Consider the following 56,775-nt stretch of genomic DNA (forward strand, 5'->3'; position numbering starts at 1 on the left):
CTCCGTCGTCGGCCTCGAGACGTCGCCGACCGCGGATAACGCCGACTACCTTGCGGCCAAACGCGATCGGATGGGCCATCGTCTGATCGGTGCGACCGGAGTGGTGGCGTGATGGCCGAGGCGATGGGCGAGCTGTTCGAGAGCACGTCGGTGATGCACGCGAGCGCCGACTGGCAGGCCACGTCCCGCGATGTGGAGACCGTCCTCGGCTCGCCGTCGTTCTCCGACGGTGCCGGGTGGGCGGCATGGTCGGGTTTCAAGCTGTCGGATGAGGCAGCCGGTCCGGCGTGGAGCATATTGGCCAAGACCCGGAATCTCGCCGCCGTCATCGCCGCCGCCCACGAACTGGGCTGGGCGGTCGGCGAGCCGACAGTCGGCGGTCACGAGACCCGGGTCCCGCTCACTGCACCGTCGGGTCTGTCGGTGATCGCCTACGAACCCGCCGGATGACCGGCGCGGCTGCGCCCGGCACGCTCGCTGCGCAGCCACGCGGCAGCCAGCTCAGATCGGTTGCGGAAGCCGGTGACGTCAAAGATCCGGCTGATGTACTTCTTGATCGACAGCTCGGACAGGAACAGCCGGTCGGCGATCTCGGAATTGGTGCACCCCTCGCTGACCAGAGCAGCGACCTCCCGCTGGCGGGGCGTGAGCCCGGCGAGCTCGTCGGTCGCCGACCGGGACACCGACACCGTCGCCGTGCGTGCGCGTAACTGCCGCGCGAGGAGACGGACTGCGACGAGATCCGTCTCGTCCCAAACGTCGGCCTGGTCGAACATGCCGAGCAACGCCTCACCGTCGGCGAGCGTCAGGTGGATGGCCGAGGCCGTCGCGATTCCGTGCGGCCGGAGATAGTCGACGACGTACGAGTGCTGCGGACGCGGAAGGCGGGACAGCTCGTCCAACGTCGCGAATCCACGGTCCGTGAGAGCGCCTCGCGCTTCGGGGAGCGCGAAGACGTCCTTGTCGCGCCACCACTCCTGATAGTCCGGCAGGAGCTTGGCCGTCGATCCGGTCAGCAGCGGTGCCGGGTCGTCGAAGATGCTCGAGTAGGTCGGGCCGTGAAAGAAGGTCATGTTGGCGATCCCGAAGGCGGACGAGACCGCGTCGGCGAGGCCCTCTCGGAATTCGGGGCCCTCGTCGAGTTCTTCGCACCGCTCGAGTACCGAGAGGACGGCACGCATCTGACGTCGTGACAAGACGTCGTACGCCGCCTGCATCATCATGTACCGATCCGTTCGTCAGCGCGGCCCTCGGAGAAGATCCGAACGACCGTTACCAGATGCCGTCTCCGCAGAATCGTCTGATCCGATTCCTCCACGTGAAAGTGTTGCATTCTCCCCAGCGCTGTCGCGCAGAATTTAGAATTTCTAATCCTCTCGGCGTCCAGACTCACAAGAGGACCACGCCGACTCAGCGGCGCGAGTTCGCAGCTTCCCGGAGGACGCGTGCCACGGCCTCGCGAGCGCGCGAGTCGTCGAACGCCCGCGCGATCTGCAGCTTCTCGGCTTCGAGCGAGCCTTCGGCGTGCGTGGCGAGCACCGACTGGTAGCCGCCCCACTGGCCGGTGCAGATGTCACCGATCAGGTTGATCAGCCGAAGTCGCTGCTCGGCGGGGACCGCCGATGCGAAATACTTCTCGAGCACAGCCCTGGTGTCCGGGTCGGCCCAGTCGGCACCACCAGGACCGGTGACGATGAGGCCTCCCGCGAGGTCGATGAGAGTCGCTGTCGCAGCGTGGAATCCGTGCGCGAAGTGATACTTGGCCATGTTGACGGCGAGCGGGTCGGGCAAGTGGACGTCGTTGCCACCGGCCGCCGACCGGACGGCCGCGAGCTCAGCGAATCCGCGAACCGTCTCGGTGTAGGTGATCAGTTCGGTGATCTTGGTCTTGACGTGGCCCGCGCCCGCGATACCGTTGGCCTCGGCCATGGCGATAGCGGCCCCGACGATGATGTCGAGGATCGGGAGCTTGTAGTTCACCGCGGTGAAGCGGTGGTAGTCGACGAAGGCCAACGCCAACGGACCGGCCAGTTCTGGCTCCCGGTTGAGGAACACCCGCGACTTCGGAACGCGAACGTTGTCGAAGACGGTGAGACTCTCGAGCAGTTTGTGCCTGCTGGACACGGGATGTTCGAACGGGTCCATATCGCCGTGCAGATAGGGCGACACATAGAGAGTGAGGCCCTCGGTGTCGACGGGGACCGCGAAGCTCACAGCCCAGTCGGCGTCGGCCGCGCTCATCGCGCGAGTCGGCAGGACGAGGATCTCATCGGCGTTCGCACTGAACGACGTGTGCACCTTCGCCCCGGACACCGTGATCGACTCGTCGTCCTCGTCCACGACACGGAGGTACAGGTCGGGGTCGGCCTGCTTGTGCGGCGGGAGTGAACGATCGCCCTTGACGTCGGTCTGCGCGACGGCCAGCGCTATGTCGTTCTCGCAGCAGTACCGGTAGAACTCGCGCGCGTTGTCGAGCCCGCCGCCCTCCAGTGCCCGCAGCAGTGCGAACAGTGCGTCGCTGCCGACCTCTTTGAGGACGATCGTTCCCGCGCCCATGCGCGACACCGCTTCGATGAGTTTGCCGCGGTTCACGATGTCCTCGGCGGTGCGCGGCACCCGGTAGAACGCGGTGTACGGGCCGTCTCCGTCGTCGGCGATCGCGAGTTCGGGGTGCTCCTCAGCGATGTCGTAGGCGAGGGAGGAGTGGGTGATGGCAAGGTCGAACTCGGGGAACTCAGCGACATCGTCGACGCGGCGCCCCTGATAGACGACTCGTCTGCCGTCGCGGAGTCCGTCTCGGTAGGCCTGTGCGGTTCGAAGTGCCATGTGCCCAATACTTCCCTTCACTGCAAGCGGTCGAGTATGCGCTCAACGAGAAACAGTGATCGATCGTTCAGGAGTAAGTCAAGTATCAACGGTCACAATCGGCGCTAGATTAGCATTTCTAAATACGAGCAACGAGCCGGACAGCGAATGCTACGCACTGCTCGGATGCCGCTTCGGGCGTCAATCGGCCACCCGGATGCCACCAGGTCGGCAGAGCCGTGCACATCGAGACCACCACGCGGCCTGCATTTCGCGGATTCTCGACGTCGAAGACGCCTGCGCGTGCCCCCTCGGCGAGAACATCGTCGACCACCTCCTGCTGCGCGGTCCGACGCCCCGCGATGAACCGACGACTATCCGACTCCAGTGCGCGCACCTCACTGACTCCGATGAATCCCAGGTCACGCCGGTACGTGTGGTAGAGCGCAAGGTTCTCCACAAGACACCGGAACCGTCCGAGCGGATCGTCGCATTCGCCGAGCGCAGCCCTCGTCCGCCATTCGAGGTCGGTCATCGTCGTATCCAGGATGTGCACAAGAATCGCCTGCTTGCTTGCGAAGTGGGCGTAGATGCCCGGCACCGAGACACCGCTGCGCGCAGAGATCCGCCGCATCGTGGTGCCGTGATAGCCGACGTCGAGGAACTCGGCGAGCGCCGCCTCCACGATCGGATCAAACGCGGCAGGCGAATACGTCCGCCAGTCGCGAACAGATGGCGGGTCAGCGAGCACACCCCTCCGCGGCGCGGCGACCGGCAGCTCCCCGGCGAGGATCCGGGCCGCCGGGATCGCGAGTTCACGGGCCACTTCCTCGAGACGGACTACCGTCAAGTGCGCCCGATCGTTCTCGAGTTGACTGATCGTCGCCGGACTGACGCCGATCCGCTCGGCGAGGTCACGGACTTTCAGACCGCGGGACAGTCGGGCGCCGCGGAGCCGGGATCCGACCGACGCGTCGCGTGCATCGCCGTTACTATTCATTGATTTAGGATAGCTAATCTAGATTGACATACACACGGTAATAGTGCCATTTTAGGTAATACCGATCGATCGTTCGGTGGGCACTGGGCAATGGAGGAGCGACCCGATGACCGTGTACGACGAGCGAGTTTGGCTCGCCCAGTACCCAGCAGGGCGACGAGCATTGAGCACTGGTGATCCGTCAGTGTCGACCGTGCTCGACGCGTTCAGTGAGGTAGCGTCGCAGGCCCCCGACCGGGCGATCGTGTACTACTTCGGCGCAACCATCTCGGCGGGCGAACTCGACCGACACAGCGACGCGTTCGCGGCGTCGCTCAGCGACCGTGGATTCGCGCCGGGTGATCGCGCGGTGCTGTACCTGCAGAACGTCCCGCAGTACGTGATCGCGCAGCTCGCCGTGTGGAAGGCTGGCGGCGTCGTGGTGTCGGCGAATCCGATGTACCGCGGTCGGGAGCTCACCGAGATCGTCGCCGACTCCGGCGCATCCGTCTTGATCACCTTGGAGTCGTTGTACCGCGACGTGGCGGCCGAGGTCGTCGCTGCCGTCGGCGTCGACACCGTCGTCACGACCTCCGAGTTCGAGTACCGGGCAGACGCGCGCCCAGCGCGCCACGCGACCGATGCTCTCGACATGGCGACGATGATCGAGGACGCGGCGGGCAGACGACCGGACCAAACGGTCCCTACGTCTAGCGACCTTGCCGTGCTGACGTACACCTCCGGCACCACCGGCCCGCCGAAGGGCGCGATGACGTCGCACGCGAACCTGTATTTCAACGCGCGCGTCTACCGCGACTGGATCGGGATCGACTCCTCCGACGTGATCCTCGGCATCGCTCCGCTGTTTCACATCACCGGCATCGTCGGGCACGTCGGACTGTCCCTGGTCACCGGTGCCCCGCTGGTGTTGACGTACCGGTTCGACGCCGACGAGGTCGTCAGCGTCATCGCCCGTCACCGCGCGACGTTCACGGTCGGTTCGATCACCGTGTTCATCGCACTGATGAACGCTGCACACGCCAGCCGTGAAACCCTCGCATCGCTGACGAAGGTCTACTCCGGAGGCGCGCCGATCCCGCCCTCCATGCTTGAGGAGTTCCGCAACGCGTTCGGTCACACCATCCACAACATCTACGGGCTCACCGAGACGACCTCCCCCGTGATCGCCGTGCCGTTCGGGGCGATGGCACCCCTCGACACCGAATCCGGGGCAACCGCCGTCGGCGTGCCGGTCTTCGACACGGTCGTGCGGGTGGTCGGTGACGACGGCCAGGACCTCCCCGCAGGCGAGGCCGGTGAACTCGTCGCGTCGGGGCCCCAGATCGTCTCGGGCTACTGGAACAAACCCGAGGCGACTGCCGAGGCATTGACACCGGCCGGGCTGCGGACCGGAGACGTGGGATTCATGAACTCCGACGGCTGGTTCTTCATCGTCGATCGGATGAAGGACCAGATCAACGCGAGCGGATTCAAGGTGTGGCCGCGCGAAGTGGAGGACGTGCTCTATGAGCATCCGGGGATCCGGGAGGCAGCCGTCGTCGGCGTGCCCGATTCTTACCGCGGCGAGACCGTGCATGCGTTTGTGAGTCTTCGTCCCGGCGCCGAGGTGACGCCGACCGAGTTGACCGCGTTCGCAAAGGAACGCCTCGCCGCCTACAAGGCTCCGCGTGACGTCACGATCCTCGACGACATCCCCAAGACAGCCAGCGGCAAGCTGTTGCGTCGCAGTCTTCGTGATGGCGCGGTGACGTAGCGGCGTCCACCCATCAGGCCGACGACATCAGCGGCAATCCGCATACGCCTTGACCACCGGAGCCAGTTCTGTGGGCGTCGCTCCGTGCATGATGACGCCGTCGACCCCGAGTTCGAATTGACCCTTCACCTGTTCGGCACACTCGGTTGGTGAGCCGGTGGCCGCACACTTCAGCCACTCGTCCGGCAGGACCTCGCGCAGCCGTTCCAACTGCTCAGGCGTCGCAACCGCGTCCGCCCAACCGCTCAGTTCGTTGACCACACCGGATTCGCGAAAGCGCTGCAACAGCGACTGGTCCCATCGATTGGTCTTGACGAGCAGGTCGCCGTAGACCTGGAGATAGGTGGCGAGTCTGCCGACCGTCTTCTTCACGAAGGCGTCCTCGGGGAGTTCGTCCGTCACTGTCGCGTAACAGGACCAGATCTTGACCGACGACGGATCGCGTCCCGCCCGCTCCGCACTCGTCCTGACAGTCTCCACGATTCGCCTGACCGTCTCATCATCGAAGAACGTGTGGAGGACGACAAGGTCGAAAGACCGTCCGGCCATTCCCAGGGTGCTCGGCCCGAACGCGGTAGTAGCCAGCCGTATGTCCTCGTCGAACCGCCGGTCGAGTTCGAGTCTCGGGAACTTCCCGAGTGGACCGTCGTAATCGGTGATCGCCGCGCCCGACCAGAGGGTGCGCATGACCTGAGCGAACTCTTCCATTTCGGCCGTTGTCGTGTGAGCCAGGCCGAGCGCAGAGATCTGCGGACGGAGGCCTCGACCGATCCCGAAGACGAATCGGCCTCCTGTCATCCGGTGCATCGTGGTCGCGAACGCCGCGGAGATTGCCGGATGCCGCGTACTGATGTTCGTAGCGGCCGTCGTGATGTCGATCGAGCTCGTGACGGCGCCCGCGGCCCCGGACAGTGCGCACGCTTCTTTGACGTTCAGACGCTCGGAGATGAAGGCGTTTCCCATCCCCAGCTCTTCGGCCAGTCGCAGCTCATCCAACATGTCGCGCGGGGACTCGACGTGACCGCCAAGCGTATAGAACCCGAGTTCCGGAAAACGCGGAGTATCGACGTCATCCGAGATCATTTCGCCCCAATCAAGTCGAGTGCCCGGTGGTCTTGAGCATGCGTGATCGCATTCGAGACCATCGAGCAGAACAGTGAGTCGCCACGGTCTGTGCGGACGACGAGCATCGCGGCCGCGACACCGATGATGAAGTTGTGGCATGTCCCGGCCGCGTATCCACGCTTCAGCTCGTTCGTATCGGCGTCAGCGCCCAGCCTGCCCAATTCACTCCGGTACAGATCGACGAGACGCTCTTCGTTCTCTCGCCGCACATCGACGGGCAGCGCTCCACCGATGCAGTACGCCACGTCCACTGGGCCAGGGGCGAGAAGGACTGTCTGCCAGTCGACTACGGCGATGCTCAGAGGATCGCCCCCTACGCCGAACAGCAGGTTGTCCGGCCGGAAGTCACCGTGCTGCACAGTGGGCGGCAGTTCTTTCATCAGGCGGTAGTAGCCATCGATACCGCGGACGAATCGGTCCCCGAAAGCAAGCTGGTCGTCACTGAAAGCACCCGCATAGCGCTCTCGGAACCCCGCCCACCATTGCGGCATCATCTCTTCGAATCGCTGCCAATAGTCGCCGGAGATATCGAGCCACTCCGAACCGAACAATCCGTCGCCTCCCCAGAACGGCGCGTGAAACGCCGCCGCCTGGCGGACTGCAGCCTCCACGTCGGCGATCGACGCGCCTTCGAGCTGGTTTCCAGCCTGCGCAGGCGACAAATCTTCGAGCAGAAGCACGAACTCGGTCCCGTTCGAGCAGATCTCGCTGTAGTAGCACTGCGGGACTCTCGCCGTCAGCTTCGGTGCGATGTCCTCATAGAACCGCACCTCCCGCAGATAGTTCAGTTCGGTGCGGCCCGCGGCCCTGCTGTCGTCGTTGTCGGAGGAGACTTTCGCAACCAAAGACGTGAATTTCGAGTCGCCATCAATATCCATGACCACGCGAACACTGTCCGCCACTTGACCAGTTCCGATCGGCGACACTTCGATTGAGTTAACGGTAGATCCAGGCGGTAAGGACTCGGAATCATGGAGAGACCGATTGATCCATTCGGCATTTATGTCGGACGAATGCACTGTCGGCGATCCTTTCTGTGACTCTAGTGTCACAAACAGAGTGATGCTGATTACGCTATTCCTCGATTGTGATCGAGTCAATATCCGGCGCCGCGGCAGCACCCAGTGTTGGACATAGCGGACCGCCGACGCCACACGCGAGGACCACGTATGAGACCACGTAGTTCCCCGCCTGCATCCCCGCGCCCAGCCTGCGATCGTGTGAGTCAGACCACATTCAGATGCTGCCGTAGTGCAGCGGAAGGGACTGTCACCGATGACTACCACTGAGATCGCACCGCAGTCAGATACAGCGGCACGCGGCGCGGACTATCTCGATCGGGCACGCAGCGCGGCCGTGGTGATCGAGGCCGAAGCCGACCAGATCGAGGCTGCGGCCACTATCACCGCGCCCGCGTTCGAGGCTCTGAGCGCACGCGACCTTTTCTGGATCCTGGTGCCCGAGGACTACGGCGGCGCAGGTTTGGATATCGTGTCCGCCTTCCGCGTCATCCAAGAACTCTCGCGTGCCGACGGGTCGACGGGCTGGGCGTTCATGGCGAACAGCTGCAGCATGGCGGTCGCGGCGGGCTACATGAATCCGACTGGCGCACTGGGCATCTTCGGCGACAACCGAGGAATCACCGCAGGAATGGTCGTTCCCACCGGATCGGCAGTACGCGTCGACGGCGGATTCCGCGTCACCGGCGGGTACCAGTTCGCGAGCGGCTCCGCTCATGCGGATTGGATCGGCGCGGGTTTCATCGTCAAAGACGAGAACGGCGACCCGGTCCTCGACGCCGACGGACAGCCGGATGCGAGGATCTCCTTCCTGCCGCGCGAGAAGGTCCAGTTCCTCGGCAACTGGGATGTCATGGGCATGGTGGGCACTGGTTCCTACGATTACCGAGTCGACGACCAGTTCGTCCCGGACGATCACACGATGGAGACGTTCTCCACCACGCCGGTGCGCCCCGAACCCGTCTACGAACTCGGCCTGTTGGGCATCGGCGTCGGCGGGCACGCTCCCGTCGCGCTCGGGCTCGCGCAGCGCGCCCTGGAAGAGATCGCGAAGATCGTCGAAGCCAAGGTGCGCCCGGGGTACACCGGAGTGGTCGGCGACTCGGACCTCTTCCGTCTCGACTTCGCCCGCCACGAAGCGATGTTCCGTGCCGCGCAAGCGTATGTCTACGAGGTCTACGGCGATGCGGAAACGGCCGCCGCAGCGGGCGAACCGATCAGCGACGAACAGCGCGCTCGAATGCGTCAGGTAGCCACCTGGGTCCAGGAAGTGGCCGGCGAAGTGGTCACGTTCGCGCACCGCTGGGCGGGCAGCGCGACTGTTCGCAACCCCAGTGCCCTCGGGCGCTGTGTCCGCGACGCCGCCGTTGCGACTCAGCACGCACTGATCGACCGGATCACCCTGGCCGAGGCTGCGCCCGCAATCCTGGCCGGCTACCAGAAGCAGTGACGACGAGTCTCCGAAGCAACTTTCGATCCACCTAGAACGCTAGAGAAGGAACCAGATCATCATGGGAAAATTGGACGGCAAGGTCGCACTCGTCACAGGTGCGGCGCGAGGACAAGGACGCTCGCACGCGATTCGGCTGGCCGAAGAGGGGGCCGACATCATCGCCATCGACCTCTGTGCTGACGTCGCGTCGACTGAGTACAAAGGAAGCACACCCGAAGACCTCGACGAGACCGCAAGATTCGTCGAGAAGACAGGCAAGCACGCGTACACAGCTGTCGCGGACGTCCGGGACCTCCAGGGTCTGCAGAACGCCGTCGACGCAGGCATCAAGGAGTTCGGGCGCCTCGACACCGTCGTGGCCAACGCCGGTATCTTCTCGTCCGCACCGCTGCACGAACTGACCGAAGACCAGTGGGACGAGATGATCGACGTCAACCTCAGTGGTGTTTGGAAGACAATGCGCGCGACGGTCCCCTATCTGATCGAACAGGGTGAAGGCGGGTCGATCGTCCTCATCAGTTCTACCGGCGGTCTGCAGGGCTTCCCGAACTTCGCCCACTATGTGGCCGCCAAGCACGGCGTCACCGGCCTCGCTCGAACCGCGTCGAACGAGCTCGGCGCGCACAGCATCCGGTGCAATTCGGTGCACCCGACATCGGTGCTCACCGACATGATCGATCACGAAGGCATGTATCGACTCTTCCGTCCGGACCTGGACCGTCCCACACACGAGGACTTCCGCGAAGCCTGCCAGAGCGGAATGAACGTTCTGCCGACGCCGTGGCTCGAACCGATCGACATCTCGAACGCTGTCGTCTGGCTGGCATCGGACGACACACGCTACGTCACCGGGATCGCCCTCCCGATCGACGCGGGTGCATTGTCGAAGGTCTGACGTATGACGGAAGGGCCTCGCCGCGATCTCGGCGAGGTCCTTCTGCGCTCCGCTGACTCCCTATCCGGACAAGGCTGACGCGACCTCTGCGCGTCGCCGTAGGCACAGCTTCCGCAGTACGTGCTCCACATGGCCTTCGACGGTTCGAGGTGAGAGCACCAGCTTTTCGGCGATCTCCTTGTTCGTCATCCCGGCTGCGACCAGCGAGGCGACTTCCTTCTCACGACTCGACAGCGCCACGGCCGACGCGGGTGACGATCGCGATCGGAGCCGGGGGGCGGCCACCGCGTCGACCTCCGCGAGCGCGGTGCGCGCGACATCGTGGCAGGCGAACACGAACTCGTACAGTTCCGCCGTCGACATCGCTCGACCGCGCTCCCATTCGCGATCGAACACGTCGTCGCCGAGGTGTCCGCGAGCTCGAACGACGGCTTCTTCCCGGAGTGCGTTCCAGTGGTCGGACCCGTAGAGCTGCTGCCCGATGGAGCCCCACATCGACGACGCCGCACCCAACACCACTGCGGAACCGGCGCTGTCGCCTCCGGCTTCGAGTGTCCAACCGACGAGATCGGACATCAGCGTGGTGCCGACCGTGTCACCGAACGGGCGGTGGTCGCCCAGCGCTTGACGCGCGAGAGCGGAAGCCGTCGCGGCGTCGTCGTCGAGCAACGCCACCAGACCGAGCCCGTACGTCGCATACGAGTGGAACCAACGTTCGCCCGCGGCCTCGGCCGCAGCGCGAACATCGGAGAAGATCGCTCGCGCGCCCGCCACATCTGACAGTGCGCTCAACAGCATGCCCTGATGCACTCGCAGTGTCGAGATCATCGTCGGACCGACGTCGTGCTGTGCGTACAGCCGTGCGGCCTCAGCGAATCTGGCCTTCGCCGTGGCGAATTCGCCGCTGAACATCGCCCGCAGGCCCTCGGTGTGTGTCGCGAACGCGGCGGTGACCCGATCGTGCTCCGACTCTGCAATCATCCGCGCGTTGCGCATCGACTCATCTGCCGCCGTCCGGTCCCCTTGAAGGGTCTGCGCGAGCGCCAGAACCCCGAACATCTGGCCCTTCGTCGCCTCTGGAATCCCGGGCAGCTCCACCGCACGAGTCAGCCACATGCGATGTTCGCGGATCGAGATCCCGCACGCCCACAGAAACGGCGCCTCGGCTAACGCGTTGGTGGCGATCAGTACCTGATCGGTGTTCGACGACACCGTCAACGCGTGGTGCAGCGCCAATCGAATGTTTGCGCGGTTGGTCTGCACGACCGCCGCCTTCGTGACCTGGTCGGGACCGAACCAGTGAGCGGCGGAATCGACGATCACGCGCGAACACCACTCGATGGTCTTCGCGATCATCTGGGCGCGTTCGCTCGGCGACAGTCTTCCCCATCCGTATTCGCGAATCGATTCAAGCATTCGAAACCGGCTGTGACTCCCACTCGTCTCGCGAACCAGTACCGACTTCGCGACCAGTCCGCTGACCGTGTCGAACAACTCCGGCTCCGACACAGCGCCATCGATCGCACATACTTGCGCAGCGAGGTCAAGATCGAATCCATCAGCGAACACAGCAACACGGCTCCACAGCAACCGCTCCGCGTCATTACAGAGTTCGTAGCTCCAGTCGATCGTGGCGTGCAGGCTCCGGTGCCGAAACGTCCGATCCCTGGAGCCTACCGTCAACAGCGATAGCCGGTGGTCGAGTCGCTCGGCCAACTCGTGCACCGACAGGACGGTCAGTCGCGCGCAGGCCAGTTCGATCGCGAGTGGCAACCCGTCGAGCCGCTCACAGATTCGGCGGACTACTTCGATGCTCGAGTCGTCGACCGTGAACCCCGACAGCACGGCCGCAGCTCGATTGGTGAAGAGTTCGACTGCGTCCCGACCCGCATCGCGAATCGGCAGCGGATTGAGATTCAGGACGTATTCGCCGGTGATCGCGAGGTACTCCCGCGACGTGACCATCACTCGTGGGCCTGTCGTCTCTTCGAGCAGCCGAGCAACCAGGTCGGCGGCCCCGCCGATAACATGCTCGCAGTTGTCGAGAACGAGGAGCATACGACGGGTCCGAAGGTACTCGATCAACGTGTCCTCCGGGGACCGATCGTGTGCGTCTCGACTCTCCAATCCCAATGCATCACAGACCGTTTGGCCGAGAAGCTCGTCGTTCCGCACCGAGGTCAAGTCGACGAACCGTACACCGCCGGGGAACGCGCGCCGATAGTCCGACGCCGCCTGGACCGCGAGCCGCGTCTTTCCGATGCCGCCGGGCCCGAGGACGGTCACCAACCGGTGGTCGCCGAGCAGGCCACGCAGATCGCGCAGCTCGACACGCCTTCCGACGAAGCTGGTGGGACATTGCGGAAGGACAGCGACGGCTGAGGCCGCGCGCCGCGCGGCTACCTCCTCCGCCCTGACCTCCGTGACTCGCCGCGCAAGCAATGTGCGGGACCGCTCCCACCCGACTATGCGCCCGATCGCAGCTATTCCCATGTCGGGGGTATCGGCGATCAGGTCACGTATCTGCTGATCGACGACGTCGACCGCCGATCCTTTCAGTTGCCGATGGTCTGCGGGCGGAGCCTCCAGCGACAAGGCCCGGCGAACGGTGTTCCGAGACATTCCCAGGCGAAGCGCGATTCCCTTGATCGACTCACCTTCGTCGTAATAGCGACAGATCTCGTGCCACTCGTCAGCGTTCACCGGCCACTCCCAACAAATGCGATCTTGATCACTTCTCGTATCTGGTGTGACCATACTCAGTACAGGGGGTCAACTTGTGTCACCGCCCCGACGGCGCCCCTGCCCCTCCACTGGAGCCCTCCGATAACGGGCCTCCCCACCTGTGCAGATCGCCAATCCACGTTCTCCGTTTTCTCGCGAGCGGTGGATCACGTAGTCGGACGGTTACCGCGGGAGACGCAGTCGGCAACAGTGATGGGGTGCACATCGGCACCAGAGCCGACGGCCCTGACGAAAGGTAGACGACGATGTCCCAGAAGAACGCCGAAGCCCTCACCGCGGCATTCACCGCCGCCGACAGAGGCGATGCCGAACCGCTCGTGAACCTCTATGACGACTCAATGACGTGGGCAGGATTCACGTTCGACGGAACCCAGCGTGTGTACACGAAAGCTGAATTCCTCGAAGGCTTAGGGGTCCTGTCCAAACTCGACGAGTCGAGCAACGAAGTCGTAGAGACCGACGTGATCGGAGACGAGATCGTGGTGGCGAAGATCCGCGCGTACCGACGGTTGGGCGACAAGGAACTCGACATCACGATGGTCATGGCCCACCGGTTCGTCGACGGAAAGGTGACACGCGGCACCGACGTGGTTCCGTCGTCGTTCGAACGTTTCTGGGCCGCCGCAGGCCTGACGAATTGACTCGTCCCACGCCATGATATCCACACTTGACCGCCTCAGGTACGCCTCGTCCATGGAGAGCGCACTCGACGCACTCGCCGGCGGGCGACCCGTTCTCACCGTGGACGACATCTGCCACACCGGGAGCGAAGTCGTTCTGCTCGCGCACCACGCGACGACCCGATCGATGAGCCGGGTGATCACCTTGGGATCCGGGTTTGTCTGTGTGACAGTCGATCCCGCGTGCGCTACCCGTCTTGGTCTGCCGCCCATGACGTGGGAGAGCCGAACCTGGGATACGGAGGCGCCCTCATACGCGGGTCGAATGTGCGTGGCCGTCGACGCCGTCGAAGGCACGACGACCGGGATCTCGGCGCGCGACCGGTGCACGACGGTCCGCACCATCGCGGACCCCTCGGCTCGACCGACGTCCCTCACGCGGCCAGGGCATGTCATCCCGGTGCTCGTGGACGACGCCGATGCGGATGTGCGCGACAGGGTTCAGATTCTTTCGCGCGCAGGAACCCTCGGCGCACACCGAAGCCTCTCGGGTACTTCCTCGCCACTTGTTTTCGCATCGCTCACCTCGCGGATCCATCCGTGTCAGGTGGCCTCCGCCGAGGAAGCACTGGCTTGGGGCATGCCTGTCCTTCGGTATTCACACCTCGCAGGCATATCCGTCGACCACTTTCTCAACGCCCGATAGGAACCCTCATGACATCTACGACGTCCGCCCTCGCCATCGAATTCCGGGACGCGATGTCGCGCATGTGCTCGCCGGTCAGCGTGATCACCACAATGAACGGCGATCGGCCGCATGGCACGACCGTCAGCGCGGTCATGTCGCTATCGATGGACCCGATACTCGTCGCTGTCGCCCTCGCCGAGTCGTCGGACTGCCTCCGGATGATCGAGCAGCACGGACTGTTCGGCGTCAACGTCCTCGGCTCCACCCAGCAGCACACCGCCACCAGGTTCGCCACCAAGGGCGATGACAAACTCGCAAACGTCCGGTGGCACGCGAGCGGCGGGAGCCCTCGACTCGACGGATGCGCGATCTGGTTGTCGTGCGAGACGACCGACACCTTTCCTGCGGGCGATCATCGAATGCTGGTCGGCGCAGTGACCGACATCGGAATCGATAGCGACGCTGCGCCGCTCACCTACTACCGCAGAGGATTCGGCACGCATCTGGCTCATTCCTGAACCGGGTCCTACACGAACTGGTGTCGATGATGTCTCATCGGTGACCCACAATCGCGCACGCTCATCTCAGCCATCGCAGCATCAATGCGTCTTAGCAGCCTGGGCGGAGGCTGCTAAGACGCATTGAGGGTGTGGCTATGTAGTTGAGGGGGCGGTCCCACTCGAACCCGGCGCGACGACACCGGTCTCATACGCGCAGATCACCAACTGCACACGGTCACGAGCATCGAGCTTGGTCAGCAGTCGCCCCACATGCGTCTTCACGGTCGTGATCCCGAGGTGCAGACGTTCGGCGATCGCACCGTTCGACAGCCCCGCCGCGACCAGTTCGAATACGTCGAGCTCCCGGTCGGTGAGCGTGTCCAGCACTCCCGGCCGGGACACCGAACGTGTCGGGGTGCGAACGTACTCCGTGATAAGGCGTCGGGTGACGGTCGGCGCGAGCAGAGCGTCGCCCTGTGCAACGGTGCGGATCGCGTGCAACATCTCCTCGGGTGGCGTGTCTTTGAGGAGGAAACCACTGGCCCCGCCGCGGAGCGCGGCGAACACGTACTCGTCGTCGTCGAAGGTTGTGACGATCAGAATCCGCGGAGCGTCGTCGCCTGAGGCGATCAACCGTGTCGCTTCGAGTCCGTCGATCCCCGGCATCCTGATGTCCATCACCACGACGTCCGGCCGCAGACGTCTAGCGGCGCGAACGGCTTCACCGCCGTCGCCCGCCTCACCCACCGCGGCCAGATCGGTGGTCGCATCGATCAACAGGCGAAATCCCGCACGAACCAACTGCTCGTCATCGACGACGAGCACGCGGATCGGTTGGGCAGCAATGCTGTTCACTCGGGACCACCGGGTAGGGCGGACAGTGGGAGTCTCGCGCGCACGGTGAATCCGCCGTCGGGACCGCGGCCGGCAGTGGCGTCGCCGCCCAACAGTTCCGCTCGTTCTCCGATTCCGGCGAGTCCGAGGCCCGCACCGCCCGGCGACTTCGCTGCCTCGCGACCACCGTCATCAGCAACGGTCAGCACCAATTCGCTTGCCCGATGCGAGATCACAACCGTCGCCGTGGCGCCCGGTGCGTGTTTGACGACGTTCGTGACAGCCTCCTGGACGATGCGGTAGCCGGACAGATCGATCGCGGGCGGATAGCTGCGCGGCACCCCCTCCTCGGTGAGGATCACCGAGACCACTCCATCGTCACTGATCTGCGCGGCAAGCGCCGACAGCTCGGCGAGACCGGGGGCCGGCGGCGCTTGCCTGGAGTCAACGCTTCGGATATCGCGAAGTACGCCGCGGAGATCGGCGAGGGCTTCTCGGCTACCCGCCTCGATGGTGCCGAGGGCGCGGCGGGCCTCGTCGGGATTGTCGTCGAACGTCAATCGGGCGATACCGGAACGAACAGCGATCATGCTCAGGCTGTGGGAGACGATGTCGTGTACGTCGCGCGAGAGTCGCAGACGATCCTCCGCGCGACGACGCTGCTGTCTCTCGTCCTCCCATCGACGTTCCTGCTCACCGACCTGCCGCTGAAACTCCCGACGTCCCCGCGTCGCGTCGCCGATCAGCCAGGCCGGAACCGCGAGCAGGAGTTGGACCGCATCCTGGTCGATACCGGAGTTCGTAGCGAGGGCCACGGCACTTCCGATCGCGGTGATCAAGGCCGCCGCGCCTGAGACCGGCACCGACACCGATCGCCGGTATCTCACGGCGACGGTGTAGACGGCGATCGGAAACACCGGTCCGGCATCTGACACGAACGGCGTGAACTGCACCCCCGCGAGCACCGCCGCGACCAGTACGACGGTGACGCACACCAGCACCGCGATCGGCCGGTTCCGGCGGAGGATCAGCGGCGCGGCGGCCAACGCCCCGAACACCGCCTGCGCCGCAGGCGAACCATGACGGTCGGCGACGCCCGACAGAACCGGTCCGGTGAACACCGCGAAGCAGCCGATCGCGATCACCAGATCCACCAGCATCGCCGCCCGCTCTGTGCCGAGACGGGTCTCGGTTCGAACCAGCCACGGCTCGCGCGCGTGCTCGGCGGTCGGCGACTGCGATGAGAGGACCATGCCTATCAACATACGAGCGCGCAACGCTGTCCGAGTCGTTCGCGAGGCCGCACTCCGGGTCCTCCTCGAGGACGACCCCGACCGACGCACCCTCCTGGAGGAGGGCGCGAACTCCGGCCCGCGGATCGACGACACGTCCTGCTCACAGCGGGATCGTTGAACCATGATCACCGCAACCGCACACCAGTCGATCCGCCCACGCTTGTCCCGCCCGCTGTTGGCCGTCCTTGGAATCCTGTTCGCGGCAGGTCTGGCACAGGGCGTCGTCGTCTTCGCTCGTCGACCACCGGTCCCCGCCGAGCATCTGTCCGGAACAGCCGCGTGGTGGCCGCACGCCCTTCTGGCTCTGCTCACCGCCGTGTTCTCGGTCGGCGGCTGGGTCCACCGTCGACGGTCCGGCCGGCGCGGGTCGGTACTGCTGCTCCCGTTGAGCGAACGCGCCGTGCGGCGAACGCGACGAACGTTCTCCGACGCCGTCCGCGGCCGCGGATCGTGGCGGCTCGTCGCACTCCTCCCCGCCGCGGTCCTCTTGTACGGCGCGTACCGGGCCGGCCTTCAGGTGACCGGCGGACTGGACCCCGACTTCACCGTCAATGCGTGGGGCGGCCCGAGTTATCTCGGCGCGATGGCCTGCCACTACCTCGACGCATTGCTCATGATGGCCGCTGCCGCATGGCTTCTCGACAAGATCCTCCTCCCGGACAACCGGCGCGAGGCGACAACCGCATTCACGGCGAGCGCCGGTCCCCCAGTTCGGTCCTCCCCTAACCTGCAAGACTGAAGCGGTGATTACACGTCAGCAGGCACGACGATGACCGAGTCCATCCTGGTCCCCGGCGACACGTGCAGGCAGACGGCGCACGCCGGGCGGCTGTCCGTGATCGTCGATGCCGCCGACTACTTCGCGCACGCGAAATCGGCGCTGCTGCAGGCGCAGCGACGCGTCATCCTCGTCGGATGGGACTTCGACACGCGCATCGAGCTCACGCGCGACGCAGCGTCGCACGACGTGCCTGACGAACTCGGGGACCTCCTCGGGTGGCTCACCAAGAACCGTCCCGATCTGGAGATCTTCGTCCTCCGGTGGAGTATCGGCGCGGTGACGGGGATCGCGCGGGGCATGCTGCCGCCACTGGTCCAGGACCTCATCGCCGGCCGTCGACTCCACTACCGCGTGGACGCAGCGCACCCGATCACCGCAGCACACCACCAGAAGATCGCCGTCATCGACGACAAGCTCGCCTTCTGCGGTGGGATCGACATGACGGTCGACCGGTGGGACACCTCCGACCACCGGACATCGAACGAGCACCGCGTGACACCCACTGGGGAGGAGTACGGCCCGTGGCACGACGCGACACTCGCCCTCGACGGCGAGGCCGCGCTGGCGGTCGCCACCGTCGCATACGACCGGTGGGAGGCCGCGACCGGTGACCGACTGCCTCCGATAGCACCGGACCCGGCGCCGGTCTGGCCGGAGGGACTCGAGCCGACGTTGACCGCTGTGACGGTCGGCGTGTCCCGCACTCTGCCCGAGCACGACGGCCGCGAAGCGGTCGACGAGATTCGCCGCCTGTATCTCGCAGCGATCGCGACCGCGCGAGACACCCTGTACATCGAGAGCCAATACCTCGCCTCGCGCGAAATCGTCGGCGCCCTGATCACCCGACTCAACGAGGACGACGGCCCCGAGATCGTCGTCGTCCTGCCCCGGCATGCCGACGGCGACATCGAACGCCGCTCCATGGACGGCGCGCGCTACCGACTGCTGCGGAACATCTGGGACGCCGACGTCCACGACCGGTTCCGCATATTCTTCCCCGTCACCGCCGAGGACGAGCCGATCTACGTGCACGCCAAGGTCCTGATCGCCGACGACAGGATCCTACGCATCGGATCGTCCAATCTGAACAACCGCTCGCTCGGCTTCGACACCGAATGCGACGTGGCGATCGACGCCATCGACAACGACGATCAGTCGGCCACCGTCCGCTCGGCGATCTCGGCGACGCGGACCCGACTGATCGCCGAACATCTCGACGTGACCGCCACCGAGTTCGACGCCGCCCTCGCCGAGCAGCGTTCGCTGGTCAAGACGATCGACCTGCTCCGCACAGACGCACGAACACTCATACCGTTCACCCGTGAGAACACCGCGGACGAGGACTCGCCCCTCGCCGACAGCGACCTCATCGACCCCGAAGACGTCGACTCGGTCCGCTTCGAACACATCTATCGCGCCGTCCTGCGTCGCACCGTGCGCGGAATCCGGTCGCTGCTCCCGTTCTGAGAGGAGTGCTGCAAATCAGCCCATCGGATCCATCCAGAAGTCGAGTTCGAGGTCATCCGACGGCCCGGGAGCCACTCGGTACGACGACAGGTCGTCCGTGCCGTTCGCGACGAGCACCTCGTCGTCGATGAAGCACTGACCGGTCGCTGCGCTCGCAGGCTGGGACAGTATCGCCATCGCCGCATCGGCGACGATCTGCGGTGTACGGCTCTTGGACACCAGTTCGGCGCCGAGGATGTTACGGACGGCTGCGGTGTCGATGGTCGTACGCGGCCACAGTGAGTTCACCGCGATTCCATCGTCTTTCAGTTCCGCCGCCAGGCCGATCGTGACGAGCGACATCGAGAACTTCGAGATCGTGTACCCGGTGCCGATGCCTGCGAACCACTTCGGATCGAGATCGATCGGCGGCGACAGCGTGAGGACGTGAGCGTTCGCAGAGTTCCGCAGGTGCGGGATGCACAGTGTCGAAAGCAGGAAGGCGCCACGCGCGTTGATGTCCTGCATCAGGTCGTACTTCTTCATGCTCAACGCATCGGCGGGCGACAGGTCCAGAGCGCTCGCGTTGTTCACGACGATGTCGATGCCGCCGAACTCCTCGACGGTGCGAGCGACGGCGTCGGTCACCTGAGCGTCGTCGCGGATGTCACCGACGATCGGCAGTGCTCGGCCACCCGCTTCTTCGATGGCCTGCGCCGCGGTGAAGATGGTTCCGGGAAGGTTGGGGTTCGGTTCGGCCGTTTTCGCGATGAGTGCGATGTTGGCGCCGGCCCGCGCGGCGCTGACCGCGATGGCCTCACCGATACCTCGGCTCCCGCCGGACATGATGAGTGTGCGCCCCTCGAGGGCGCGGCTGGGTGCGGATGCGGTCGTCATAGGGGACGATCCCTTCTCTCTGGTTCTTCGGTCGTGTGGTCGGGGTCAGGAACGCCCGAGCAGGTCACCGCGCAGCGAGGCTGCGGGCGATGACCAGGCGTTGAATCTGGTTGGTGCCCTCGAAGATCTGAGTGATCTTGGCTTCCCGCATATAGCGTTCGACGCGGTAATCGCGCGTGTACCCGTTGCCGCCGAACACCTGCACGGCGTCGGTGGTCACCCGCATCGCGACGTCGGTCGCGATCAGTTTGGACACCGAGGCCTGGCGCGAATACGGCAACCCGGCGTCTCTGCGGCGGGCCGCCTCCAGGTAGGTCGCACGCGCGGAGTCGACGGCGGCCGCCATGTCGGCGAGCAGGAACCCGAGGCCCTGGTGGCCGATGATCGCTGTGCCGAACGACTGACGTTCGTTCGCGTACGCCACCGCGTCGTCCAACGCAGCCTGCGCGATACCGGTCGCCACGGCGGCGATCCCGAGACGTCCGGAGTCCAAGGCGCTGAACGCGATCTGCAGACCCTGCCCCTCTGTCCCGATACGGCGATCACTCGGCACGTGCGCGTCCTCATAATGCGCGGACGTCGTCGGTACTGCCGTGAGCCCCATCTTCTCCTCGGGCTTCCCGAAGGTCAGGCCATCGGTCTCCTTATCGATGAGAAAGCAGGAGATCCCGGACGATCCCGCTCCGGTCCGCGCGAAGACGTTGTAGAAGTCGGCGACCCCGCCGTGCGTGATCCAACTCTTGGTCCCGTTCAGTCGGTAGCCGTCGTCGACGGGGCGCGCGGCGCATTTGAGAGCCGCGGCGTCCGAGCCGGCATCGGGTTCGGACAGGCTGTAGGCGCCGACCGTGCCGCCGCCGAGCATGTCGGGAAGCCAACGCTCCTGCTGTTCATCGGTACCGAAAGCCATGAGCGGATGGCACGCGAGGGTGTGAACGCTGACTGCAACGCCCACGGCTGCCCAGCGGGCCGCAATCTCCTCGAGGACCTGAAGGTAGACCTCGTACGACTGTCCGCCGCCTCCCCATTGCTCCGGGTACGGCAGGCTGAGCAGCCCGGCTTCGCCGAGTCTGGCGAACGCCTGATCCGGATAGCGCTCGTGCTTCTCGTACTCGTCGACGATCGGATCGAGCACCTTGTCGGCGATCTCGCGGGTCAGCGCGACGAGGTCGCGGGCCTCGTCGCTCGGCAACAGACGATCTACAGGCACTCGATACTCCTAGGACTAAAAACAGTACTGACGTACATCAATCAGTATCCCAATGCGGGCAGTACTGCAAGAGCGCTGTCAGTACCATCGACAGTCATGGGAACTCCGCTTCCGTCCGAATTCGCAACTCGACGCCGCGTCGAACTCTTCGATGCGATCGTCGACCTCTTCCTCGCCGAAGGGTTCGTTCGTTTCACTCTCGACGAGATCGCGGGACGCCTGCGGTGCTCCAAGTCGACGCTGTACACACTGGCCGACAGCAAGGAGCAACTCGTGCGGTCTGCGACCGTGCACTTCTTCCGGCGCGCGACCGACGAAGTAGAAGCCCGGATCGCTTCGGTCACCGGTGCGCGCGAACGAATCGTCGGCTACCTCGACGCCGTCGGCACCGCTCTCGCCCCGGCCTCGGATCGCTTCATGACCGACCTCAGCGCTTTCGCGCCCGCCCGCGAGGTCTATGAGCGCAACACGCGCATGGCCGCCGAACGCGTGCAAGAACTGATCGACGAGGGCGTGAATACCGGCGAGTTCCGCTCCGTCCACGCCGCGTTCGCCGCGGACCTGACCGCTACCGTCATGGCGCGTATTCAACAACGTGGCGTCCGTGCGACGACCGGACTGGACGACGCCGACGCCTACCGCGAACTCGCGGCGATCCTCACGTCGGGCATCGGCAAGTGACTCGGTAGGACCCGACCACCACTCACCTGCCCCCACCGCCCGTGGCGAGGCTCACACAGATGCGGAGATCCGGCCACGACCTGCACGGCTGCGGCTTAGATAACAGTAAGATCACCACATTGGTAACGGCAAGATAACGGTCGAGGCTGGATTTCCGGTACGTTCGTCCGCAGTCCTCGAGAGCCGAGGGTCCCCCGGGCACCCCTCCTGCCCCCTCGGCCAGCCCCTCGAGGAGGCCCATCCCCTCCCAAAACATAGGTCTTCATACATGCCGCCGAACCGAAAACAGACGCGTAACGCCGTGCTCGTCGCCGCAGGCCTCATCCCGATGGTCGGCTCCCTCATGGGTGCGTCCTCGACCGCAACGGACCACTACGCCGGTCCTGCACCGGTCAACGTCGCCAACGTGTCCACGAGCGGACAACCCGGCCCCTCCTCCGCCGCACCCGCTGCCAACACCCCGGTCGTGAAGCCCGTCGCTCAGAAATCGACGAGCAAGACACCCAAGCCCGAACCCCAGAAGCCCATCGTCGACACGGCGACCGCCGTTCCGAAGTCTGTGACGTCCGGTGAGGTGCCCGAGGTCAACTTCGCCGCCTACCACGCCGCGGAAGACACCATGAGCAAGACCGATCGTCGCTGCAGAATCGATTGGAAGCTGATCGCAGGCATCGGCCGGGTCGAGTCCCATCACGCGAACCTCGGCGACACCGACAAGCACGGCCGACTGAAGAATCCGATCTACGGCCCCACGCTGAACGGTTCTCTCGGCGGCAACCGTGTCGTCAACGACACCGACGGCGGCCGACTCGACGGCGACGCCACGTACGACAGGGCGGTCGGCCCGATGCAGTTCCTCCCCGAGACGTGGGAGCACTACGCAGCCGACGGCAACCACGACGGCAAGTCCGATCCGCAGAACATCTTCGACGCCGCACTCACCACCGCTCACTATCTGTGCGACGACGGCCTCGACCTGAGCAAAGCAGGCGATCGCACTGCGGCCGTCCTGCGCTACAACAACTCCATGGAGTACGTGAACGACGTCCTGGGTTTCGCACGCAGTTACTGACGCGACGCCTCACCCTAGACTGACCAGTGCGGCGCGCACCCCAGCGCGGCGGACTCGTCGGACGGCGGAGGCGGCATCGTGATCCAGTACAGCCAGATCACCGTCGCCGCCGACCACACCCGGCTCGCCGTTCAGCTGCGCGGACACGGCCCGGCACTCCTGCTTCTGCCGGGTCAGGCGAACGATCACCGATGGTGGGATCGGACTCGCAACGATTTCGCCGCCGACTTCACGACCGTCACCTTCGACTATCGCGGCACCGGCGACAGCGACGAGTCAAATAGCTACAGCACACCTCTGTTCGCCGAAGACGCCCTGGCAGTGATGGATTCACTCGCCATCGAGAACTTTCACGTCTACGGGACCTCGATGGGCGGCCGTACCGCGCAATGGGTCACGATCTTCGCACCCGGCCGCGTCAAACGACTCGTCCTCGGCTGTACGACGCCGGGCGGCGCGCACGCCGTAGAACGCAACGACGAAGTCCGAAGAGTCCTCGCCGGCCCCGACCGGGATGCTGCTCTCGAAGAGATGATGTACACATCCGCTTGGCGCGCAGCACATCCCGGACCGTACAAGACCCTCGGCGACGCTGGCATGAGCCCCCGGGCCCGCCACGGCCATCTCGCCGCGAGTGACAACCACGACGCATGGGATCGTCTTCCCGAGATCACCGCCCCGAGTCTCATCCTGCACGGCGCCGACGACCAGTTCGCGCCCGTGGTCAATGCACACCTCCTCGCCGACCGAATCCCCGACGCACGTATCCACGTCTTCGACGGCGCACGCCACGGCTACTTCGACGAGTGCCGCGACGAGGCGAGTCCGTTAGTGACCGAGTTCTTACGCCACCGAGGCGAGAGCTAGCACAAGCACCCGGCCTCGATCCCTAGTCGGCCCTTGCCCTGTTCAGTCATAATCCTTAATCTTAAGGCCGTTCACTTATTGATAATCCATACCTAACTAATCAGGATGGGATCGGCCGTGACCGCACAGACGCCAGACATCGACAACCACAAGGAACAGCAACGAGCGGGCGCCCGCGCGTTACGCGATCTCCTCGCACCGGTGTCGACGGCACTGACCGTCGGACGAGTGATGTCCGGGGTCTCCGCTGTCCTCGCGGTCGTCCCCTATATCGCCCTCGTCCACATAGGCGACGCCCTGCTCTCGGGCGACGGTGTTGACCGTGACACCGTCTCGCGATGGTTGACGGTCCTGGTGGCGACGTTCGGAGCCAGGCTGCTCATCTATTTCGTTGCCCTGTTCGTCACGCATCTCGCCGACATCACGGTCGGCCATCTGATCCGCGAGCGGATCGTGGCGCGGCTGTCGAACGTACCGCTCACGTGGTTCACGTCGACCAACTCCGGGCGTGTCCGCAAAGCACTGCAGGACGACATCAGCACCGTTCACCAGTTGATCGCACACCAGCCGGTCGAAGGCACGTCGGCGATTGTCATGCCGTTGGGCCTGATGGCGTACGCCTTCGTCGTCGACTGGCGACTGGGGCTGTTGTCGATCGCCACCATCCCCCTGTACATCGCCGCCATGGCGCTCTCGATGCGTGGCATGGGCGAGATGACCGTGAAGATGGACAAGCGACTGTCGGCCGTCTCGTCACGCATGGTCGAGTTCGTCACCGGAATCGCGGTGGTCAAAGCATTCGGCAAAGTCGGACGCGCTCACCACAGCTATCAGCGCGCCGCCGACGACTTCTACGAGTTCTACTCCGACTGGGTGAAACCGCTCGTCCGAGTATCGGCGCTGGGCACCTCACTGCTGTCGATTCCTCTTCTGCTGCTCATCAATGTCGGAGTCGGGTCCGTACTGGTCCACGCGGACGTCGTCACCCCGGCCGACGTACTCGCGGCGTCGCTGATCGCATTGCTCGTCCCGCACTCGCTGGAGACGGTGATGAACTCGATGTGGTCACATCAACTCGCAGGCGCTTCGGCTCTCCGGCTGCAGGAACTCATCGAGACCCCGACTCTCTCCGACGACGCTCCGCACGGCGATCCCGACTCCTTCGACATCGAGTTCGACCGTGTCAGCTACTCGTATCCGGGTACGGACACGCTCGCCGTGGATGACGTGAGCTTCACTCTCCGCCATGGAACAGTCACCGCGCTGGTCGGTCCGTCGGGATCGGGCAAGTCGACGGTCGCCACGCTTCTCGCTCGGTTCGACGATCCGGCGTCGGGCGACGTCCGGATCGGAGGCGTCCCGGTCTCACAGATCGACGATCTGTACAGCCGGGTCGGGTTCGTCCTGCAAGACCCTCAGCTGCTGTCGATAAGCATCCGTGACAACATCGCTCTCGGCCGACCTGACGCGACCGACGAACAGGTCCGCGATGCCGCGCGCACCGCCCAGGTTCTCGACGAGATCGATGCTCTCCCCAACGGTTTCGAGACCGTCTACGGCTCCGAGTCAGGGCTGTCGGGCGGTCAGGCCCAACGCGTCGCGATCGCTCGAGCCCTACTCGTGAACGCACCGATCCTGATCTTGGACGAGGCCACGGCTCTGGCCGACCCGGAGGCGCAGCACCAGATCCAGCAGGCGTTGTCGGCGTTGGTCGCCGGGCGGACCGTTCTCGTCATCGGACACCGCCCCGAAGCGATTCGCGGAGTCGACCAGATCGTCCTGCTCGACTCCGGTCGCGTCGAAGCCGCGGGCACCCACGCCGATCTGACGGAACACCCCGCATACGCCCGACTGTGGAACGACTCACTCACTACCGGAGGACACCGATGAGCACCATGCCAGTGGCCGACATCGTGCCGCGTTCTAAGAAGATGCTCTCTCGCCCCGACGATCTGAACACCGTGATCGCAGTGTCCGCCGTCGCGGGCTTCATCGAGGGGTTGGCATTGGCCGCGCTCCTACCGACGATCACAGCGCTGGCGAAGTCCGCGGCCGTGTGGGGACTCGGGCTCGCCGGATGGCTGTGGATTCTCGCCGTGCTCTCGACGCTCAGCTTCATCATCAATTATGTGTCGGCGCGACGCTCCTATGACGTCGCGCTGGACTTCTTGCGCAGCATCCACCGAATCTTCGGCGACCAGGTCGCCAAACAGCCGCTGGGCTGGTTCGCCCGTCCGGTCGCGGACTCGCTGTCACGTCTTGTCTCGACGGAGTTGATGATGGCGGGCGAGATCCTCGCGCACATGATGAGCCCTCTCGTCTCACGCGGCGTCGCAGCCGGGGTCGTCATCGTCGCGGCCTGGGTCTGGTCCCCCCTGCTCGGCCTGGTCCTGACGTGTGCGGTCCCCGCCTTCATCGTGATCACGCTGGTATCGGCGGCATGTGTCCGCAGGGGCCGAACGATCCACGAACCTGCGGAAGTCGCTCTCGCGAACCAGATCGTCGAGTACGCGCAATGTCAGAGCGCGTTGCGCTCGTGTGGTCGCAGCGGCGACTTCGCACCGTTGCGCGAATCGATGGACAGGGCACGCTCGACGAAGAAGCGGGCGCTGTGGATCGAAACCGCTGGGCTGCTCCTGTCGGGGGTCCTCACCCAAGGCGTGATCGTGGTGCTGATCAGCATCACCGGGTCCTTGGCCGTCTCCGGCACGTTGGAACCGATTCCCGCCCTCGCGTTCATCGGCCTCGCACTGCGCTTCACGTCGACACTGTCGGCGATCACCGACAGCGCTATGTCGCTCGAATCACGCCGACCGCTGCTCGACCAGATCGACCAGGTGCTCGACGCGCAGCCACTGCCCGTCCCTGCATCATTTGCCGAGCTGACCGCTCCGGGCGCCGTCGCTCTGGAGGCGGTGACCTTCGGATACGACTCCGCGGCGCCCGTTCTCCGCGACTTCTCGCTCGAGATTCCCGCCGGGTCGATGGTGGCGCTCGTCGGACCCTCTGGCAGTGGCAAGACGACCGTGGCGAAGCTCATCAGCCGCTTCTACGACGTCGATGCGGGCCGAGTTCTCGTCGGCGGCGTCCCGGTGACCGAGCAGACCGGCGAGCAGTTGATGGCGCAGCTGTCCATGGTGTTTCAAGACGTGTACCTGTTCGACGACACGCTCCGAGCCAATATCGCTGTCGGGCGCGAAGACGCGACCGATGCAGAGATCCTCGAGGCCGCGCACACCGCCGGTGTCTCCGACATCGCCCACCGGCTCGCCGACGGTTGGGACTCTCGCGTCGGGGAAGGCGGACGCGCGTTGTCCGGCGGCGAACGCCAACGCGTCGCGATCGCTCGGGCTCTGCTGAAACAGGCTCCCATCGTTCTACTCGACGAGGCGACATCTGCGCTCGACACAGAGAACGAGGCCAACATCGTCGCCGCCATCGAGAAGCTGCGAACCGAATCGACTGTCGTGATCATCGCGCACCGCCTCGACACCATCGCCCGCGCCGACCTCATCGTCTCGCTCACCGACGAAGGCGCCGTCGAAGCGACCGGAACCCACGACGAGCTCCTCGCTGCCGGCGGAACGTACGCGTCCTATTGGAGTCGACTGAGCCGCGCACAGGGTTGGCAGCTCACGAACGACCGGTCGGGTAGCAACACCGCGATGCCCTAACGTTGACGTTCGTGGAAGACACTCGACGTTCGGACCGCACGGGCCGACGTGCGGGCCGCAAACCCGCGTTCTCGGCACGCGACGTCGTCGATGCCGCTCTCGCCGAAGGGATCGACCACTTCACCTTGTCCGCAGTCGCCGGCCGGCTCGGTGTCGCGACACCCGCGATCTATCGGCTCTACCGGTCCCGCGACGACATCGTCGACGCTGCACTCGACGTGATCGCCGAGTCGATCCGACATCCCGAAATCGGAGCGCACTGGCGGGACGTCCTGCAGCTCTGGTCCGACGAGATCTGGCGCATCTGCGAGACGTACCACGGACTGAACCGTGTCGTCTACTCCTATCCGACGGCATTCGCCCACATCGAGGACGCTATCGGCGTGTACGCCGCTGCTCTGGCCGCCAACGGCAAGTCGCCCGGGCAGGCGATGTTCGCCCTCGACTTCCTCGGCGACACGGTCATGTCCTCGCACCTCGGGGTGGAGGCGATGCGGTCCGTCGACAAGGACCAGACGCGTGCACTCGACCGGGTACGCGAGAAGATCTCGGGCGCGTCGGCGATGGCCCCGGACGAAGGCTGGGCCGACCGCTACTTCATGGACGCGAAGGTCGGGTTCGTCATCACTGCGCTCGCCGACAATTGGCCCGAGGCGCCGACGACGACGTGACGGCACTGCGGGGCGCGTCCCGACTGTTCCATGCACGACATCGCCTGTGACAAGCTGGAATCAACCGACGAAAGGCAGCCATGCAAGATCAGTTCCGCGCCCTGCTCATCGATCGCGACGACGAGAAGAAGCAGTCCGTACAGGTGGCGAACATCTCACCGGACCAGCTGCCGGACGGGGATGTGACGGTTCGCGTGGCGGCGTCGACGCTGAACTACAAGGACGCGCTCGCGATCACCGGCGCCAGTCCCGTCGTCCGATCGTTCCCGATGGTTCCAGGAATCGATCTCGCCGGGACAGTCGACCAGTCGTCCAACCCGGCATTCGCACCCGGCGACCGCGTCGTCCTCAACGGGTGGGGTGTCGGCGAGAAGCACTGGGGCGGTCTCGCCGAATACGCGCGACTGAACGGCGACTGGCTGATCCCCCTCGAATCGGCGTTCACGTTCGAGCAGGCGATGAGCATCGGCACCGCGGGCTACACCGCGATGCTGTGCATCATGGCGCTCGAACGCCACGGCGTCACACCGGAATCGGGCGAAGTGCTCGTTACCGGCGCGGCAGGCGGTGTCGGCAGCATCGCCGTCGCGATCCTCGCCGGACTCGGATACCAGGTCGCAGCCGCAACCGGCCGTGCCGAGGAAGCCGACTACCTGACCGGTCTCGGAGCCGCACGTATCGTTCCGCGCGCCGACTTCACCGAACCCGGCAAGCCGCTCGCCAAAGAACAGTGGGCAGGCGCTATCGACGTCGTCGGCGGCCAGATGCTGGCCAACGTGTGCGCAGGCGTCAAGTACCGCGGCACCGTCGCCGCTTGCGGACTCGCGGGCGGCATGGACTTTCCGGCCAGCGTCGCACCGTTCATCCTGCGCGGCGTGACCCTCGCAGGCGTGGACAGCGTCATGTGCCCCGTCGACGAACGCCGCGAAGCCTGGCGACGTCTTGCGCGGGACCTCGACCCCGCCGTCCTGGAGCCGGTCACAACGACTGCCGCACTCGACGACTGTCCGGGCCTGGCCGACGATCTCATCGCGGGCACGATCCGCGGGCGGATCGTGGTGCCCATCTCTGCGGACTGAACCGCAGGGACGTCACCGAGCCCCGCTACGGGCGCGGGCACGAGGGAACCAGTACGCCCCTCGAGGCCACTCAGAGACGACGGAAGCCGCCGATCGCGGATGCTCCCCCCTTAGGAGTCACTCGCGATCGGCGGCTTCAACGCTTCGGCAACGCTTGCCGAGGACGTCGTCGACACCTACCGAGTCGAATCCGACTCACTAGGCCCCTCCGCCGAACTGACGTCCGCTGCACCCATCCCCATGAGCACGTCAGTTACCGTACAGCAAACCTCATGTCACCGCTAGTCACAGTCGGGAGATGACCGGAGTCGACGCGACACGCACCCCCTTGACGACTATGTATACGCACGTCAACGACTATTGTTACGGGATCAAATCGCATGTTTCCGTTGGCAATTTTCTCCTGGCAACATCGGATTGCTAGTATGTGTCGAACAAGGAGGCACCGTGTTCACGCTCGTGCGGCAACACAGTGCACACAGCGGAGACTCGGACGATTCAACCGATCGCCGTACTCGACGGGGGAAGGCGACATGGACAACGGATTCGCGGAGCGGCTCAATAGGCTGTTCGACACGGTGCACCCTCCGGGACGCAAACCGCACACGAACGCCGAAGTCGCGGAGGCCGTCTCGGCCACCGGTTACAAGCTGTCCAAGCCGTACCTCTCGCAACTGCGCAACGGCCACCGCACCAATCCGTCGCACGAGACCGTCACCGCGCTGGCTCGGTTCTTCAAGGTGAAGCCCGACTATTTCTACGACGACATCTACGCAGCGAAGATCGACCACGATCTCGAACTGCTGTCACAGTTGCGTGGCTCGAGCCTGCGACGCCTGTCCAGTCGCGCGTTCGACCTGTCCGAAGAGTCCCAAGAGATGCTGACCGCGATGGCCGAGAAGCTCCGTCGCGGTGAAGGTCTTCCGGACAGCCCCCTCGACTGACCGCACGAACGGCCCTCGTACCCTCGACGTAGAGGACCAGTTGGAGATGTGATGCAGGTGCAGTTCTGGCGTGTCGCGCGCCCACTCGGCGTCGCCGCAGTAGCGGCGGGCGCTCTGTTGGCAGTCCCCGTGACCGCCGACGCGTTCCCCGGGCATCACCACCGTCAATGCCCCATTCTCTGCAACGACGACGAAGGCACGAGCGAGTCGTCGACGTCCGAAGCGCCAGAGTCGACCGAACCGTCTGAGACCGAAGAGTCCACCGGACCGTCCGAGGCGGACGAGTCGGGCTCCGATACATCTACTTCGACCACCACGCCGTCCGAGGGCAACAGCAGCTCCGAGACCACACCGAAGCCACCGTCTCCGCCGAAAACCGAGAAGCCGCAGCCCCCGACCACCACGTCGGAGGACGACCGCGATCCCGCGACCGTCTACCACGACCTCGACGACCTGGGCCCCGGCGACGACTCGTCGACGAACTCCCCGACGGGCCGTGCACCGAGCCGGAAGGCCACTCCCAAGACGCACCGACAGCAGCAGACGCCGAAGGCCTCGAAGCCGAAGTCGTCCAAGCCTTCCGCACCGCGTACGACGACGAAGAAGCCTGCTCGCACGTCCACGTCGACGGCACCCGCGGTTGATTCTGCGTCGGACCCGAATCCGCCGACACAGACCGAAGCCCTTCCGGCACCGTCTGATGTGACTGCGGGACAGTACGCGGCCGCGGGCGGCGGAGTCGGCGCCATGATCCTGATCGCGGGCGGCGCCGGGCTGGTCACCCACCGTGGCGCCCGTGCCGGTCGTGTCCGGTTGAACGCAGCCCGTGCCGAATTCCTGTCGCCGCCCAAGTGATGTCCCGTCCCCGATCGATGTCTGCAGTCGGTATGAGCCCTAGAGTGATGACCTGTGTCTAACCCCGTCGAGTCGACCCGCGCCGCCCACCGCTCGCATCGTCGCGTACATGCGGCGGTCGACGCAGTTCTCGACGTCGCCGCACAGAAGCAGGCGGGCTCGTTGGACGACATCGTCCGCGCCGTCGGCGAGAGCAGGCAGCGGCCGATCTCAATCGCCGTCGACGACCTCGCACCCGGTGTGTGGGGGCAACGCCGCGACTTCGGTGACCACGACGTGATCGTGTTGGCGCGAGCTCTTCCGAGCGAGGCTCGAACGCTGGCTCACGAACTCGGGCACATCGTGTTCGCCCACACGGGGACCGTCGCCGACGAGGCGACCGTCGAAGCCGAGGACGACTTGATCGCGTACATGCTCGGCCTGTCCGAGCCGGACGAATCAGACTCCGCATCAGATTCGCCGTCAGGGTCAGACTCGAAGTCGGAGTCAGCTGCGGAGGAGACCATCACCGCGGAGGAGCACGAGCTGCAGGAGTGGGAGGCCGAGGCGTTTGCCGCGCGGCTGTTGCAACGCCTACGTCAACTGCATCGCAATCGATCGCTGCGGCCGATGCTCCGATACGACGAGGCCCTCGGATGACCTGGGTCACCTGGGTGATCGCGGTGCTGTGCGCTGCCGCCGTCGGCGCTCGCATCGGACGCCTCACCGTCCGACCGCCGTCGTTGGCACGCACCTCGGTGGCCGTCGCCGCCATCGGAGTCGCGATCGCTGCCGCGGTGCGGACTCCGACAGTGTCGGTGATCCTCGAGCCTCTCGGCGACGACGTCCCCGTGTTGACCTTCGTGGGCTGCTGGGTGGTGGTGGCGACCGCCACGACTCTGATCGGCGCCGCCACACTGCCACGGATGACGCGGCGCGCCCTGCACGCCATCACCGCCGCGACGATAGTGGTGGCGCTCGCCGACCTCGTCGTGATGAGCGTGACCGGTAACGCGACCGTCGGCTCGGCGTTCGTCGTCGTGGCAGGAGTCTTCGCGCTGATCAACGGGGTCCGGTACATCGCCTGGCACCCGTTGGGTCGGGCGATCGCCTATTTCCTGGCCGGCAACACCGTGGCCACCGTCGCTCTGGCGCTCGACCTCGCCCACCCCGCCCCGGAGAGCGGTTGGTGGGCGGTCGCGATCATCATCATCAGTTTCGCGTGCTCGTCGGTCTTGCTCGCATCGTGGTTCGCCGCGCGCCGCGACCTGCGGCGTACAGACCGGCTGTGGACCGCATTGACTCAGGCGCACCCGGAGGTCGCGGCAGGCGACTACCAGTCGGCGACCACGATCCTAGCGGCCGACGACCGGGTCTCACAGATCCTCGACGGCCTGTACCTGCATGCCGGCGCCGGTCTAATCACGCCAGGCGACGACCCCGAGCGCGGGGCGCCACGCGTCCGAGCACGCGAGATCGCGGCGTGGTTGCACCTCACCGAGGCGACCCCGATCGACCCGGACACTCTGACGACGCCGACCGAGTTGTCGGACCGTCGCTGGGTTCAGTTGATCGCGCGCGAATACGATCGAGTCGGTCCGCGAGGCGGAGCCGCCCCCGATCCCGCCAGGTCAGTGGAGCAAGACACCGCCGTCAACGGTTAGGGTCTGTCCGGTCATCCAGCCCGCGTCGTCGGACAGCAGGAACGCGACGACCGAGCCGATGTCGTCCGGGACACCGAGACGCTTGAGCGGGTAGGCCGACGCGACCTCTTCCTCGCGGCCCTCGTACAGCGCCGTCGCGAAACGCGTCTTGACCACGGCGGGAGCCACCGCGTTGACCCGGATATCCGGGCCGAGTTCCTCCGCGAGCGAGGACGTGAGGTCGATGACCGCCGCCTTCGACACCCCGTAGAACGCGATCCCCGGCGCCGGACGGATCCCTGCGACGGATGCGACGTTGACGACCGCGCCACCGTGCTCCTTCTGCCACGCCCGGTACACCTTCTGAGTCCACTGAAGCGTGGAGACGACGTTGACGTCCAGGATCTTTCGAGCCGCACCGGCGTCGATATCCATCAGCGAGCCGTACACCGGGTTGATGCCCGTGTTGTTGACGAAGAAGTCGGCGCTGCCGAACGTCTCGATGGTCTTCGCGATCACCTCGTCCTGGTGGTCGGAGTCGTCGGCCGAACCGGCGACGGCCAGCGCCACCTCGGGGCCGCCGAGCTCCGCGACAGCGCCGTCGAGGGCGTCCTGCTTGCGAGCGGTGATGACGACCTTCGCCCCGTCGGCGACGAGACGGCGGGCGATCCCCAGGCCTATCCCTCGGCTCGATCCCGTGACGATGGCTGTCTTCCCGGCGAAACGTTCGGTCATGCGACTCTCCCTGCGTTGGCGACACCAGTTCAAAACTAAGCGATTGCTTACTTTCTATCGTCGCGTGGGCGTGCCGTCAAGGAGCCATCCCGTCCCGAAGTCATTGACGACTCCCGCATTAGATGTAGGATTGTCGACAATCAGTCGATTTCTCGTCGAAGGCGGTCGCTCACACATGGATTCTCGCGACATCTGCACTCTCTCCGCGCTGGAACTCACCGAGGCCTACCGAGCCGGGACGCTCTCTCCCGTCGAGGCGACAGACGCGGTGCTCGATGCCATCGATCGAGTGGACGGCCACTTGACCGCCTTCTGTCTCGTCGACCCGGAGGGTGCTCGCGCATCGGCACGGGACGCATTGCAGCGCTATCGCGACGGGCGGCCCCGCGGGCCGCTCGACGGGGTACCGACCTCCATCAAAGATGTCTTCCTGACCGCCGGGCACCCCACCTACCGCGGATCGACGCTGCTCGCCGAGGCCGACGACGGCACACTGCCGACTGTCGATGCCCCAGTCACCGCGGCCACCCTCGAGGCGGGCTGCGTGGTCGTCGGTAAGACGACGACCCCCGAGTTCGCATGGAAGGGCGTCACCGATTCGCTCCTCCTCGGCGCCACCCGCAATCCATACGACCCAGGACTGACTCCCGGCGGATCGAGCGGTGGGTCCGCGTCCGCGGTCGCTGCGGGCCTCGGTCCGCTCTCGACCGGTACCGACGCGGGAGGGTCGGTCCGCATCCCTGCCGCGTTCACCGGAACCGTCGCCCTGAAGCCGACGTACGGGGTGATCCCGATGTTCCCGTCGAGTCCGTTCGGGACGCTCGCGCACGCCGGACCGATGACGCGCACCGTCCTCGACACGGCCGCGTTCATGGACGAATTGATCCGGCCCGACTCACGTGACTGGTCCGCGGTCCCGCCTTCGGCGACCTGCCCCGGCGGCGACGGCTACCTCGCCGCAGCACTCGACGTCGGTCGCTCCGATCGGCCGCTGGACGGCGTGCGAGTCGCGTACAGCCGGAATCTCGGGTTCGGCGTCAACGATTCCGACGTCGAACGTGAGGTCGACGCGGCGGTCCACGCACTGTCCGAACTCGGGGCGCACGTCGACGAGATCGACCTCGGACTGTCCGATCCCGTCGACGCATTCCACGTCCTGTGGTTCGCGGGCGCGGCAGCCGTCGTGAAGCCGTTGGGCGACGGTGCGATCGACCGGATCGATCCGACACTGCGTGATGCACTTGGCCGGTACCACGACTTCACCGCGCAGAACTACCTCGACGCCGTCGCCGAGCGGATGGCGTTGGGTGTGCGACTCGGCGCGGTCCACCACACGTATGACGTTCTGGTGACTCCGACGACGCCGATCCCGGCCTTCACAGCGGGCGCCGACGTGCCCGCCGGATGGCACAGCCCCGATTGGACCTCCTGGACCCCGTACACCTACCTTTTCAACATGACTCAGCAACCGGCGCTGTCGGTCCCGTGCGGGATGACGGACTCGGGCCTCCCGGTCGGCGTCCAACTCGTCGGCGCACGGTTCGCCGACCGCATGGTGGTTCGGACCGGCGCAGCCCTCGAGACGCGCGTCGTCGGCCGAGTGCCGCTCCCGCGCGTGCATGCGAGCAGTCAGGCCCTCACATGACCGACCAGATCTCGAGGTCGCTCACTCCCGTCGTGCAGGAGTCGACGCCCGCGTTGATCGCGCGGTCGCTGCGTCGAGCGATCGCCGCTGGCGACTTCCCGCCTGGCAGTCAGCTGGGCGAGGCCGCCCTCGCAGGTCAACTCGGGGTGAGTCGCGGCCCGCTACGCGAGGCGATGCAGCGATTGACGCAAGAGGGGCTGCTCGTCTCGCTCCGTAATCGCGGCCTGTTCGTGCCGGAGCTGACGCCTGATGCAGTGTCGGACATGTACCTATTACGGACCACCATCGAACGCGCTGCGATCGAACAGGTTCTCGCGGCGGGCAACGGTCCGACATGCGCCGACCGCCTCGACGCGGCGGTCGAGAAGATGGTCGCGCACGCCCACCGCCCCGACTCTGAGGCGATGGTCGACGCCGACCTCGACTTCCACCACGAACTCGTCGAAGCCGCGGGCTCGCCGCGCTTGTCACGGGTCCACGAGACCGTGATCGTCGAGACCAGCATGTGTCTGCGCGCTACCGCCCCGACGTACGGTCCGGACGAGGATCGCGCCGCCGAGCACCGCGCCCTCGCCAACGCCGTCCGTGCAGGCGACGTCACCCGTGCGACATCTCTCCTCGACGACCACATGCGCGACGGCCTGGCTCGCCTGGCGTAGCTCGGCTCCCCGGTTGGCCTTTACGTGGCTTCAGGCCGGCTAGTTGGTTGGGTCGGTGAGGGGCGACGTCTCGACTCCGCTCGACCAGCGGTGCGGAACCCCGCTCGACCAGTCGGAACGGTCTCGACTCCGCTCGACCAACGGGGGGATGCTCGACCAGTCGGAACGGTCTCGACTCCGCTCGACCAACGGGGGGAGGCTCGACCAACGGGGGGAGGCTCGACCAACGGGGGGAGGCTCGACCAGCGGGGGAGGCTCGACCAACGGACAACGTCTCGTCCAATGAGAGTCGGTCGCCCCCGCTACCGCACGGGCATGGCCACGTACTTGGTCTCCAGGAACTCGTCGATTCCGGTCAAACCGCCTTCGCGACCTAGGCCCGACTCCTTGACGCCGCCGAACGGAGCGGCCGGACTGGACACCAGGCCGGTGTTGAATCCGACCATGCCCGACTCGAGGCGCTCGGCGATCGCGAACCCACGGTCGGCCGACTCCGTCATCACGTAGGCGACGAGACCGAACTCCGTGTCGTTCGCGACGGCGACGGCCTCGTCGTCGGTGTCGAACGGGACGATCGCCGCGACAGGGCCGAAGACTTCGGTCCGCATCATCTCGGCGGCGGGGTCGACGTCGGCAAGAACGGTCGGCGGATAGAAGTGTCCGATGCCCTCGATGCGCTCGCCACCGCAGATGACCTTCGCACCACGGGCTACGGCGTCGCCTACCAGGCGCTCGACCTTGTCGAGCGCCTTCGCTTCGACAAGGGGACCGATATCGGTGCCGGCCACGGCGCCGTCGCCAACGCTGAGCGCCGACATCCGTTCGGTCAACGCTGCCGCGAACTCGTCGATTCTGCTGCGGTGCACCAGTATCCGGTTCGCCGCGGTGCAAGCCTGGCCCATATTGCGGGTCTTGGCGACCATCGCGGCGTCCACCGCGGTGTCGAGGTCGGCGTCTGCGCACACGATGAAGGGTGCATTGCCGCCCAACTCCATCGAGGTCCGGAGCACCCCGCGAGCACACTGCTCCAGCAGGAGTTTGCCGACCTGCGTCGACCCGGTGAACGACAGTTTCCGGGCCTGCCCCGAATCGATCCAGGTCGACACAACCGGGCCCGGCGACGTGGTGCACACCACCGACAGCACTCCGTCCGGCAACCCGGCCTCGGCAAGCAGGTCGACGACGTACAGGGAGGTGAGCGGAGTGAGCTCGGCGGGTTTGTAGACCATCGTGCAGCCTGCCGCTATCGCCGGACCGATCTTGCGGGAGACCATCGCGAGCGGGAAGTTCCACGGCGTGATCAGGATCGACGGGCCGACCGGCTCCGAGGTGACGAAGAATCGCGACTTCCCGTCCGGGCTGCGGCGCGCGTCGCCGCGGACCCGGACGGCTTCCTCGGAGAACCACCTGAAGAACTCGGCAGCATAACTGACCTCGCCACGGGCCTCGGCCAGCGGCTTGCCCATCTCTGCGGTCATCAGTGCGGCGAGTTCGTCTGTCCGTTCGATGACGAGCTCGTATGCGCGGCGCAGGATCTCCGACCGGGTGCGGCTGGGCACCGCCGCCCAGTCCCGCTGGTTGGTCGCAGCAGCTGCGATGGCCGCGCTCGCGTCATCGGGTCCGCCGTCGGACAGGGTCGCGATTGTCTCGCCGGTAGCCGGGTTCTCGACGGTGAACGTGTCGCCGGACGACGCAGCGTGCCATCGGCCGTCCCGGTAGATGCCCGTCCCCAGTCCGGCGATGATGTCGGCGACGGCGCGGGTCATGACTGCGCTCCCACCACGCGACGCACCGCTCGACCGAATCGGGCCGCACCGGTGTCGATCTCGTCCGCGGTGACCACCAACGGTGGGATGATCCGCACCACCGAGCCCGTCGGTCCGCACGTCAGCGTCAACAAGTCTTCGTCGATGCACGCCTGTTGGACTGCGGCGGCGAGGCGAGCTGCGTCGGCGGACGCGGCTCCACCTGCGGGCGCCGTCGGATCGCCGAACTCGATGGCCAGCATCAGACCTGTCCCCCGGATGTCACAGATCTCGCTGACACCGGACAGGTCGGCGCGGAGTGCATCGAGTAACTGCGCTCCCCGCACTCGAGAATTCTCGACGAGGCCTTCCCGGTCGATCACGCCGAGGGTCGCGACCCCGGCGGCAGCGGCGACGGCGTTGCCGCCGTACGTTCCGCCCTGAGAGCCGGGCCACGCCTTGGCCATGATCGACTCGGGAGCGGCGATCGCCGAGATCGGGAAACCCGATGCGATGCCCTTCGCGGTGATCATGATGTCCGGCACCAACCCCTCGGTGTGCTGATGGCCCCAGAACTTTCCGGTACGTCCGACGCCGGCCTGCACTTCGTCGAAGATCATCAACGCACCGTGCGCACGTGCCCGCTCGGCCAGTCCGGACAGGAAGCGAGGCGGGACAGCGATGTACCCACCGTCGCCGAGGAACGGCTCGACTAGAACGCCTGCGATCTCGCTCGGATTCACACGAGTGGCCAGGAGGAAGTCGAATTCGGCGAGGGCGTAGTCGACGGCGTCGTCGACGGACATCTTCAGCCGCAGCGCGTCGGGGAAGGGAGTCGTTGCGACGCCGGACATGAGCGGACCGAAGCCCGCCGAGAACTTGGTGCCCGCGGTCGTCAGCGACGCCGCCGCAACGGTGCGGCCGTGGAATCCGCGTTGGACCGTGACGATGTACTGGCGTCCGGTGGCCATCCGTGCCAATCGGATCGCGGCCTCGACCGCCTCCGAACCCGAGTTCGCGTAGAAGACGGAGTCGATCCCGTCGGGCAGGTGCTCGCCGAGCTTCTCGGTCAGTTCAAGCAACGGCTTATGCATGACGGTGGTGTACTGCGCGTGGATGATCTTCGCGCACTGCGCCTGCGCGGCGGCCACGACGTCGGGATGACAGTGCCCGGTACTCGTCACCCCGATGCCGGTGGTGAAGTCCAGGTAGTCGCGCCCGTCGACGCCGTGTATCCACGACCCGGCCGCGCTGTCGACCACGACCGGTGTCGCCTGCTTGAGGACTGGGGAAAGGGATGCGCCACTCATGAGGCCAGTGTGTGCGACCGGGCAACTATTGTCAACGGTAGGATTGTCGACAATATTGGGGGACGCTACGGTAGAACCATGGGAGAACCGACCGTCGTCCTGTTGACCGCCGACGGCGTCGCACCGCCGAAGGATCTCGACGCCGTCGCACAGGTGGCACATGTACGAACGGCCACCGCATCGTCGCTGGCCACAGCACTGCCGGGTGCAGACATCCTCTTCGTGTGGGACATCTTCTCCGACGCGCTCGCCGACGCCTGGGGCGCCGCCGACTCCCTGCGATGGGTCCACGTCGCAGCAGCGGGGGTCGACAAGATCCTGTTCGACGGACTCCGCGACTCCGACGTCCTGGTCACCAACGCGCGCGGAGTCTTCGACGGCCCGATCGCCGAGTACGTCCTCGCGTGCATCTTCGCCCACGACAAACAGTTGCACCGGACCGAAGAGTTGCAGCGTCGCGGCGAGTGGCTGCACCGGGAGACCATCCGAGTGGCCCGGCGACGCGCCCTCGTCGTCGGCACGGGCGGCATCGGTCGTGCGATCGCGCGAATTCTGTGCGCCGTCGGACTCGACGTACGCGGAGCCGGTCGTACTCCGCGCGAAGGCGACCCCGACTTCGGCACAGTCGTCGACTCCGCCCAGTTGGCGGACCACCTGCCCGACGTCGACCACCTCGTGATGGTCGCACCCCTCACCGATGCGACGCAGGGAATGCTCGGCGCCCGCGAACTCGCGGCACTGCCCGCCGGCGCACACGTGATCAACGTCGGTCGGGGGCCGCTCGTCGACCAGGCGGCGCTGACCGCAGAGATCGCCGCGGGCCGGATCCAAGCGCATCTGGACGTGCTCGTCACCGAACCTCTCCCTGCCGACGACCCGCTGTGGTCGCTGCCCGGAGCTCACATCAGCCCGCACATGTCGGGCGACGTCGTCGGGTGGCGCGATGACCTGTCGGCGCAATTCCTCGCGCACCTGCGCGATTATGTCGACGGCACAACGCCCGGACCGGCCGTCGACAAACGTCGCGGTTACGTCTCCGGCTGAGGTTCGGGCGTCTGCGCCTGAGGAGTGACCGGCTCGGGCGTCTGAAGTCCGGCGTCGCGGGCGGCGTCGACCATCGCGTCGACGAACCGCCGGACCGGCCACCGCTGCTCGTCGCGGACTCGGTACGTGATCGACAGGTTGCGAGCAAGCGGCACGGCGAGCGGCCTCATCTCCACTCCGGGCGGCGCCGCACGCGCGGCCAGATCGGACACCATGGTCACACCGAGACCCGCCGCCGCGAGCGCCATCGCCGTCGACTGCTCGCCGACCACATGTCGTACCTCGGGTTCGAATCCTGCGTCACGACAGGCGATTCGAATCGAGCGGCCGAAGTGTGATCGGGCGTCAGAGAGGATCCACGGGTCCGAGGCGATGGACGCCAGGTCGACTGGACCCGGCCCGAGCACACCGGTCTGGGCCGCGACCTGGACCTGTTCGACGGCGACGAGTCGCCGCGTCAGCACCGGGGTACGCGGCATCGCGTAGTTCGAGTAGTCGATGACGAATGCGACGTCCAACGATCCGTCGCGGACCGCGTCCGAACCGGCTTCAGGCATGAGTTCCACCGAGTGCACGACGATGCCGGGCGATCGCTCGGCCAGCAGCGACAGTCCGGTCGGCAACAGCCCCATCGCAACCGACGCCCACACCCCCGCCTGCAGGGTCGCCGCAGAGCCGTCACGCAGCGATTCGATGGCGGTTCCGGCGTTGTCGACGGCGTCGAGGATCGCGTCGGCGTGGTCGGCGAGGAGTTCGCCTGCCTCGGTCAACACGATGCGTCGACCGTGTCGAGCGAAAAGATCGGCACCCGCTTCACGCTCGAGCAACGACAGCTGCTGAGACACCGTCGAAGTGGAGTAATGGAGGACATCGGCCACCGCACGGACCGTGCCGCGGCGCCGCAGTTCCCGCAGCAGCTTCAGACGATGCAGGGTGACCTCCATGTCTCCAAGGGTAGGTCGCAGTGATCGGTTAAAGCGAACAATCGTGTTCACAAACAACACGTGGACGTATCTGCAGGTCAGAGCCATGCTGGAGAGACACAGAAGGAGGCGATGACGATGACACTCACACCTATCGAACGGCCTGGATCGGTTCCCGCGGTCTCGATGCCACCCACCGCCCTGGCACCGGTTGCACCGGCCAGGCGGCGCTCGCCTTATCTGCGCATGGAATGGGTCGACGCGGAGACCGGAGCCCTCGGGTGGCTGGTCGTCGATTCGCTCGTCCAGGGCATGGCGACGGGCGGCACTCGTATGCGTGCGGGCTGCACCGTGAACGAGGTCGCCGACCTCGCGTACGGCATGTCCAACAAGACCGCCGCTTTCGATCTTCCGGTCGGCGGAGCCAAAGGCGGAATCGACTTCGACCCGAAGGACCCGCGTGCTCTCGACGTCCTCACTCGGTTTTGCGATGCGATGAAGCCGTACCTCGATCACCACTGGGTGACCGCCGAGGATCTCGGCGTGACGCAAGATCTCATCGACACCGTGTTCGCGCGCCTCGGAATGTCGCAGTCGTACCACGCGGCGATCGCCCGCTCGAGCGACCCGGAAGCGACCACCGCACGAGTGATGGCCGGTTTGCACGCCCACACTCCCGGCGGCGCGCTAGGCGATGTGATCGGCGGATACGGTGTGGCACAAGCGGTTCTAGCCGCCGCTCGCGCCACCGGCCGTCCGGCATATGACACGACGGTCGCCATCCAGGGCGTCGGAACCATGGGCGGCGGCGCCGCGTTCTATCTCCACGAGGCAGGCGCGAAGGTGATCGCGCTCGCCGACGCCGTCGGAACTCTCTACGACGCCGACGGACTCGACGTCCCAGCCCTGCTCGACACCAGGGACCGATTCGGCGAGATCGACCGCGACCACGTCCCGGCGACCGTGCTGCAACTCCCCCGCGACGCCGTCCTGTCCACCACGTGCGACGTGCTGGTGCCCGCCGCCGTGTCGTACGCGATCACCGCCGACAACTGCGCGGCGATCGACGCGGCGATCATCGTCGAAGCGGCGAATGCACCGACCACCATCGATGCCGAACTCGATCTGACCGCACGCGGTATCGCCGTCGTCCCCGACTTCATCGCCAATGCAGGCGCTGTCGCCTGGGCGTGGTGGCTGCTGCTCGGCCGAGTCGGTGACGACTACCGCGATTCGTTCGCCATGCTCGACGCTCAGATGACGTCGAAGGTGACGTCACTCGTCGCGGGATGGACGTCGTCAGACGGTCCGATCCGCTGGGCCGCGGACGTGTCGGCGATCGTCCGGAATCCGGAGCCGCTCGTGGTCCCGTAAAGGCCGCTGTCACCTGACGACCGTCACCGCCGAGACCCCAACAGGGTCTCGGCGGTCGCCGTCTGATCCGAGGTCGCGGCGAACGCCTCGTCCAGGGCGGATCCCGTCTCCTTCGGGAAAGTCCGGCGCACGAGATCTGCCATGACCGACACCGCCGTCGACGCGCCCGGTGACGCACCGAGCAGGCCGGAGATCGTCCCGCCGCCGCCGACGACGAGTTCGGTCCCCTGGTGCAGTTCGCCGCCTCCCTCCGGACGCGGCTTGACCAGTTGGGCACGCTGGCCGCCCGGGACGAGTTCCCAGTCCGTGAAGTCTGCATTCGGCCAGAAACGTTGCAGCGCAGCGAACTTGCGTCGCGAACTGGCAGCGAGCTGACTGATCAGATACCGCACGAGGTCCAGGCTGCGGAACGCCGCCGATGCCATCACCCACAGGTTGTGCCAGCGCAGCGTGGTGAAGAAGTCGGTGAGCGACCCGTTCCGCAACAGCTTGGTGCTGAACGTCGCATACGGCCCGAACATGAGATAGCCACGGCCGTCGACGAACCGGCGATCCAGGTGTGGCACGGACATCGGTGGCGCGCCGAGTTCTGCCTGCCCGTAGACCTTCACATCATGGCGGGCGACTGCGTCGTCGTCAGCAGTGCGGAAGAACGCCGCACCGACCGGGAGAACCGCGTACCCGCGAACCTCCGGGATCTGCGCCTTCTGCAGCAGCCGCAGCGCGAATCCGCCCGCGCCGACGAAGACCCGCTGGGAGTCGATCGCGAACCGGCCGCCGTCGGACGTCGCGCCGCGCACCGTCCAGCCGCCGTCCGATCGCCGAGTCAGATCGCGCACCTCGTGTCCGGTGCGCACCTGCCCACCGCGTTCGACGACGACGCCCAGCAATGCTTTGGTCAGCGCACCGAAGTCGACGTCGGTGCCCCGATCCTGACGAGTCGCAGCGACCGGTTCCCCGGGGTCGCGACCGTCCATGAGAAGCGGTGCCCACCGCGAGATCAACGACGGGTCGTCGGTGAACTCCATCGTGTCGAAGAGCCGGTCGGCCGACAGGGTGCGGTGGCGGGCGCGCAGATAGTCGACGCCGCCGGTCCCGAACACCACGTTCATATGTGGAGCCGAATGGATGAACTGCGTTGGGTCGACGACCCCTTCGCGCGCCAGGTACGCCCACCATTGCAGGCTCTGCCGGTACTGCCGAGCGATCTCGGCGGGTTTGGTGCCATCGGTCGGGTCCGGCATGTAATTGAGTTCGCAGAAGCCGGAGTGCCCGGTCCCCGCGTTGTTCCACGGGCCGCTGCTCTCCGCGGCGACCTCGTCGAACCGCTCCAGAACGACAATCTTGAGCGACGGGTCACTCACCGCGAGCATCGACCCGAGCGTCGCCGACATGATTCCGCCGCCGATCAACACGACGTCCGCCTCGGCCTGTTGGTCGGGCCGGTTCGAGACCTTCCGCATAATGCCTCCTGACGATTCCGAGTGACCGGGAGGTCTGTCCCGGTACATCCCACGATGGTCGGCAGCCAATCAATCCGTCCAATGAGAAGTTCTGTTATTACAATCCGAATATGGATCAATGGATGACGGCGATCGCTCCGCAACTGCGTGCTCTGACCGCACTCGCCGACCACGAGGGATTCATGACCGGCGCGGCCGGGGCGCTCGGAATCCCGCAGTCGTCGATGAGCCGACGAGTCCACGCGTTGGAACAGACTCTGCGGATCCCGCTGATCTCGCGGGACGGTCGCACGGTTCGACTCACGCCCGCCGCCCGGCGCCTCGCCGACGCCGTTCGAGCACCACTCGCCGAGCTGGAGGCAGCCGTCGCTGCGGTGACCGACGACGCCGACCCGGAGCATGGCACGGTCCGATTCGGCTTTCCGCTGACGATGGGGCACGGCACGGTCCCCGACCTGCTCGCCGACTTCAATCGAGCGCACCCGGGGATACATCTGCAGTTGAAGCAGGCGCACGGGGCCGAACTCGTCGACGACTTACGACGCGGAGAACTCGATCTCGCGCTGACGATCCCGCCGCCGGACGGGCTCCCGCACACCGTCATCGCCACTCAGGAGGTCCAGGCGACGGTGCCTGCGACTCACCGTCTCGCCGCATCGTCGCGCATCGACCTGGCCGAACTCTCCGGCGATCGGTTCATCGCCAATCCGAGGACCTACAACCTGCGGCGGATGACCGAGGCGTGGTGTCAGGCGCTCGGATTCGATCCGCAGGTCGGTGTGGAGATCACCGAGTTCTCGACAATCCGCGAGTTCGTCGGACTCGGGCTCGGCGTCGCCCTGCTGCCCGTGACCGACGACCCCGCGGACGGGACCGTCCAGGTACCGCTGTCCGGCGAGCACCGCCGGGCCGTCGGCCTCGCGTCGGCGACGGCCCGACTGGCGCCCGCAGCACGACGACTCTCGGACTTCATCGTGCAGCGATCGGGCTGAGCGGCCCGTCGTGGTTCGCGAACTCTCACCGATGAGCGGATGCCCGGATACCATCGGCTCGTATACCCTCTGACCTGCCCGTCGGCATCATCCTCGACTCCGGCGAACCAGCACGAATCCTCGCCTCGAAGCTCAATCGCCACACCTTCTGGTGCGGCCAGAGCGGTTCGGGCAAAACGTACGCGCTCGGCGTCCTCCTAGAGCAGGTGCTGCTCCACACCAGCCTGCCGATCGTCGTCCTGGATCCCAACTCGGATTATGTGAAGCTCGGGTCGGTGCGTGAGGACGCCGCATCCGACGGCAACGCGCTCACCGGACGCGACATCCGCATCTTGCGGCCCGGAGCCGACCACGATGCACTCAAAGTCCGGTTCGTCGACATAAACATCCGATCGCGGGCTGCCATCCTGCAGCTCGATCCGATCCTCGACCGCGAAGAGTTCAACGTGATGTTGCGGACCGACACCGTGCAGATCGACGAGAAGGCCGATGCGACCGTTGTCGACCTCGGCTCGTTCAGTACTCCGGAGCGACAACAGGCCACGGCGCTCGCTTCCCTCGACCCAGCGACCGTCCAAAGTGCATCCCAACGCGGTCGCTCAGTGCGACAACCTGGGCCTGACGAAGATGAGTTCGATACACGACTTAGCGGATCTCGGCGACGTCTTCGGTTATGCGCCACAGCAGATAATGCAGCGTTCCCCGGCTTTCACCCAAGGGCAGGTCCTGTTCGCCGGCGACTTCACGCCGAGTCCGCAGTTGGTCCAGGTCTCGGCACGTCTGACCCAACGAGGGTGGGGCCGATCTGGCGGTCCCGCTGCGGTAGCGACACGCCCGAGTGCCGCGACACACGCACCGGGTGTAACGCTCCCTGAACCTGCGTCGATCGCGACGCCCCGGTACGGTGACCGTCATGGCAGACATCATGATTATCGGCGGCCACGGCAAGATCGCACTGCTCCTCGCCCCGCTGCTGAACGCGCGCGGAGACGCGGTGACCTCGGTCATCCGAAATCCGGACCAGGCCGACGACATTCGCGCCGCAGGCGCATCCCCTCTCGTCTTGGACGTGGAGACCGCGACTCGCGATCAGCTCGCCGAAGCACTCGACGGATTCGATGCGATCGTCTGGAGCGCCGGAGCGGGCGGAGGCAATCCTGACCGCACGTACGCAGTGGACCGTGACGCCGCGATCCGCACCATGGAGGCCGCACGTCAGGCCGGTGTCGGTCGCTACGTGATGGTCTCCTACCTGGGCGCAGGACCCGACCACGGTGTGCCCAGCGACGAACCGTTCTTCGCGTACGCCGAGGCGAAGGCGGCAGCCGACACCGCGCTGCGGGAGACTCGCCTCGACTGGACGATCCTCATGCCGGGCGCACTGACTCTCGACGAGCCGTCGGGCACCATCGACCCGGCGGCGATCCGCACGTCGAACCTGCCAGGCACCTCGCGCGCCAACGTCGCCCTCGTCGCGGCCGCGGCGCTGGCCGCCCCGTCATCCATCCGGCAGAACATCGCCTTCACCGACGGCAGCGTCCCGATCGACGTCGCGCTCGCGGCACTGTGAGTCGAGTCGGCACAACCCGAGGAGAGCACATGCAGATCGGCGTGGTCTGGACGATCAACGCGAAGAACTTGTCGATGGACAAGTCGATCGCGAGCCTGGCCGAACTGCGTGAGGAGGGCTTCCGGCGCGTCTGGACGACCCAGATGCCGAACGAACCGGACGCACTCACCGTGATCGGTGTCGCCGGTCGGGAGGTTCCGGACATCGAGTTCGGTACCAGCGTGCTGCCCATTCAGTCGCAGCATCCGATGAAGCTCGCGCAGCAGGCCACGACGGTCAACCAGATCCTCGGGGGACGCCTGACTCTCGGTCTGGGTCTGAGCCACAAGGTCGTCACCGAAGGAATGTGGGGCGTCTCCTATCGCAAGCCGGTGCAGCGCACCGAGGAGTACCTCGACGGCCTCCTTCCGCTACTCAACGGCGAGAAGGCCAGCGCAGCAGGCGAACTCGTCACGACGCGCGGTGCGCTGACACTCGAGAACTCGCCTGGACCGTCGGTCTATTTCGCGGCACTCGGCCCCAAGATGCTCGACGTCGCCGGCCGTCGGACATCCGGCACCGTCACGTGGATGACCGGACCGAAGACCCTCCGCGACCACATCGTCCCGACACTGCATCAGGCCGCCGCCGACGCCGGACGACCCGACGGCTCGGTCCGCACCGTGGCGATGCTGCCAGTCAGCGTGACCGACGACGTCGACGGTGCCCGCGCCGAAGCCGGGCGTCAGTTCTCGATGTATGACGGGCTGCCGTCGTACAAGGCCATGCTCGATCGCGAAGGCTTCACCGGTCCCGCCGACGCCGCGATCGTCGGAGACGAGGCGACGGTCGCCGACCGAATCTCCGAGCTCGCGTCGTTCGGTATCGACGAGTATGTCGGCATCCTCTTCGACCGCGATCCGGAAGTGCGCGCCCGCACCCGCGCTCTGCTCAGGACACTGGACGCGTAGTCACCATGCCGAACACGCTCATCACCGTGGACGACTTGGCTGAGGCGATGCTCTCGTCGAGACCGCCCGCCGTTCTCGACGTGCGTTGGCAACTGGGGCGCGACGACGGTCCGGAGCAGTACCGCCAGGGACACCTGCCGGGCGCCGTGTACGTCGACCTCGACACCGAGTTGGCTGCGCCCGTCGACTCCACACGCGGTCGGCACCCGCTGCCCGACGTCGGCGACCTGCAAGCGGCCGCCCGACGCTGGGGCGTGGACGCGCTGGCTCCCGTCGTCGTCTACGACGACAACGGTGGCATGTCCGCGGCGCGCGCCTGGTGGTTGCTGCGCTGGGGCGGGGTCGCCGATGTGAGGATCCTCGACGGTGGCGTCGGGGCCTGGCGTGACGCCGGGATGCGGCTGTCGAAGGGCGACGCGACCCCGCGGGTCGGAACCGTCGTCCTGACCGGCGGAGCGCTGCCGACGGTCGACATCGACGAGGTCGACGGCACCGATGCACTCCTATTGGATGCCCGTGCAGGCGAACGATTCCACGGCGAAGTGGAGCCCGTCGATCCGCGGCCCGGCCACATCCCTGGTGCGGTCAACGCGCCGACGTCCGACAACCTCGTCGACGGTCGGTTCCGGCCCGCCGACGAACTGCGTTCGCGCTTCACCGAGCTTGGCGTCGACGATGCCCGCGAGGTGATCGTCTACTGCGGCTCCGGTGTCACCGCCGCCCACGAGATCGCCGCGCTCGAACATGCCGGATTCACCGCGACCCTGTACCCCGGCTCGTACTCGCAGTGGTCGTCAGATCCCGAGCGCGAGGTCGCACGCCGGTAGCGTCAGTCCCGCTCCAACAGGAAGAAGTACGGCTGCGGAGAATTGCGCAGATCCATCGCGCCGAGGAGCGTGTCGTCGTTGAGTCTCCGGAAGTGATCGATGACGGCGATCTGGTCGTAGACCATCGCGACGCTGACCTTGCCGCGGTATTCGACGTTGCGGAGTCGGGCGCGGTGTCTGCGGGTCCGGACGGCCTTGAACGCGGTCGTGATGCCGGGGATCTTCGGACGCGGCATGCGGGTGCCCAGCGTATTGAGGAGATTCATCGGCACCGAACCCGGGTTCACCGGGTAGAGGTCGCCGGGTTCGCCGAAGAGCAACGGGTGCACTTCGTCGGCGCTGTCGAACCGTTTGCCGTACCACCCCGACACCGCGAGAAGCCCGTCGAGTGGATGCCCAGTCGGTACCTCGGAGCCGTGCCATTGGCCGAGGATGTCATCGACGGTGACCGCGGGAAGCGAGTCGTACAGGTCGCATGCCGCCTCCGACGAGAGGCCCGACCTCAATTCACTGACCGTGGATGTCACTGTGCGCCCACCTTCTGCTCGCTGGTCGTCTCCTCCGCCGTCTGGGCGGTGAGGTGCTTGACGGGACATCCGGCCGGGAACGTACCCAGACTCGCGACCTCGTAACCTCCGGGGTACGACTTCACCCGGTGGGTATCGGACGGGTTCTTGTACCGACGCCGAGGCGGCAGGAGACGAACGAGTGCGGCGCGCGCACGCATCGCACGGCGGCTGGCGGCTACGACCAGCCGCGGCGGCTTCGGATAGTGGAACGCTTCGAGCAGCGGGTCGTCCATCAACGCCCGCGAGAACACGCGAACCGCCGGACGTGCTGGCTTCGGATAAAACGTCGCCATCAGGTCCATCGTCATATCGGCGACGTGGCGTCCTCCGTCGTCGTAGGCGAAGTGCTCGGCCTCGTAGTCGTCGAGCAACGTCACGAAATCGTCGTACGTCTCTGGGACGTCCTTGATATTCATATGCCGCGCCAACTCGCGGTAATACGCGGTGGACGCGACGACTTCGTCGTAGGTGAACTTTCGCCAGCCGTAGTCATCGACCCACCGTTTCGGGACGACGACGAACGTCGCGAGGACGTAGAGCATGTCGTCGTTGCTGATGTCGTAACTGCGGTGCATCTGGTTGATCCGCCGCAGCGCCGCCTTCGCGTCGGCCGCTGCGAACCCCTCGCGCATCGGGATCTCCAGCAGGATCGCGGTGTCGTCATATCGCTTCTGCGTGTCGTCGAATCCGCGGGTCTCGGCGAGGAGACGGCCGACGCTCGGCACCGCGTACGTCCGGAACAGCGCGAAGCTGAGTGCCTGATTGGTGTCCCATGGAAAGTCGAGCAGCGACATGTTCCGGTAGATCTCCATGTAGTCACGGTGTGGGTCGAGGCCCGCATTGCGGTCGGGGTTAAACATGGACATCCTCTCGACGGAGTGGGATCTGCGTCACAGATAGCATAAGTCCACTTATCACGATCGGCAAGGGTGGCGCCGCACCCGCATGACAGAATCTCTCCATGGACTCCGACGCCGACCCCGACAAGCTGCGCCGCAGATTCCTCCACGCAGGCATGACGGTTCTCGCGCGCGACGGCTACTCGGGCTTCAAACAGGCCGCAGTCTGCACCGAGGCGGGCGTCACGACCGGAGCCTTCTATCATTCGTTCCGGAACTGGAAGGCCTTCGAGTCCGCGCTCATCGCGCACTGGCGACTGGAAGCCACCGACCGGCTCGTCGAGTCGGCCCGCAGCGTCACCGACCCGCGTGACCGCATCGATGCGCTCACCCACATCGCCCTGAATCTCCCGCACGACGCCGAGCGCGCGATCCGGAGTTGGGCATCGGTCGACGCGACCGTCTTCGAGGCTCTCACCGAGGTCGAGTCCGCGCGTCGCGACGCGATCGCGGAGATGGGCGTCGAGCTGTTCGGACGCGAGCTCGCCGGACGACTAGCCTCGACCGCAATGCTGTTGCTGACCGGCTTCGAGAACTCGGCGCAGCCGTCGATGGACGACTTCTCGTGGGCCATTCACGGCATCACCGCGACGGCCCTGGCCATGGTCGACGAGCGTCAGCAGTCTGAGTAGTCGGCGACTCTGCCCTTCTTCGGCGCCTGGTACATGATCCAGGCCATCCGAGGCAGTAGCCGTACAGGCAGCCGTGTGGGCCACGCCGCGGGACGGAGCAGCGCCTCGGTCCCACCGTCCACGGTCACGACACTGCCGACCATGAAGTCAGCGGCGGGCGAGAGCATCGTCATGACCCATTCGGCTAGTTGCTCGGGTGTGCCGAACTCTCGAATCGGCATCGGGAACGACCGCACCTGCGACGCCGTGGAACTCGCGAGCTGGCTCCGCAGAAGCGGCGTCATCACCGGACCGGGCGCGATCACGTTCATCCGTATGCCGGATCCCGCCCAGTCGTCCTGCACCGCCTGCCGCCGAGCCCATCGAGCCACCGCGATCTTCGATGCCGCGTACGACGCCGGACCGGAGAGCGAGCCACGTCGACGCAGAATGCGGGCCGCCCCCTCCGCATCGCCGCCGGTGAGCTTCCGGATCGCACCGCGCGGAACGAGCGGCGTCGACGTCGTCGAATTAGACCCGAACACAACGACTTTCGCGTTGCTCGCAGCAGCCAGACGCGGCCGCAGCGCGGTGAGAACCTCGGTGGCGCCGAGGACATTGACTTCGACGAGGACGCGCTCGCGACCTCGCTTGGGCCCCATCCCGGCCGCGACCACTGCACCGTCGAGCGGGCCGTCGATCCGATCGAGCAGTTGCCTGATCGCGTCGGCGCGGCCGTCGCCCGTCGAGAGGTCTGCCGTCACGTCCGCACCCGCGATGTCGACACCGATCACGCGATGCCCGTCATCGGTCAACCGTGCGGACACCGCCTTTCCCATGCCGGATGCTGCACCTGTCACCACATACGTTCCCATCCGTTCACTAGAACATGTTTCAGTCCAGGATGGGAACAGAGCCGATGTGACGCGCGCCCGTTCGCTAGACACTGCGCGAGTCCTGAAACTATTCTATGAGCACATTCTTCGGGGCGGTCCCACCGCGAGCGACAGTGTTTTCGCGGCGACCAGTGCCAGTGGGTATCGACTCACGCACGGCGACGGGGCGGGAGCGTCGCCGTGCGTGCTCGCAGAACGCGCCTCACGGTCACTCGATTCGGTAGATCCGCTGCGCATTCCTCGCGAACAGGTGCGCCATCAAGTGGTCTCCACGGTCGGCGACCACGTCGAGCAGTGCACCGACCACGACGTCGATACTCGCGTTGGGCCGATCGACCGGCATGTCCGAACCGAACACGACGCGTTCCGGACCGAAATGATCCACGACGTGCAGCACGAGCGGTGCAATCATCTGAGCGAGGATGTCGCGCCCACCGATGTTTCCCGACGTCTCACGTCCGTAGCCCAGTAGTCCGAGTGCCAGACCGGACACCTTGACGACGACGTTGGGGCGGGCGCTGAGCATCGCCATTCGTTCTCGCCACAGCGCCAGGATCTCGGCGCGGGCCGCCGCCGTCGCCCCGGTCTCCGAACCGACCGGACCGAAAGCCCCGACTGGCAGTCCGAGATGCTCGACGACGATCGTCGTCTCCGGGAATCGACGCGCCACCAGGTCCAGTTCGCCGAGTTGATGCGAGTACGCGAACGAGTGGAACACCAGACCGTGCCGCTCGATGTCTTCGAATCCGCGGAGAAATGCTGATGAGCTGAGCACGCCTGCCACTCGACGCGAGTCGCTGACCTGAGGATCGGAATGGCTCGACCACTGGTAACGCACTCCACGTACAAGCGGCGTGTACCGCAGCTGGTCATCGAGGTTCTCGCCGAAGCCCGGGTCAGTGGGGTCGGCCGAGATGACGAACCCGCCCAATCGCGGAACTCGCGAACGTCCGAACCGCAACCCTGTGACGTACCGGGTCTCGGCGAACGACGTGTCACTCGTGGCCGACCCCGAGTCGCCCCAGTGTGCTTCCACCCCGACGACGGTGTCGACCGGGACGCCCGCGACGCGGCGCACTCCGCTCGCCTCGGTGCCGTACTGCGCGGGCTCGTACGGGGATCGCACGATACTCGGGTCGATCATCAATCGTGTCTCCGAGTTGTGCGTCGCCAGGCCGGACAACCAGAGCGCCGCACGCGGGAACCTGTTGATCACGGGCATGGCCGACACGCGAGAGAATCGGGACAGCGCCCACGTCGACCGCATCGGATCGTAGAAGTGGACGTGCGCGTCGACGATGCCGGGGATCACTCCGCTCAACGTCACCCGTTTCACATTGCCACACCGGTTCCGGCCCCCACTCGTTCCGTACCGTTCGCCTCTCCGTGTCTCGCACCATATGAAGGCCTCATCACATGTCAGACGGCAAATTGTCGTTGACACGGGGTGGAACCTTTCCGCGCTGTCACCTTCGAGGACTACCCTCGGGTAACAACATCCGCACTATTGCGAGGAGGACGTCGCCAGGTGACTTCGCCAGCTCAGCCAGTGCTGTCAGATCTCCGGCGGCTGATCGCAGCGGACCCCGACCGTTTCGCCGCAAGCGTGTTCACGCGACTGTTCTCCGCTACTCCGTCCGTGCGCGACTTGTTCCCAGTGACGATGGCACCGTTGCGCGCCGCCTTCGCTCAGGTCGTCGACTATGTGCTCGAAGCGATCTCGGCGGAGGACAACCACGCCGATCTCATCGAGTTCCTCGCACAACTCGGTCGCGACCACCGCAAGTACGGGGTTACCAGCGAGCACTACTGGCTGATGTACGACGCGCTCATGACCGAGTTCTCTCGGATGCTCGGGGCGCGGTGGACTCAATCGGCGTACGACGCTGCTTCGCACGCGACGATGCTGATGACCGGTGTGATGCGCGGTGCAGCCGAGAGCGCTGCGGAGCCACCGGTATGGCATGCGAGGGTCGTGCAGAAGTTCACGATCAACCGGGAGCGCGCTGTCGTCCGTCTCGTCGCCGAAAACGGTGCACCGCGCTACCATGCGGGACAGTACACGGAGGTGCAGATCCCGCAGTGGCCGCGCTTGTGGCGCAATCTGTCGCCTGCGATCCCGCCGAATCCTCGCGGCGAGCTCGAGTTCCACGTGCACGCGATTCCCAGCGGACAGATGAGCGGGACCGTCGTCCGCGAAACCGAACCCGGTGATGTCTGGACCTTCGGGCAGATTCACGGGACGATGCGCGTCACCGACGACCGCCCGGTCCTCATGATCGCGGGCGGCTCCGGTCTCGCACCGCTGCGCGCGATCCTTCTCGACATGGCTCGCCGAGTCGACAATCCCCAGACGCACCTTTTCTACGGATCGCGCCACCCCGGCGAACTGTACGAACTCGGTGTGCTGCAACAGCTTGCCCGCACCAACCCGTGGCTTCACGTCACGGCGGTGGCCGAGACTGAGACCGATCCGTGGTGGATCGACGGAGCGCCCGACCCGCGCCAGTGGGGATTCGACCTGCGGCACGGACGGGTCGGCGACGTCGCCGTCGACTACCCGGACACCCATGCGCGGCACTCCCTCGAACCACGCGACTGGACCGACCACCAGATCCTGCTCTCGGGCCCCGCCCCAATGGTCTTCCATACGCAGCTGAAGCTGCGCGCGTCCGGCGTCGACCCGGTGAACATCTCGCACGACCCGCTGAACTGAGACGGGCTAGGCGGGGCGTATCGATAACCCGGCCTCAGCGAAACGGCTTCTTGTACCGATCCAGGTAGGTGATGTCTTCGACCGGCGGACGCTTCGCGGAACTGAACGAGGTGCCTGATGTGTAGGCGACGGGAATCAGACCCGCCTGCGTCATATGTGGCGGGATGCCGAGCAGTTCGGCGGCCTCAGCCTCGGCGTTGAGGTGCAGCGTCGTATAGCAACTGCCCAAGCCCCGACTGCGCAGCGCGAGCTGCAGGCTCCACGTCGCGGGAAGGATCGAACCCATCAGGCCTGCGGCCGCGGCCGTGTTCGGCGAACTGCTCAGCTGATCGAGCCGACCGATGATCAGCGGAATCACGATCACCGGCACCTCACCGAGGTGCTCGGCGAGGTAGCTGGCCGATGTCGCCACTCGGCCCGACTGCGTTCCGGCTTCGGCGTCCGCGGCGCTCTTCGCGAGATACTCACCGCCTCCCTCGCGATAGATCTCGGCGAGACGCTCCTTGGTGGAGTCGTCGCGGATCACCAGCCACCGCCAGCCCTGGTTGTTCGATCCGGTCGGCGCCTGGACCGCGAGTTCCAAGCATTCGAGGATGACGGCGTCCGGGACGTCGCGGGTGAGGTCCAGTCGCTTGCGCACCGATCGGGTGGTCGACAGCAATGCGTCGATCTGGGTTCGGTCGAAGTCGGCGGCGTCGAAGCGATCTACGGAGGTCATCCTTCGATGGTATCGGCGCGAGCAAGACCGTTCCGATTCCGCTTCGAGCCAACTCTTACTCACGTAGCGTGTCGCACGGTGGCACCACCACGCGAGCGCTGGAACCGCGATTCCCCACTGATATCGGAGAACCATGTATCGCCTGAACGTCCTCTACAACCAGCCGACCGATCCGGCCGCATTCGACGAGTACTACTTCAATACTCATATGCCGCTGGCAGGCAATATCCCCGGGCTGCGCGGCGCGACCGTTTCGAAGACCGAAACCCTCGACGGCTCGACCCCGGACGTCTATCTGATCACCACCCTCGACTTCGATTCGAAGGAAGCGCTTGGCGCGGGCCTGAGCTCCCCCGAAGGCAAGGCGGTCGCCGCCGACGTCCCGAACTTCGCGACCGGCGGCGTGACGATGGTCGGCAGCGATGTGACGGTCTTCGACTTCAACTGACTTGTGACGTGAACGGGCCGGGCTCGCGACTTCTCGTCGCAAGCCCGGCCGAGTCAGGTCATGCCGCCTCGTTCACCCCCGCCGCATCGTTCACCACAGCCGCATCGTCTACCACGTCTTCCAATGCCTGTGCGACGATCTCAGCCACGTCGGTCATCGGCTTCACGTCGAGGGCGTCGAGAACCTCGGCCGGGACGTCGTCCAGATCGGGTTCGTTGCGCTGTGGGATGAAGACGGTGTTCAACCCGTTGCGTTGCGCGGCGAGCAGCTTCTGTTTGACGCCGCCGATCGGCAGGACGCGGCCGTTGAGAGTCACCTCGCCGGTCATGCCGACGTCGCTGCGCACCCGCCGTCCGCTCAGCATCGAGACGAGCGCCGTCACCATGGTCACACCTGCTGACGGCCCGTCCTTGGGGACGGCTCCGGCCGGGAAGTGGATGTGTACAGTGCCGTTCAACGATGCCGGATCGATGCCGAAGTCGACGGCGTGCGCGTGAACGTAGCTGAGCGCGATCTGCGCCGACTCCTTCATCACGTCGCCGAGTTGCCCGGTCAACTTCAGTTGTGGCCCAGTTGCCTTGTCGCCGGTCGGCGCGGCCTTCAACGCCTCGATGAACAGCACGTCGCCGCCCATTCCAGTGACCGCCAACCCTGTTGCCACTCCTGGGACTTCGGTGCGTTCGGCAGTCTCCGGCGTGAATCGGGGACGACCCAGGTAGTCGACGAGATCGTCGGCGTCGACGGTGATCAGGCCGCCGACCCCGGAATCTCCTGAGCCCGGAGACTCTTCGGAATCCTTCACCGCAACCTTCCGCAGCGTCTTGGCGACGAATCGCTCGAACTGTCGCATACCCGGCTCACGGGTGTAATTCGCGGCGATCGCGTGCAACGCGTCGTCGGTTATCACGACCTCATCTGCGGCGAGCGCGGCACGTTCGCGCTGTCGCGGCACGAGATAGTCTCGCGCGATGGCGACCTTGTCGTCCTCGGTGTACCCGTCGATCGTCACGAGTTCCATCCGGTCGAGCAGTGCCGACGGGATGTTCTCGACGACGTTGGCGGTAGCGAGGAACACGACGTCACTCAGATCCAGATCGAGATCCAGGTAGTGGTCGCGGAACGTGTGGTTCTGCGCCGGATCCAGGACTTCCAGGAGCGCGGCCGACGGGTCGCCTCGGTAGTCCGATCCGACCTTGTCGATCTCGTCGAGCAGGACGACGGGGTTCATCGAACCCGCTTCGCCGATGGCGCGGACGATGCGGCCGGGCAGTGCGCCGACATAGGTGCGCCGATGCCCGCGGATCTCCGCTTCGTCCCGGACGCCGCCGAGCGCCACGCGCACGAACTTCCGGCCGAGTGCCCGAGCGACGGATTCGCCGAGCGAGGTCTTGCCGACTCCGGGAGGGCCGGCGAGCACCATGACGGCGCCCGATCCCCGTCCTCCCACGACGGACAGACCACGCTGGGCGCGACGGCTGCGAACCGCGAGGTACTCGACGATCCGATCCTTCACGTCGTCCAGCCCGTGGTGGTCGGCGTCGAGGATCTCGCGCGCGCCGGCCAGGTCGGTGGAGTCGACCGTGGTGGTGTTCCACGGCAGGTCCAGGACGGTGTCGAGCCACGTGCGAATCCAGCCCGCCTCCGGGCTCTGATCGGTCGAGCTCTCTAGCTTGCCGACCTCGCGGATCGCCGCCTCGCGGACGTTCTCCGGCAGGTCGGCCGCTTCGACGCGTCCGCGGTAGTCATCGGCGCCGTCGGGTTCGTCTTCGCCGAGTTCCTTGCGGATGGCGTTGAGTTGTTGGCGCAGGAGGAACTCCTTCTGCGCCTTCTCCATCCCGTCCCGGACCTCGGACGCGATCTTGTCGCTGACCTCGGTCTCGGCGAGGTGCTCGTTGGTCCAGCCGATGAGCAGGCGCAGCCGTTCGTCGACGTCGGCGGTCTCCAGGAGTTCGCGCTTTCGTTCGTTCGACAGCCATGACGAGTAACCGGCCGTGTCGGCGAGCGCCGACGGCTCGGTGAGCTTGTTGACCGCGTCGATCACCTGCCACGCCTCACGACGCTGCAGCATCGCCAAGACCACCTTGCGGTAGTCGTCGGCGAGCTCCTTGGTCTGCTCGGTCACGGTCACGTCGTCGATGGGGTCGACGCCGACC

54 protein-coding genes (1 of these 54 only partly in view) are annotated in these 56,775 nt (G+C 65.9%); 33 read left to right on the forward strand and 21 right to left on the reverse strand.

Annotation, left to right across the window (positions count from 1 at the left end; translation table 11 throughout):
• The first annotated feature begins 111 nt into the window (after positions 1-111).
• Entirely contained in the window at positions 112-450 is a 339-nt protein-coding gene (locus tag ACTIMF_RS12870; protein ID WP_442350690.1) for a hypothetical protein, read from the forward strand.
• Here the strand turns inward: ACTIMF_RS12870 and ACTIMF_RS12875 are convergent.
• From ACTIMF_RS12875 to ACTIMF_RS12885, 3 genes are all read right to left on the reverse strand, one after another.
• Positions 432-1,223, reverse strand: a complete 792-nt coding sequence (locus tag ACTIMF_RS12875) for a helix-turn-helix domain-containing protein (protein ID WP_442350691.1) — start codon at positions 1,221-1,223, stop codon at positions 432-434. The genes ACTIMF_RS12870 and ACTIMF_RS12875 overlap by 19 nt on opposite strands.
• A 187-nt stretch (positions 1,224-1,410) precedes the next feature.
• Positions 1,411-2,826, reverse strand: coding sequence for a 4-hydroxyphenylacetate 3-hydroxylase N-terminal domain-containing protein (locus ACTIMF_RS12880; RefSeq protein ID WP_442350692.1), 1,416 nt, complete (start codon positions 2,824-2,826; stop codon positions 1,411-1,413).
• A gap of 118 nt (positions 2,827-2,944) precedes the next feature.
• Positions 2,945-3,805 (reverse strand): TetR family transcriptional regulator, encoded by an 861-nt coding sequence (locus ACTIMF_RS12885; protein ID WP_442350693.1) that lies wholly within the window; start codon positions 3,803-3,805, stop codon positions 2,945-2,947.
• A 106-nt stretch (positions 3,806-3,911) separates the two neighbouring features.
• Here ACTIMF_RS12885 and ACTIMF_RS12890 point away from each other — a divergent pair, with 106 nt between their 5' ends.
• On the forward strand, positions 3,912-5,558 hold the full coding sequence (locus ACTIMF_RS12890; protein WP_442350694.1) for a class I adenylate-forming enzyme family protein: 1,647 nt from the start codon (positions 3,912-3,914) through the stop codon (positions 5,556-5,558).
• Between the two features lie 27 nt (positions 5,559-5,585).
• On the opposite strand, the gene ACTIMF_RS12895 is transcribed toward ACTIMF_RS12890, so the two are convergent.
• Both ACTIMF_RS12895 and ACTIMF_RS12900 read right to left on the reverse strand, forming a co-directional pair.
• Positions 5,586-6,641 (reverse strand): TIGR03857 family LLM class F420-dependent oxidoreductase, encoded by a 1,056-nt coding sequence (locus tag ACTIMF_RS12895; protein WP_442350695.1) that lies wholly within the window; start codon positions 6,639-6,641, stop codon positions 5,586-5,588.
• Complete coding sequence (locus ACTIMF_RS12900; protein WP_442350696.1) at positions 6,638-7,837, reverse strand: phosphotransferase; 1,200 nt, start codon at positions 7,835-7,837, stop codon at positions 6,638-6,640. Before ACTIMF_RS12900 ends, ACTIMF_RS12895 begins: the two co-directional genes overlap by 4 nt.
• A 121-nt stretch (positions 7,838-7,958) precedes the next feature.
• Between ACTIMF_RS12900 and ACTIMF_RS12905 the strand changes: the two genes are divergently transcribed.
• Both ACTIMF_RS12905 and ACTIMF_RS12910 read left to right on the forward strand, forming a co-directional pair.
• Positions 7,959-9,152 (forward strand): acyl-CoA dehydrogenase family protein, encoded by a 1,194-nt coding sequence (locus ACTIMF_RS12905; protein WP_442350697.1) that lies wholly within the window; start codon positions 7,959-7,961, stop codon positions 9,150-9,152.
• Between the two features lie 61 nt (positions 9,153-9,213).
• Complete coding sequence (locus ACTIMF_RS12910) at positions 9,214-10,050, forward strand: mycofactocin-coupled SDR family oxidoreductase (RefSeq protein ID WP_442350698.1); 837 nt, start codon at positions 9,214-9,216, stop codon at positions 10,048-10,050.
• Positions 10,051-10,110: 60 nt separating this feature from the next.
• On the opposite strand, the gene ACTIMF_RS12915 is transcribed toward ACTIMF_RS12910, so the two are convergent.
• Positions 10,111-12,753: an ATP-binding protein gene (locus tag ACTIMF_RS12915; protein ID WP_442350699.1), complete on the reverse strand. Its 2,643-nt coding sequence runs from the start codon at positions 12,751-12,753 to the stop codon at positions 10,111-10,113.
• A 287-nt stretch (positions 12,754-13,040) separates the two neighbouring features.
• Here ACTIMF_RS12915 and ACTIMF_RS12920 point away from each other — a divergent pair, with 287 nt between their 5' ends.
• From ACTIMF_RS12920 to ACTIMF_RS12930, 3 genes are read left to right on the forward strand one after another with little or no spacing between them, the layout of a single operon-like run.
• On the forward strand, positions 13,041-13,436 hold the full coding sequence (locus tag ACTIMF_RS12920; RefSeq protein WP_442350700.1) for a nuclear transport factor 2 family protein: 396 nt from the start codon (positions 13,041-13,043) through the stop codon (positions 13,434-13,436).
• A 52-nt stretch (positions 13,437-13,488) separates the two neighbouring features.
• Positions 13,489-14,121 (forward strand): 3,4-dihydroxy-2-butanone-4-phosphate synthase, encoded by a 633-nt coding sequence (locus ACTIMF_RS12925; RefSeq protein ID WP_442350701.1) that lies wholly within the window; start codon positions 13,489-13,491, stop codon positions 14,119-14,121.
• A gap of 8 nt (positions 14,122-14,129) precedes the next feature.
• The gene (locus ACTIMF_RS12930) at positions 14,130-14,621 is read left to right on the forward strand and encodes a flavin reductase family protein (protein ID WP_442350702.1); all 492 of its coding nucleotides are present in this window, start codon (positions 14,130-14,132) and stop codon (positions 14,619-14,621) included.
• A gap of 135 nt (positions 14,622-14,756) precedes the next feature.
• Here the strand turns inward: ACTIMF_RS12930 and ACTIMF_RS12935 are convergent, their stop codons facing one another.
• Positions 14,757-15,458, reverse strand: a complete 702-nt coding sequence (locus tag ACTIMF_RS12935; protein WP_442350703.1) for a response regulator — start codon at positions 15,456-15,458, stop codon at positions 14,757-14,759.
• A complete protein-coding gene (locus tag ACTIMF_RS12940; RefSeq protein WP_442350704.1) occupies positions 15,455-16,690 on the reverse strand; it encodes a sensor histidine kinase in 1,236 nt (411 codons plus the stop codon). Before ACTIMF_RS12940 ends, ACTIMF_RS12935 begins: the two co-directional genes overlap by 4 nt.
• Here ACTIMF_RS12940 and ACTIMF_RS12945 point away from each other — a divergent pair.
• Genes ACTIMF_RS12945 through ACTIMF_RS12955 form a run of 3 tightly spaced genes read left to right on the forward strand, consistent with a single transcriptional unit; the run spans position 16,689 to position 18,980 of the window.
• Complete coding sequence (locus ACTIMF_RS12945) at positions 16,689-16,850, forward strand: hypothetical protein (RefSeq protein ID WP_442350705.1); 162 nt, start codon at positions 16,689-16,691, stop codon at positions 16,848-16,850. The genes ACTIMF_RS12940 and ACTIMF_RS12945 overlap by 2 nt on opposite strands.
• A gap of 3 nt (positions 16,851-16,853) precedes the next feature.
• On the forward strand, positions 16,854-17,471 hold the full coding sequence (locus ACTIMF_RS12950; RefSeq protein ID WP_442350706.1) for a hypothetical protein: 618 nt from the start codon (positions 16,854-16,856) through the stop codon (positions 17,469-17,471).
• A gap of 30 nt (positions 17,472-17,501) precedes the next feature.
• On the forward strand, positions 17,502-18,980 hold the full coding sequence (locus ACTIMF_RS12955; protein WP_442350707.1) for a phospholipase D-like domain-containing protein: 1,479 nt from the start codon (positions 17,502-17,504) through the stop codon (positions 18,978-18,980).
• Between the two features lie 15 nt (positions 18,981-18,995).
• Here the strand turns inward: ACTIMF_RS12955 and ACTIMF_RS12960 are convergent, their stop codons facing one another.
• Positions 18,996-19,856 carry an SDR family oxidoreductase gene (locus ACTIMF_RS12960; RefSeq protein ID WP_442350708.1) on the reverse strand — a complete coding sequence of 287 codons (861 nt, stop codon included), beginning with the start codon at positions 19,854-19,856 and terminating at the stop codon, positions 18,996-18,998.
• 64 nt (positions 19,857-19,920) lie between these two features.
• Positions 19,921-21,063: an acyl-CoA dehydrogenase family protein gene (locus ACTIMF_RS12965; protein WP_442350709.1), complete on the reverse strand. Its 1,143-nt coding sequence runs from the start codon at positions 21,061-21,063 to the stop codon at positions 19,921-19,923.
• 96 nt (positions 21,064-21,159) lie between these two features.
• On the opposite strand from ACTIMF_RS12965, the gene ACTIMF_RS12970 reads away from it, so the two are divergent.
• The 11 genes from ACTIMF_RS12970 (at position 21,160) to ACTIMF_RS13020 (ending at position 32,549) form a co-directional block, all read left to right on the forward strand.
• Positions 21,160-21,744 carry a TetR/AcrR family transcriptional regulator gene (locus tag ACTIMF_RS12970; protein ID WP_442350710.1) on the forward strand — a complete coding sequence of 195 codons (585 nt, stop codon included), beginning with the start codon at positions 21,160-21,162 and terminating at the stop codon, positions 21,742-21,744.
• A 268-nt stretch (positions 21,745-22,012) separates the two neighbouring features.
• Complete coding sequence (locus ACTIMF_RS12975; protein ID WP_442350711.1) at positions 22,013-22,816, forward strand: lytic murein transglycosylase; 804 nt, start codon at positions 22,013-22,015, stop codon at positions 22,814-22,816.
• Between the two features lie 78 nt (positions 22,817-22,894).
• Entirely contained in the window at positions 22,895-23,683 is a 789-nt protein-coding gene (locus ACTIMF_RS12980) for an alpha/beta fold hydrolase (RefSeq protein WP_442350712.1), read from the forward strand.
• 105 nt (positions 23,684-23,788) lie between these two features.
• Positions 23,789-25,573, forward strand: coding sequence for an ABC transporter ATP-binding protein (locus ACTIMF_RS12985; protein ID WP_442350713.1), 1,785 nt, complete (start codon positions 23,789-23,791; stop codon positions 25,571-25,573).
• Positions 25,570-27,357 carry an ABC transporter ATP-binding protein gene (locus tag ACTIMF_RS12990; protein WP_442350714.1) on the forward strand — a complete coding sequence of 596 codons (1,788 nt, stop codon included), beginning with the start codon at positions 25,570-25,572 and terminating at the stop codon, positions 27,355-27,357. Before ACTIMF_RS12985 ends, ACTIMF_RS12990 begins: the two co-directional genes overlap by 4 nt.
• A gap of 11 nt (positions 27,358-27,368) precedes the next feature.
• A complete protein-coding gene (locus tag ACTIMF_RS12995; RefSeq protein ID WP_442350715.1) occupies positions 27,369-28,028 on the forward strand; it encodes a TetR/AcrR family transcriptional regulator in 660 nt (219 codons plus the stop codon).
• An 80-nt stretch (positions 28,029-28,108) separates the two neighbouring features.
• Complete coding sequence (gene acuI, locus ACTIMF_RS13000) at positions 28,109-29,107, forward strand: acrylyl-CoA reductase (NADPH) (RefSeq protein ID WP_442350716.1); 999 nt, start codon at positions 28,109-28,111, stop codon at positions 29,105-29,107.
• Between the two features lie 533 nt (positions 29,108-29,640).
• Complete coding sequence (locus ACTIMF_RS13005; RefSeq protein WP_442350717.1) at positions 29,641-30,051, forward strand: helix-turn-helix domain-containing protein; 411 nt, start codon at positions 29,641-29,643, stop codon at positions 30,049-30,051.
• Positions 30,052-30,102: 51 nt separating this feature from the next.
• Positions 30,103-30,906 (forward strand): hypothetical protein, encoded by an 804-nt coding sequence (locus tag ACTIMF_RS13010; protein WP_442350718.1) that lies wholly within the window; start codon positions 30,103-30,105, stop codon positions 30,904-30,906.
• A gap of 54 nt (positions 30,907-30,960) precedes the next feature.
• Positions 30,961-31,545, forward strand: a complete 585-nt coding sequence (locus ACTIMF_RS13015) for an ImmA/IrrE family metallo-endopeptidase (RefSeq protein ID WP_442350719.1) — start codon at positions 30,961-30,963, stop codon at positions 31,543-31,545.
• Positions 31,542-32,549, forward strand: a complete 1,008-nt coding sequence (locus ACTIMF_RS13020; RefSeq protein WP_442350720.1) for a hypothetical protein — start codon at positions 31,542-31,544, stop codon at positions 32,547-32,549. The genes ACTIMF_RS13015 and ACTIMF_RS13020 overlap by 4 nt, the downstream gene beginning before the upstream one ends.
• On the opposite strand, the gene ACTIMF_RS13025 is transcribed toward ACTIMF_RS13020, so the two are convergent.
• Entirely contained in the window at positions 32,517-33,263 is a 747-nt protein-coding gene (locus tag ACTIMF_RS13025) for an SDR family oxidoreductase (RefSeq protein ID WP_442350721.1), read from the reverse strand. The genes ACTIMF_RS13020 and ACTIMF_RS13025 overlap by 33 nt on opposite strands.
• A gap of 175 nt (positions 33,264-33,438) precedes the next feature.
• Between ACTIMF_RS13025 and ACTIMF_RS13030 the strand changes: the two genes are divergently transcribed.
• Both ACTIMF_RS13030 and ACTIMF_RS13035 read left to right on the forward strand, forming a co-directional pair.
• Complete coding sequence (locus ACTIMF_RS13030) at positions 33,439-34,908, forward strand: amidase (RefSeq protein WP_442350722.1); 1,470 nt, start codon at positions 33,439-33,441, stop codon at positions 34,906-34,908.
• Positions 34,905-35,567: a GntR family transcriptional regulator gene (locus ACTIMF_RS13035; protein ID WP_442350723.1), complete on the forward strand. Its 663-nt coding sequence runs from the start codon at positions 34,905-34,907 to the stop codon at positions 35,565-35,567. The genes ACTIMF_RS13030 and ACTIMF_RS13035 overlap by 4 nt, the downstream gene beginning before the upstream one ends.
• Positions 35,568-35,869: 302 nt before the next feature.
• Here the strand turns inward: ACTIMF_RS13035 and ACTIMF_RS13040 are convergent, their stop codons facing one another.
• Both ACTIMF_RS13040 and ACTIMF_RS13045 read right to left on the reverse strand, forming a co-directional pair.
• A complete protein-coding gene (locus ACTIMF_RS13040) occupies positions 35,870-37,333 on the reverse strand; it encodes an NAD-dependent succinate-semialdehyde dehydrogenase (RefSeq protein ID WP_442350724.1) in 1,464 nt (487 codons plus the stop codon).
• On the reverse strand, positions 37,330-38,622 hold the full coding sequence (locus ACTIMF_RS13045) for an aspartate aminotransferase family protein (protein WP_442350725.1): 1,293 nt from the start codon (positions 38,620-38,622) through the stop codon (positions 37,330-37,332). The genes ACTIMF_RS13040 and ACTIMF_RS13045 overlap by 4 nt, the downstream gene beginning before the upstream one ends.
• A gap of 78 nt (positions 38,623-38,700) precedes the next feature.
• Here ACTIMF_RS13045 and ACTIMF_RS13050 point away from each other — a divergent pair, with 78 nt between their 5' ends.
• Positions 38,701-39,666 (forward strand): D-2-hydroxyacid dehydrogenase, encoded by a 966-nt coding sequence (locus tag ACTIMF_RS13050; protein ID WP_442350726.1) that lies wholly within the window; start codon positions 38,701-38,703, stop codon positions 39,664-39,666.
• Here the strand turns inward: ACTIMF_RS13050 and ACTIMF_RS13055 are convergent.
• Positions 39,651-40,610: a LysR substrate-binding domain-containing protein gene (locus ACTIMF_RS13055; RefSeq protein ID WP_442350727.1), complete on the reverse strand. Its 960-nt coding sequence runs from the start codon at positions 40,608-40,610 to the stop codon at positions 39,651-39,653. The two genes, ACTIMF_RS13050 and ACTIMF_RS13055, sit on opposite strands and share 16 nt — an antisense overlap.
• Before the next feature lie 117 nt (positions 40,611-40,727).
• Here ACTIMF_RS13055 and ACTIMF_RS13060 point away from each other — a divergent pair, with 117 nt between their 5' ends.
• Positions 40,728-41,963, forward strand: coding sequence for a Glu/Leu/Phe/Val dehydrogenase dimerization domain-containing protein (locus ACTIMF_RS13060; RefSeq protein WP_442350728.1), 1,236 nt, complete (start codon positions 40,728-40,730; stop codon positions 41,961-41,963).
• A 23-nt stretch (positions 41,964-41,986) separates the two neighbouring features.
• Here the strand turns inward: ACTIMF_RS13060 and ACTIMF_RS13065 are convergent, their stop codons facing one another.
• Positions 41,987-43,426: a malate:quinone oxidoreductase gene (locus tag ACTIMF_RS13065; RefSeq protein WP_442350729.1), complete on the reverse strand. Its 1,440-nt coding sequence runs from the start codon at positions 43,424-43,426 to the stop codon at positions 41,987-41,989.
• 110 nt (positions 43,427-43,536) lie between these two features.
• On the opposite strand from ACTIMF_RS13065, the gene ACTIMF_RS13070 reads away from it, so the two are divergent.
• The 5 genes from ACTIMF_RS13070 (at position 43,537) to ACTIMF_RS13090 (ending at position 47,765) form a co-directional block, all read left to right on the forward strand.
• Entirely contained in the window at positions 43,537-44,418 is an 882-nt protein-coding gene (locus ACTIMF_RS13070) for a LysR family transcriptional regulator (protein ID WP_442350730.1), read from the forward strand.
• Between the two features lie 116 nt (positions 44,419-44,534).
• Positions 44,535-45,293, forward strand: coding sequence for a helicase HerA domain-containing protein (locus ACTIMF_RS13075; protein ID WP_442350748.1), 759 nt, complete (start codon positions 44,535-44,537; stop codon positions 45,291-45,293).
• A gap of 38 nt (positions 45,294-45,331) precedes the next feature.
• Positions 45,332-45,988, forward strand: a complete 657-nt coding sequence (locus ACTIMF_RS13080; RefSeq protein WP_442350731.1) for an NAD(P)H-binding protein — start codon at positions 45,332-45,334, stop codon at positions 45,986-45,988.
• A gap of 29 nt (positions 45,989-46,017) precedes the next feature.
• Positions 46,018-46,938 carry a TIGR03564 family F420-dependent LLM class oxidoreductase gene (locus ACTIMF_RS13085; RefSeq protein WP_442350732.1) on the forward strand — a complete coding sequence of 307 codons (921 nt, stop codon included), beginning with the start codon at positions 46,018-46,020 and terminating at the stop codon, positions 46,936-46,938.
• 5 nt (positions 46,939-46,943) lie between these two features.
• On the forward strand, positions 46,944-47,765 hold the full coding sequence (locus ACTIMF_RS13090) for a sulfurtransferase (RefSeq protein ID WP_442350733.1): 822 nt from the start codon (positions 46,944-46,946) through the stop codon (positions 47,763-47,765).
• A gap of 2 nt (positions 47,766-47,767) precedes the next feature.
• Here the strand turns inward: ACTIMF_RS13090 and ACTIMF_RS13095 are convergent, their stop codons facing one another.
• On the reverse strand, positions 47,768-48,292 hold the full coding sequence (locus ACTIMF_RS13095; protein ID WP_442350734.1) for a DUF4334 domain-containing protein: 525 nt from the start codon (positions 48,290-48,292) through the stop codon (positions 47,768-47,770).
• Positions 48,289-49,194 carry an oxygenase MpaB family protein gene (locus ACTIMF_RS13100; protein WP_442350735.1) on the reverse strand — a complete coding sequence of 302 codons (906 nt, stop codon included), beginning with the start codon at positions 49,192-49,194 and terminating at the stop codon, positions 48,289-48,291. The genes ACTIMF_RS13095 and ACTIMF_RS13100 overlap by 4 nt, the downstream gene beginning before the upstream one ends.
• Positions 49,195-49,295: 101 nt before the next feature.
• Here ACTIMF_RS13100 and ACTIMF_RS13105 point away from each other — a divergent pair, with 101 nt between their 5' ends.
• Entirely contained in the window at positions 49,296-49,865 is a 570-nt protein-coding gene (locus tag ACTIMF_RS13105; RefSeq protein ID WP_442350736.1) for a TetR/AcrR family transcriptional regulator, read from the forward strand.
• Here ACTIMF_RS13105 and ACTIMF_RS13110 read toward each other — a convergent pair.
• Complete coding sequence (locus ACTIMF_RS13110) at positions 49,850-50,719, reverse strand: SDR family oxidoreductase (RefSeq protein ID WP_442350737.1); 870 nt, start codon at positions 50,717-50,719, stop codon at positions 49,850-49,852. The genes ACTIMF_RS13105 and ACTIMF_RS13110 overlap by 16 nt on opposite strands.
• 229 nt (positions 50,720-50,948) lie before the next feature.
• Positions 50,949-52,067 carry an amidohydrolase family protein gene (locus ACTIMF_RS13115; protein WP_442350738.1) on the reverse strand — a complete coding sequence of 373 codons (1,119 nt, stop codon included), beginning with the start codon at positions 52,065-52,067 and terminating at the stop codon, positions 50,949-50,951.
• A gap of 201 nt (positions 52,068-52,268) precedes the next feature.
• On the opposite strand from ACTIMF_RS13115, the gene ACTIMF_RS13120 reads away from it, so the two are divergent.
• The gene (locus ACTIMF_RS13120) at positions 52,269-53,456 is read left to right on the forward strand and encodes a globin domain-containing protein (RefSeq protein WP_442350739.1); all 1,188 of its coding nucleotides are present in this window, start codon (positions 52,269-52,271) and stop codon (positions 53,454-53,456) included.
• A 34-nt stretch (positions 53,457-53,490) separates the two neighbouring features.
• On the opposite strand, the gene ACTIMF_RS13125 is transcribed toward ACTIMF_RS13120, so the two are convergent.
• On the reverse strand, positions 53,491-54,174 hold the full coding sequence (locus ACTIMF_RS13125; protein ID WP_442350740.1) for a nitroreductase family protein: 684 nt from the start codon (positions 54,172-54,174) through the stop codon (positions 53,491-53,493).
• A 133-nt stretch (positions 54,175-54,307) separates the two neighbouring features.
• Between ACTIMF_RS13125 and ACTIMF_RS13130 the strand changes: the two genes are divergently transcribed.
• On the forward strand, positions 54,308-54,622 hold the full coding sequence (locus tag ACTIMF_RS13130; protein WP_442350741.1) for an EthD family reductase: 315 nt from the start codon (positions 54,308-54,310) through the stop codon (positions 54,620-54,622).
• 58 nt (positions 54,623-54,680) lie between these two features.
• Here ACTIMF_RS13130 and lon read toward each other — a convergent pair whose 3' ends face one another.
• Positions 54,681-56,775 carry the 3' portion of an endopeptidase La gene (gene lon, locus ACTIMF_RS13135; RefSeq protein ID WP_442350742.1) on the reverse strand. 302 nt of this gene lie beyond the right edge of the window, so 2,095 of the gene's 2,397 nt are visible here — the last part of the coding sequence; the start codon falls outside the window, past its right edge; the stop codon is at positions 54,681-54,683.

Origin of the sequence: Gordonia sp. (in: high G+C Gram-positive bacteria), assembly GCF_052106715.1 — a bacterium.
GTDB lineage: Bacteria > Actinomycetota > Actinomycetes > Mycobacteriales > Mycobacteriaceae > Gordonia.

What these genes read in the sequence shown, in the direction of transcription:
- ACTIMF_RS12870 (WP_442350690.1), top strand. Translation starts at nt 112, where the DNA reads ATGGCCGAGGCGATGGGCGAGCTGTTCGAGAGCACGTCGGTGATGCAC.
- ACTIMF_RS12875 (WP_442350691.1), bottom strand. Translation starts at nt 1,223, where the DNA reads ATGATGATGCAGGCGGCGTACGACGTCTTGTCACGACGTCAGATGCGT.
- ACTIMF_RS12880 (WP_442350692.1), bottom strand. Translation starts at nt 2,826, where the DNA reads ATGGCACTTCGAACCGCACAGGCCTACCGAGACGGACTCCGCGACGGC.
- ACTIMF_RS12885 (WP_442350693.1), bottom strand. Translation starts at nt 3,805, where the DNA reads ATGAATAGTAACGGCGATGCACGCGACGCGTCGGTCGGATCCCGGCTC.
- ACTIMF_RS12890 (WP_442350694.1), top strand. Translation starts at nt 3,912, where the DNA reads ATGACCGTGTACGACGAGCGAGTTTGGCTCGCCCAGTACCCAGCAGGG.
- ACTIMF_RS12895 (WP_442350695.1), bottom strand. Translation starts at nt 6,641, where the DNA reads ATGATCTCGGATGACGTCGATACTCCGCGTTTTCCGGAACTCGGGTTC.
- ACTIMF_RS12905 (WP_442350697.1), top strand. Translation starts at nt 7,959, where the DNA reads ATGACTACCACTGAGATCGCACCGCAGTCAGATACAGCGGCACGCGGC.
- ACTIMF_RS12910 (WP_442350698.1), top strand. Translation starts at nt 9,214, where the DNA reads ATGGGAAAATTGGACGGCAAGGTCGCACTCGTCACAGGTGCGGCGCGA.
- ACTIMF_RS12920 (WP_442350700.1), top strand. Translation starts at nt 13,041, where the DNA reads ATGTCCCAGAAGAACGCCGAAGCCCTCACCGCGGCATTCACCGCCGCC.
- ACTIMF_RS12925 (WP_442350701.1), top strand. Translation starts at nt 13,489, where the DNA reads ATGGAGAGCGCACTCGACGCACTCGCCGGCGGGCGACCCGTTCTCACC.
- ACTIMF_RS12930 (WP_442350702.1), top strand. Translation starts at nt 14,130, where the DNA reads ATGACATCTACGACGTCCGCCCTCGCCATCGAATTCCGGGACGCGATG.
- ACTIMF_RS12945 (WP_442350705.1), top strand. Translation starts at nt 16,689, where the DNA reads ATGCCTATCAACATACGAGCGCGCAACGCTGTCCGAGTCGTTCGCGAG.
- ACTIMF_RS12940 (WP_442350704.1), bottom strand. Translation starts at nt 16,690, where the DNA reads ATGGTCCTCTCATCGCAGTCGCCGACCGCCGAGCACGCGCGCGAGCCG.
- ACTIMF_RS12950 (WP_442350706.1), top strand. Translation starts at nt 16,854, where the DNA reads ATGATCACCGCAACCGCACACCAGTCGATCCGCCCACGCTTGTCCCGC.
- ACTIMF_RS12955 (WP_442350707.1), top strand. Translation starts at nt 17,502, where the DNA reads ATGACCGAGTCCATCCTGGTCCCCGGCGACACGTGCAGGCAGACGGCG.
- ACTIMF_RS12960 (WP_442350708.1), bottom strand. Translation starts at nt 19,856, where the DNA reads ATGACGACCGCATCCGCACCCAGCCGCGCCCTCGAGGGGCGCACACTC.
- ACTIMF_RS12970 (WP_442350710.1), top strand. Translation starts at nt 21,160, where the DNA reads ATGGGAACTCCGCTTCCGTCCGAATTCGCAACTCGACGCCGCGTCGAA.
- ACTIMF_RS12975 (WP_442350711.1), top strand. Translation starts at nt 22,013, where the DNA reads ATGCCGCCGAACCGAAAACAGACGCGTAACGCCGTGCTCGTCGCCGCA.
- ACTIMF_RS12985 (WP_442350713.1), top strand. Translation starts at nt 23,789, where the DNA reads ATGGGATCGGCCGTGACCGCACAGACGCCAGACATCGACAACCACAAG.
- ACTIMF_RS12990 (WP_442350714.1), top strand. Translation starts at nt 25,570, where the DNA reads ATGAGCACCATGCCAGTGGCCGACATCGTGCCGCGTTCTAAGAAGATG.
- acuI (WP_442350716.1), top strand. Translation starts at nt 28,109, where the DNA reads ATGCAAGATCAGTTCCGCGCCCTGCTCATCGATCGCGACGACGAGAAG.
- ACTIMF_RS13005 (WP_442350717.1), top strand. Translation starts at nt 29,641, where the DNA reads ATGGACAACGGATTCGCGGAGCGGCTCAATAGGCTGTTCGACACGGTG.
- ACTIMF_RS13010 (WP_442350718.1), top strand. Translation starts at nt 30,103, where the DNA reads ATGCAGGTGCAGTTCTGGCGTGTCGCGCGCCCACTCGGCGTCGCCGCA.
- ACTIMF_RS13020 (WP_442350720.1), top strand. Translation starts at nt 31,542, where the DNA reads ATGACCTGGGTCACCTGGGTGATCGCGGTGCTGTGCGCTGCCGCCGTC.
- ACTIMF_RS13025 (WP_442350721.1), bottom strand. Translation starts at nt 33,263, where the DNA reads ATGACCGAACGTTTCGCCGGGAAGACAGCCATCGTCACGGGATCGAGC.
- ACTIMF_RS13030 (WP_442350722.1), top strand. Translation starts at nt 33,439, where the DNA reads ATGGATTCTCGCGACATCTGCACTCTCTCCGCGCTGGAACTCACCGAG.
- ACTIMF_RS13035 (WP_442350723.1), top strand. Translation starts at nt 34,905, where the DNA reads ATGACCGACCAGATCTCGAGGTCGCTCACTCCCGTCGTGCAGGAGTCG.
- ACTIMF_RS13040 (WP_442350724.1), bottom strand. Translation starts at nt 37,333, where the DNA reads ATGACCCGCGCCGTCGCCGACATCATCGCCGGACTGGGGACGGGCATC.
- ACTIMF_RS13045 (WP_442350725.1), bottom strand. Translation starts at nt 38,622, where the DNA reads ATGAGTGGCGCATCCCTTTCCCCAGTCCTCAAGCAGGCGACACCGGTC.
- ACTIMF_RS13050 (WP_442350726.1), top strand. Translation starts at nt 38,701, where the DNA reads ATGGGAGAACCGACCGTCGTCCTGTTGACCGCCGACGGCGTCGCACCG.
- ACTIMF_RS13055 (WP_442350727.1), bottom strand. Translation starts at nt 40,610, where the DNA reads ATGGAGGTCACCCTGCATCGTCTGAAGCTGCTGCGGGAACTGCGGCGC.
- ACTIMF_RS13060 (WP_442350728.1), top strand. Translation starts at nt 40,728, where the DNA reads ATGACACTCACACCTATCGAACGGCCTGGATCGGTTCCCGCGGTCTCG.
- ACTIMF_RS13065 (WP_442350729.1), bottom strand. Translation starts at nt 43,426, where the DNA reads ATGCGGAAGGTCTCGAACCGGCCCGACCAACAGGCCGAGGCGGACGTC.
- ACTIMF_RS13070 (WP_442350730.1), top strand. Translation starts at nt 43,537, where the DNA reads ATGGATCAATGGATGACGGCGATCGCTCCGCAACTGCGTGCTCTGACC.
- ACTIMF_RS13080 (WP_442350731.1), top strand. Translation starts at nt 45,332, where the DNA reads ATGGCAGACATCATGATTATCGGCGGCCACGGCAAGATCGCACTGCTC.
- ACTIMF_RS13085 (WP_442350732.1), top strand. Translation starts at nt 46,018, where the DNA reads ATGCAGATCGGCGTGGTCTGGACGATCAACGCGAAGAACTTGTCGATG.
- ACTIMF_RS13090 (WP_442350733.1), top strand. Translation starts at nt 46,944, where the DNA reads ATGCCGAACACGCTCATCACCGTGGACGACTTGGCTGAGGCGATGCTC.
- ACTIMF_RS13100 (WP_442350735.1), bottom strand. Translation starts at nt 49,194, where the DNA reads ATGTTTAACCCCGACCGCAATGCGGGCCTCGACCCACACCGTGACTAC.
- ACTIMF_RS13105 (WP_442350736.1), top strand. Translation starts at nt 49,296, where the DNA reads ATGGACTCCGACGCCGACCCCGACAAGCTGCGCCGCAGATTCCTCCAC.
- ACTIMF_RS13110 (WP_442350737.1), bottom strand. Translation starts at nt 50,719, where the DNA reads ATGGGAACGTATGTGGTGACAGGTGCAGCATCCGGCATGGGAAAGGCG.
- ACTIMF_RS13125 (WP_442350740.1), bottom strand. Translation starts at nt 54,174, where the DNA reads ATGACCTCCGTAGATCGCTTCGACGCCGCCGACTTCGACCGAACCCAG.
- ACTIMF_RS13130 (WP_442350741.1), top strand. Translation starts at nt 54,308, where the DNA reads ATGTATCGCCTGAACGTCCTCTACAACCAGCCGACCGATCCGGCCGCA.